The organism is Sutterella massiliensis, from assembly GCF_016899755.1.
Taxonomy (GTDB): Bacteria; Pseudomonadota; Gammaproteobacteria; order Burkholderiales; family Burkholderiaceae_F; genus Sutterella; species Sutterella massiliensis.
On the sequence record NZ_JACJJC010000006.1, the window covers coordinates 1 to 57,671 of the forward strand.

General features: G+C 62.3%; 45 protein-coding genes (1 of these 45 running past the window's edge). 14 read left to right on the top strand and 31 right to left on the bottom strand.

Annotated features, from left to right (window positions below):
• Positions 1-287: 287 nt before the first annotated feature.
• The 6 genes from H6A60_RS04925 to tadA all read right to left on the bottom strand — a co-directional run bounded on the left by H6A60_RS04925 (position 288) and on the right by tadA (position 12,950).
• Positions 288-899: a hypothetical protein gene (locus H6A60_RS04925; RefSeq protein WP_205102300.1), complete on the bottom strand. Its 612-nt coding sequence runs from the start codon at positions 897-899 to the stop codon at positions 288-290.
• Positions 900-1,173: 274 nt separating this feature from the next.
• Entirely contained in the window at positions 1,174-7,785 is a 6,612-nt protein-coding gene (locus H6A60_RS04930; RefSeq protein WP_205102301.1) for a hypothetical protein, read from the bottom strand.
• A 282-nt stretch (positions 7,786-8,067) separates the two neighbouring features.
• On the bottom strand, positions 8,068-8,724 hold the full coding sequence (locus H6A60_RS04935) for a LysE family transporter (RefSeq protein WP_205102302.1): 657 nt from the start codon (positions 8,722-8,724) through the stop codon (positions 8,068-8,070).
• A 31-nt stretch (positions 8,725-8,755) separates the two neighbouring features.
• Positions 8,756-10,720: an ATP-binding protein gene (locus H6A60_RS04940; protein ID WP_205102303.1), complete on the bottom strand. Its 1,965-nt coding sequence runs from the start codon at positions 10,718-10,720 to the stop codon at positions 8,756-8,758.
• A gap of 127 nt (positions 10,721-10,847) precedes the next feature.
• The gene (locus tag H6A60_RS04945; RefSeq protein WP_239477599.1) at positions 10,848-11,963 is read right to left on the bottom strand and encodes a S66 peptidase family protein; all 1,116 of its coding nucleotides are present in this window, start codon (positions 11,961-11,963) and stop codon (positions 10,848-10,850) included.
• 15 nt (positions 11,964-11,978) lie between these two features.
• Entirely contained in the window at positions 11,979-12,950 is a 972-nt protein-coding gene (gene tadA, locus H6A60_RS04950) for a tRNA adenosine(34) deaminase TadA (protein ID WP_205102304.1), read from the bottom strand.
• Between the two features lie 131 nt (positions 12,951-13,081).
• On the opposite strand from tadA, the gene H6A60_RS04955 reads away from it, so the two are divergent.
• Both H6A60_RS04955 and H6A60_RS04960 read left to right on the top strand, forming a co-directional pair.
• Positions 13,082-13,540, top strand: coding sequence for a hypothetical protein (locus H6A60_RS04955; RefSeq protein ID WP_239477600.1), 459 nt, complete (start codon positions 13,082-13,084; stop codon positions 13,538-13,540).
• Between the two features lie 173 nt (positions 13,541-13,713).
• Positions 13,714-14,133 carry a cupin domain-containing protein gene (locus H6A60_RS04960; protein WP_205102305.1) on the top strand — a complete coding sequence of 140 codons (420 nt, stop codon included), beginning with the start codon at positions 13,714-13,716 and terminating at the stop codon, positions 14,131-14,133.
• A 139-nt stretch (positions 14,134-14,272) separates the two neighbouring features.
• Here H6A60_RS04960 and H6A60_RS04965 read toward each other — a convergent pair whose 3' ends face one another.
• The 8 genes from H6A60_RS04965 to H6A60_RS05000 all read right to left on the bottom strand — a co-directional run bounded on the left by H6A60_RS04965 (position 14,273) and on the right by H6A60_RS05000 (position 23,359).
• The gene (locus tag H6A60_RS04965) at positions 14,273-14,635 is read right to left on the bottom strand and encodes a helix-turn-helix transcriptional regulator (protein ID WP_205102306.1); all 363 of its coding nucleotides are present in this window, start codon (positions 14,633-14,635) and stop codon (positions 14,273-14,275) included.
• A 150-nt stretch (positions 14,636-14,785) separates the two neighbouring features.
• Positions 14,786-15,847, bottom strand: a complete 1,062-nt coding sequence (locus H6A60_RS04970) for an MBL fold metallo-hydrolase (protein WP_205102307.1) — start codon at positions 15,845-15,847, stop codon at positions 14,786-14,788.
• A 200-nt stretch (positions 15,848-16,047) separates the two neighbouring features.
• On the bottom strand, positions 16,048-17,238 hold the full coding sequence (locus H6A60_RS04975; RefSeq protein ID WP_205102308.1) for an iron-containing alcohol dehydrogenase: 1,191 nt from the start codon (positions 17,236-17,238) through the stop codon (positions 16,048-16,050).
• Positions 17,239-17,403: 165 nt separating this feature from the next.
• Positions 17,404-18,222 carry a TrmH family RNA methyltransferase gene (locus H6A60_RS04980; RefSeq protein WP_205102309.1) on the bottom strand — a complete coding sequence of 273 codons (819 nt, stop codon included), beginning with the start codon at positions 18,220-18,222 and terminating at the stop codon, positions 17,404-17,406.
• 25 nt (positions 18,223-18,247) lie between these two features.
• Positions 18,248-19,042 (bottom strand): ribonuclease HII, encoded by a 795-nt coding sequence (gene rnhB, locus H6A60_RS04985; protein ID WP_205102310.1) that lies wholly within the window; start codon positions 19,040-19,042, stop codon positions 18,248-18,250.
• A gap of 99 nt (positions 19,043-19,141) precedes the next feature.
• Complete coding sequence (gene lpxB / locus H6A60_RS04990) at positions 19,142-20,332, bottom strand: lipid-A-disaccharide synthase (RefSeq protein WP_205102311.1); 1,191 nt, start codon at positions 20,330-20,332, stop codon at positions 19,142-19,144.
• Positions 20,333-20,470: 138 nt separating this feature from the next.
• Complete coding sequence (gene lpxA, locus H6A60_RS04995) at positions 20,471-21,259, bottom strand: acyl-ACP--UDP-N-acetylglucosamine O-acyltransferase (RefSeq protein ID WP_205102312.1); 789 nt, start codon at positions 21,257-21,259, stop codon at positions 20,471-20,473.
• A 315-nt stretch (positions 21,260-21,574) separates the two neighbouring features.
• Positions 21,575-23,359 (bottom strand): flavocytochrome c, encoded by a 1,785-nt coding sequence (locus H6A60_RS05000; RefSeq protein ID WP_239477601.1) that lies wholly within the window; start codon positions 23,357-23,359, stop codon positions 21,575-21,577.
• A gap of 369 nt (positions 23,360-23,728) precedes the next feature.
• Between H6A60_RS05000 and H6A60_RS05005 the strand changes: the two genes are divergently transcribed.
• Both H6A60_RS05005 and H6A60_RS05010 read left to right on the top strand, forming a co-directional pair.
• The gene (locus tag H6A60_RS05005) at positions 23,729-24,676 is read left to right on the top strand and encodes a LysR family transcriptional regulator (RefSeq protein ID WP_205102313.1); all 948 of its coding nucleotides are present in this window, start codon (positions 23,729-23,731) and stop codon (positions 24,674-24,676) included.
• 157 nt (positions 24,677-24,833) lie between these two features.
• Complete coding sequence (locus H6A60_RS05010; RefSeq protein WP_205102314.1) at positions 24,834-25,301, top strand: YbhB/YbcL family Raf kinase inhibitor-like protein; 468 nt, start codon at positions 24,834-24,836, stop codon at positions 25,299-25,301.
• Between the two features lie 114 nt (positions 25,302-25,415).
• On the opposite strand, the gene fabZ is transcribed toward H6A60_RS05010, so the two are convergent.
• The 16 genes from fabZ to H6A60_RS05090 form a co-directional block, all read right to left on the bottom strand.
• Positions 25,416-25,886, bottom strand: coding sequence for a 3-hydroxyacyl-ACP dehydratase FabZ (fabZ, locus tag H6A60_RS05015; RefSeq protein WP_205102315.1), 471 nt, complete (start codon positions 25,884-25,886; stop codon positions 25,416-25,418).
• A 168-nt stretch (positions 25,887-26,054) separates the two neighbouring features.
• On the bottom strand, positions 26,055-27,149 hold the full coding sequence (gene lpxD, locus H6A60_RS05020; protein ID WP_205102316.1) for a UDP-3-O-(3-hydroxymyristoyl)glucosamine N-acyltransferase: 1,095 nt from the start codon (positions 27,147-27,149) through the stop codon (positions 26,055-26,057).
• Between the two features lie 104 nt (positions 27,150-27,253).
• Positions 27,254-27,865, bottom strand: coding sequence for an OmpH/Skp family outer membrane protein (locus tag H6A60_RS05025; protein ID WP_205102317.1), 612 nt, complete (start codon positions 27,863-27,865; stop codon positions 27,254-27,256).
• A gap of 240 nt (positions 27,866-28,105) precedes the next feature.
• Positions 28,106-30,427, bottom strand: a complete 2,322-nt coding sequence (gene bamA, locus H6A60_RS05030) for an outer membrane protein assembly factor BamA (protein ID WP_205102318.1) — start codon at positions 30,425-30,427, stop codon at positions 28,106-28,108.
• A gap of 410 nt (positions 30,428-30,837) precedes the next feature.
• Positions 30,838-32,256: an RIP metalloprotease RseP gene (rseP, locus tag H6A60_RS05035; RefSeq protein WP_205102319.1), complete on the bottom strand. Its 1,419-nt coding sequence runs from the start codon at positions 32,254-32,256 to the stop codon at positions 30,838-30,840.
• Complete coding sequence (locus tag H6A60_RS05040; RefSeq protein WP_205102320.1) at positions 32,253-33,437, bottom strand: 1-deoxy-D-xylulose-5-phosphate reductoisomerase; 1,185 nt, start codon at positions 33,435-33,437, stop codon at positions 32,253-32,255. The genes rseP and H6A60_RS05040 overlap by 4 nt, the downstream gene beginning before the upstream one ends.
• Positions 33,438-33,538: 101 nt before the next feature.
• A complete protein-coding gene (locus H6A60_RS05045) occupies positions 33,539-34,726 on the bottom strand; it encodes a metallophosphoesterase (RefSeq protein ID WP_205102321.1) in 1,188 nt (395 codons plus the stop codon).
• A gap of 209 nt (positions 34,727-34,935) precedes the next feature.
• Positions 34,936-35,577, bottom strand: coding sequence for a YigZ family protein (locus H6A60_RS05050; RefSeq protein WP_205102322.1), 642 nt, complete (start codon positions 35,575-35,577; stop codon positions 34,936-34,938).
• Positions 35,578-35,601: 24 nt separating this feature from the next.
• Entirely contained in the window at positions 35,602-36,447 is an 846-nt protein-coding gene (locus H6A60_RS05055) for a phosphatidate cytidylyltransferase (RefSeq protein WP_205102323.1), read from the bottom strand.
• A gap of 192 nt (positions 36,448-36,639) precedes the next feature.
• Positions 36,640-37,362 (bottom strand): polyprenyl diphosphate synthase, encoded by a 723-nt coding sequence (gene uppS / locus H6A60_RS05060; RefSeq protein ID WP_205102324.1) that lies wholly within the window; start codon positions 37,360-37,362, stop codon positions 36,640-36,642.
• A gap of 231 nt (positions 37,363-37,593) precedes the next feature.
• Positions 37,594-38,154 carry a ribosome recycling factor gene (frr, locus tag H6A60_RS05065; RefSeq protein WP_205102325.1) on the bottom strand — a complete coding sequence of 187 codons (561 nt, stop codon included), beginning with the start codon at positions 38,152-38,154 and terminating at the stop codon, positions 37,594-37,596.
• 212 nt (positions 38,155-38,366) lie between these two features.
• Complete coding sequence (gene pyrH / locus H6A60_RS05070) at positions 38,367-39,104, bottom strand: UMP kinase (protein WP_205102326.1); 738 nt, start codon at positions 39,102-39,104, stop codon at positions 38,367-38,369.
• Between the two features lie 292 nt (positions 39,105-39,396).
• On the bottom strand, positions 39,397-40,284 hold the full coding sequence (tsf, locus tag H6A60_RS05075; RefSeq protein WP_205102327.1) for a translation elongation factor Ts: 888 nt from the start codon (positions 40,282-40,284) through the stop codon (positions 39,397-39,399).
• Between the two features lie 156 nt (positions 40,285-40,440).
• Positions 40,441-41,199, bottom strand: coding sequence for a 30S ribosomal protein S2 (rpsB, locus tag H6A60_RS05080; RefSeq protein ID WP_205102328.1), 759 nt, complete (start codon positions 41,197-41,199; stop codon positions 40,441-40,443).
• A gap of 355 nt (positions 41,200-41,554) precedes the next feature.
• Positions 41,555-41,950: a YgiW/YdeI family stress tolerance OB fold protein gene (locus H6A60_RS05085; protein ID WP_205102329.1), complete on the bottom strand. Its 396-nt coding sequence runs from the start codon at positions 41,948-41,950 to the stop codon at positions 41,555-41,557.
• A gap of 112 nt (positions 41,951-42,062) precedes the next feature.
• A complete protein-coding gene (locus tag H6A60_RS05090; protein WP_205102330.1) occupies positions 42,063-42,467 on the bottom strand; it encodes a NirD/YgiW/YdeI family stress tolerance protein in 405 nt (134 codons plus the stop codon).
• A 420-nt stretch (positions 42,468-42,887) separates the two neighbouring features.
• On the opposite strand from H6A60_RS05090, the gene map reads away from it, so the two are divergent.
• The gene (gene map / locus H6A60_RS05095) at positions 42,888-43,712 is read left to right on the top strand and encodes a type I methionyl aminopeptidase (protein WP_205102402.1); all 825 of its coding nucleotides are present in this window, start codon (positions 42,888-42,890) and stop codon (positions 43,710-43,712) included.
• 85 nt (positions 43,713-43,797) lie between these two features.
• Complete coding sequence (locus H6A60_RS05100; RefSeq protein ID WP_205102331.1) at positions 43,798-46,395, top strand: [protein-PII] uridylyltransferase; 2,598 nt, start codon at positions 43,798-43,800, stop codon at positions 46,393-46,395.
• A gap of 39 nt (positions 46,396-46,434) precedes the next feature.
• Here H6A60_RS05100 and H6A60_RS05105 read toward each other — a convergent pair whose 3' ends face one another.
• Complete coding sequence (locus H6A60_RS05105) at positions 46,435-47,247, bottom strand: DUF3592 domain-containing protein (RefSeq protein WP_205102332.1); 813 nt, start codon at positions 47,245-47,247, stop codon at positions 46,435-46,437.
• Between the two features lie 302 nt (positions 47,248-47,549).
• Here H6A60_RS05105 and H6A60_RS05110 point away from each other — a divergent pair, with 302 nt between their 5' ends.
• From H6A60_RS05110 to H6A60_RS05145, 8 genes are all read left to right on the top strand, one after another.
• On the top strand, positions 47,550-48,572 hold the full coding sequence (locus H6A60_RS05110) for a cytochrome-c peroxidase (protein ID WP_205102333.1): 1,023 nt from the start codon (positions 47,550-47,552) through the stop codon (positions 48,570-48,572).
• A gap of 443 nt (positions 48,573-49,015) precedes the next feature.
• Positions 49,016-49,783: a basic amino acid ABC transporter substrate-binding protein gene (locus H6A60_RS05115; protein ID WP_205102334.1), complete on the top strand. Its 768-nt coding sequence runs from the start codon at positions 49,016-49,018 to the stop codon at positions 49,781-49,783.
• Between the two features lie 89 nt (positions 49,784-49,872).
• Entirely contained in the window at positions 49,873-50,631 is a 759-nt protein-coding gene (locus H6A60_RS05120; protein ID WP_205102335.1) for an amino acid ABC transporter permease, read from the top strand.
• Complete coding sequence (locus H6A60_RS05125) at positions 50,628-51,383, top strand: amino acid ABC transporter ATP-binding protein (protein WP_239477602.1); 756 nt, start codon at positions 50,628-50,630, stop codon at positions 51,381-51,383. The genes H6A60_RS05120 and H6A60_RS05125 overlap by 4 nt, the downstream gene beginning before the upstream one ends.
• 245 nt (positions 51,384-51,628) lie before the next feature.
• Complete coding sequence (locus H6A60_RS05130; protein WP_205102336.1) at positions 51,629-53,368, top strand: TerB N-terminal domain-containing protein; 1,740 nt, start codon at positions 51,629-51,631, stop codon at positions 53,366-53,368.
• Positions 53,365-54,762, top strand: coding sequence for an ATP-binding protein (locus tag H6A60_RS05135; RefSeq protein ID WP_205102337.1), 1,398 nt, complete (start codon positions 53,365-53,367; stop codon positions 54,760-54,762). Before H6A60_RS05130 ends, H6A60_RS05135 begins: the two co-directional genes overlap by 4 nt.
• A gap of 30 nt (positions 54,763-54,792) precedes the next feature.
• On the top strand, positions 54,793-57,117 hold the full coding sequence (locus H6A60_RS05140; protein WP_205102338.1) for a DEAD/DEAH box helicase: 2,325 nt from the start codon (positions 54,793-54,795) through the stop codon (positions 57,115-57,117).
• Positions 57,118-57,226: 109 nt separating this feature from the next.
• On the top strand, positions 57,227-57,671 hold the 5' portion of the coding sequence (locus H6A60_RS05145; RefSeq protein WP_205102339.1) for a sensor histidine kinase. The gene runs 1,478 nt beyond the window's last position; only the first 445 of its 1,923 coding nucleotides appear in the window; it begins with the start codon at positions 57,227-57,229; its stop codon lies beyond the right edge, outside the window.

Genomic DNA, 57,671 nt, shown 5'->3' on the forward strand with positions numbered 1-57,671 from the left:
ACTAATACGATATATCTTGCTCATAATGAGCAATTTTATTTACAAATAAACGAAATATCAAAAGCAGCAGGAATCTCCGCATGCTGCGAACGCCCCGGCGTTCGCAGGGAATGGTTTTCGCTTTGCCCGTCGATGCGCGCTTCGCTTCCCGAGTGCGCTTGGACTGCTCTTCGCTGCCATTGAGCGTTTTTTGCCGACGAAGAGGTCGAGAAGCGCTTGATCTTCTGACCCCGGACGAGCCGCACTGGCGGCACTGAGGTGCAGAATGCGCCGGCCTCGTCAGCCGCTCACCCCCAGAGAATGCCGCTCGGGAAACCCAAATCTTCGAGCGGCGCCGTCGAGTCGTCCGCTGCCGACGACTGAGCCGCAGCCGCCCTCTCAGGCGCTTCGTCTGCCGAAGCCGCGACTGCCGCACCGGCTGCGCCGGCGACGCCAAAAGCACCGGCCGCAAAAGCCGCACTGCCCGAGAAGGCGCCCGCCGCCAGCGTCTCGCGCTCGGCTGCGCGATTGATGGCGGCAATCACATCGGCCGAAAGGCGCGCCGCATCACGCTTAAAGGCTTCGCAGCGTGCGAGGAGCGCCGTCTCGTCGAGCGCCTCGTAGGGCACCGTCGTGCTTACCCAGAGGAAGCGTCCGCGCATGTCGACGCCGAGCCGCAGATCCGCGTAGTCGCACGCGGGGCCCGTGAGCGCAAGGAGTTCAAGGAGGAGCTCGGGATTCGTCTTCACAAAATCCGAAAGCGGCGCCGCATTGACGTAGAAGCGGCAGGCGCGGTTCTTTTCATCGGCCAAAAGAAAGAGAACACCCGACATCGTCGGATTGACCGAGAGGCCGTTCTGATCCAAAGGCGCCAAAGGCAGGCGTCCCTCGGCAATCAGCGTGTTGATCTCTTTGAGCATCTCTACCTCCTCGAAAAACTGCCTGCTCTCAAAGCGCACCCGATCGTGCAGACTTCGCCGCACGCCGCGCCCCGAAACTTTTAGTGAAGCACACATTGAGCGCGCAATCACGCACTCGCTGCGCCGTTGCGTTCAATTTGGCGGCCAAGGAAACCCTAAGGCCAATCGGCTGTTCACCGCCTAGTGTGCAGCAATAAGGCCCGAGCCGTGCTTCCCGCGCGCCCGGGCCCTCTAATGCGCCTCCCTTTGCGTCTGAGCGGCCGGCAAAAAGAACTCAGACGGCAATCTCGCCCGCGCGAAGCCCGATGCTCGGTTTTTCTTCGAGCACCGAACGAATCACCTCGGGCGTCAGGCGCGAGACTGCGTCGAGCTCAAAGCGCAGTTCCTGCTTCGTCGTTGTAGTGCGCGTGAACTCGAACGCACCGTTCAAAGCGCCGCCCACTTGGTTGAGCGCGCGCGCGAGGAAGCTCGCCGTGCTGTTCGAGCTTTCATACGAAAGCGTCACCGCGTACGGTTCGTAGGCGCGCGGCCGGCAGAGCGATCGTGCCGAGAGTCTGCGGCCGCCGAGCGGACCGATATGGCGGCTCTCGATCGTGAGGCTCGACGCCTTAATGCCCGCGCCGTCAAGGAGCCGTGCAATTGCGGCGGCCTGCCGCGCCGGGACCCGCTGCGCACGCAGAACCGATCGCACTGTCAGGGGCTCTTCGGCAAAGTCGAAGGTGCAGGTCGTGCGTTTCGACGCGTCGACGGTTTCGCCGCTCACAAGCGAGTTGACGCGCGTATAGGCCGTATCGACCGCAAATTTCATCTTTTTTTCGAGCGTAAACACGACATTGCCCTCGAGGCTGCCGCCCGCAAGCTCATCGACAACGGAAGCGCCGGTGTTGTGAACGCTTGCCGAAGCGTGCAGCTCGGATTCGCCGCTGAAGGCATACTCGGTCTCACGCGTGAGTTCGGTTTCGCGAACGGTCTTCACTGCCGACACGGCGCCCTTCGCACCCGCCCCGGCACTCGCCTCGAGGCTCAAAAGTTCGGCCGGATCGTACGAAAACTTGTCGTACGAGGTTGCGAGTCCGTTCGCCGACGATTCCGAGAAGAGCGTTGTGCCGTCTTCGAGTTCGATCGTCGACTTTTCCGAGACCACTGTTCCTTTCGCATTCGTCACTGTGGTATTCGTGCGGGTAAGTGCGTTAGGACTCTCCCTGAGCGTCTTCGTTTCGGTTCTCCCGTCTTTGAACGTCGAAATTTGCGTCGTGGTTTTGACGCCGTTTTTATCGGTGACCGTTTCCGTCGAAATCAGCTTCTTTTCGGTCTCCGACGCTGTCGAGAAACCGAGTGCGGCACCGACGCTCACGTCGATACTCGCGGAAGCCGAGCCTCGAACGGCCCTGCCGACCTTCGCGTCGTTCAGATTCTCGGCAGAAATTTCACGCGAAAAGAGCTTCTCCATAAAGACGCCGCCCGTTTCAGGCGTCATCGTTTTTTCTACGCCGAATTCGAAAGCCAGACCGACCGAGGCGCCGACCGAGCCGCTTAAAGCGGCGCCGGCCCCTGCATCAAGCCGCCCGAGCCCGGCACCGATGCCCGCGCTCATCTTGACCGAAGCCGTCGCCCCCGCACTCGCCTTGACTGCCTTGGTCGAGCGCATCGTGACGGTACCGTCGCGATTTTTCGTAAAGACAACGGCATCGGAAAGATTAACGTCGACTCCGAGGGAGAGTTCCGCCTTGGCGACTATGCCCATCGAGCTGTCCGACGACTCTGCGCCGATGCTATGAGAGAATTTCATTCCGAGGACATGGAACTTTCCATCCTTCGTGATCGCGACGCTTGCCCCGGGCGTCATGGCATCGAGGCACGACGTGAGACGCATGCGTTGCTCGAGCCGGAACTGCTGCGCACGGGCCGAACGCAGATTGCCCAGGCGTTCGTAGCCCGTCGCGGCCGATTGAATGTCCGTCGCGAGTCCCTCAAAGTAGTGCTGCTTGCGAAGGAGTTCGCCTCTGAGAAAGAGCGAACGCGAGCGCGAAGCCGCCAGCTTTCCGTTGTCTGCAAGAAGCGCCGTCATGAAGCCCGCGGCCGCATTTTCGGGGAGAAATTCGCGCAGGTTCGCATCCACGATTTCGGCGAGACTCACTTGGGCGCCCACGGGTTTCGAAGCAAGGAGCGCCTTTAAATGCGTCTGGTCGCTTCTCACGCGCACTTTGTCTGCCGCTACGCGCTGTCGCCAGTGCGGGTCGCTCACTGCGATCGACTCGACGGACTTTCCGATCGAGGCAGCCGAGAGTTCAAGCGCGCAGTGCGTTGCGGTCAAAAACGCGAGAGCCGTGCGCTTATCGTCGAGTTCGCCGAGGTAGCTCGAGATCAGCCGCCCTTCGATCGTGCCACCTGAAGAGAGCGCAACGCGGGCGTTGTCGCCGAGCTGCACCACGGTTTCGAGCTGCAGCGTCTTTTCGAGCTTTTCCGCACCCGGCATTCCCTTCTTTACGCCGAGCCTGCGCCAAGCCGCCCGAAATTCGTCCGTGCCCGAAGGCTTTTTCTCATCGTGAAGCTTCGTCATGAGAACGTAGCGGCCGCGGTTAAACCGCGCGGGCGTGAGCGCGGCCATAAGCTTGCGAAGCGCGTCCGCGCGCAAGTCGCTCTGTGAGGCGTCGGGCGCGCTCTCGTACGTGCTGAGGAGCGCTGCGTAGCTCGTCTCGATCTCCTTTTGCCACTCGCGGCTGATGCCGACATCGAGCTTCTTTTCGAGAATCTTTGGCTCGATGGCGCGCAAGATGGCATAAGACTCTTCGGGCGTGAAGACGCCGATCACCGGATACCCGTCGGGACCGGGCTTGTCTGACTCGCTGTTGTGCAGCCAGGCCAAGCGCAGGCGTGCCGATGTCGTTTCGAATTGCGTGCGCTCCAGTTCATATGTGTCGTAGCGCGCCGAGGCTTCGTCGATCGAGCAGTCGAGAAGGTCTTCCGCGACGGGCGCCGCTGGCGCGAGATGCATGAGCGCATCGTCAAGTCCGATCGGTCGGCCTTGCGCTACATGCATGCGGCGCATGAATTCGCCGAGAAGCACCGCCGCCTCGCGCTCGTGGAAGGGCAGTTTCACCGCACGAACGATTGCGTTGACGAGATCCGCGTCCGAGAGCCGGAAGCTGCCGCCCTTCAGCTTCACGAAGCCGCCCGCAAGCATCGAAAGCGTCTCGGAGTCGATGTCTTCGGGTCGATTGATCGCCACGCGGTTCAAGGCCATGAGCGCGAGCGCCGACGACTGACCTTCGATTTTCTTGAGTTCGGCTACAGTCGAGGCAGGCGAGGCAACAAAGCCGTGCTTGATTCTTTTCGCCTGAAGTTCATCGATGCCGAGGCTCTGAAGGCGCACGCCGAGCGCTTCTGCCTGAAAGCGCCGCGCTTCGTCCGTACTCGCGTGCGAATCGGCGATCGAGCGCACGTGCTCGTCCTTGGCGACGCTCTCGCGGAAATGCGCGATTTCGTCGCCGAGCGTTCGCGCCTCGTCCCGTGCCCCGCGCACGCCCCCGTCGGCGTGCGTCCGATAGTGGCGAAGCACCCGCTGAACGTTGACGTCCGCCGTTCGTCCGAGCGCTTCGTAGAAGGAGCGTTCCGACAGATGCACCCCCGTCGCCTTGAGCGACGCAAGTGCGAGTACCGTTGAGGCACCGCCCATGGCGCCGCGTACGCCCGCTCGCATGAGCGAGAGGCAGTGCTTCTGCCATTTGCCCGGAAGCGTATTCCGAACCAGCGCTTCAAAGCGCTGGTTCCCGCGCGCATTGGCGCGCATGTCGGTCGGGTCGGCGAAATTCTCTTCGGCCGCATAAAGCGCGTGCGCAGCATAGAAAAACACTTCGCGGTGCGCAGTGAGAACACGCAACTGCGCCATGGCGCGGTCGCACCGCTCATTGAGGCGCTGTTGCGCTTCAATGTCGTTCGGGTCGAGTTTATCCGCCGCGTTCGCGCGAAGCTCAAGGTCGAGCGCGTCAAGCGAGGTGCCGGCATCGGCAACGGCCGCGGCGAGCTTGAGCATGTTCTCCGCCGTAGGCGCCCCGCGGAACGCCTCGGCCGCGTCGACAAGAGGACGAGCGACCGACACCGCCCCCATCCCGGCATGCGCTTGGTCGTTGCTCCCGCTAAAGAGCGAAGCGTCCGGGTCGCTCTCGAAAAGCTCCCTGAAGAAATCGTTGTAGCCGAGCCCGTCCAAGTACTTGGCGGCAAGAAGGACGGCCTCAATCTTGCCCGCATTCGCCGCAGGCTGTACGTCGACCGCGAGGCTGCCGCGCATCGCTGCGGCAAAGCCCGATGCGAGCCCCACCGTTTCCCGATCCCCGGGCGCCGAACTCATGAGCTCGACCGCACGATCGGCCGCACGCGAGAGGTCGCCCCTGCCAATGAGGTGCGCGAGCGTTCTACGGGCTTCGTTGAGCTCGACATCCGGATCGTCCGCAACGAACAGACGTGCAAGTTTGTCAAGCGAATCGGGCGCGTTTGCCGGTGCTTGGGCCTGAGCTTGGACCTGAGGCTGTGCCTGAGCGGCGGGCGCGCCGCCTTCGGCAGCGGCCCGACCCGCAGGCGGATCCGAAGCGAATTCCCCCAAGAAGGCAAACAGGCGCGCAATGGCGGAGAACGCGGCGCGGCTCGCCTCTTCATTTCGTTCGTTGAGGAATGCCGTCCCACGCGCGCGCAGCTCAGCGGCCACTTCGGGGTAGCGCACCGCGGCGGCCGAAGCCACCGTGTCGACCATTTCTGCGAGAACATGCCGGGAATAGCGCGCGGGAATCACGGTGCCCGCCGCACTCGTCACAGGTGCAAAGTGCCCGTACTTGAGGGACACAGCGAGCGCCTTGAGGCCGCCCTGGATGCCGCCTCGGATATGGTGCTCGTCAACGCCGAATTTCGCGAGTTCGCTCTGCGCAGCGGCTGCCGCCCCCGTGGTGCGCGCCTTTTCGGCGCAAAGGTCGCCGTGCAGGAGCTCAAGCGCCTCAGCCGCGAGCCTTGCCTGAGCGGCACCCGACAGTGTGCTCGCCTGCGTAAGCTTCGCCTCGGCCGCTTTGCGCGTTGCGCCCTTCGTCCACGGCGCCTGCATCAGGGCTTGTGCGAGCGCCAGATCCCGAAGCGCGTTGAAGGGACTGTGCGATATGAGAAGTGCGTCGTCGAGTTCGCCGCGCGCACCGCGATCGCTCTTGACTGTTTGCGCAACCTCCCACTCAAGGTTGAGCAGAGAACCGGTACGGTCTGCCGCCACGGCAAGCCAGTCGAAATTCTTGGCAGCTGTACGGCCGAGCTCGGCAGCGCGCTCGGCGGTGCCCGCCGAACGGTCGGCGGACGCCTCGCTCACCAAGTCGACGTCGAAGAACGTTCTCGCAAGCGTGTCTTCAACGGCCGAAAGCGCCTGTTCTTCGAGTGCGGGCAGAAGAATCTCGGCCGCCTGCCGGTTGAGCGAAAGCACTGTCGCATACTTTTCGCACGCGTTTGCTGCGCCCGCCTCGCCTTGCGCTTCTTCAAGCGCGGCCTGCGCGACGTCGAGCGAAAGGCGCAAGTCTTTGAGAGCCGTGGCAACAGCGTCGCGCTTTTCGCTCATAAGGCCGCCGAAGCGAGCAAGCGTCTCAACGGGATCCGTTTCGGGATCCTGCACGAGCCCGGGATGGTCGGGGACCGGCCGATAGCCGAAATTCTGCGCCCGAATGTCGGCCGAACCGTCGGCAAAGTAACTCACGTCCTTCGTGAGCGCCATCGCGGCGCGTTTCGCTTCCACGAGTGAGCCGAGTTCGAGCACGATTGCGCCGTAAATCTCGCGTGCCTCTGCGGTTTCGGACGAGAGCTTCGAGGCAATTTTCTTAAGCGTCGCTCCGAGATCGCGCGCTGCGCTCTGCGCGTGTTCGGGCGTTTCCGCCGCGAAAAGCGACAGCGTGTTGGCAAAAAGGTCGTTGCCGACCAAATGCGCTGCCTCGTCTGTAAAGTAGGACGCGCTCGTCTGAATCAGTACGGCCGAATGCATGGCGGCGGTCGACTGGGCCGCTGCACCGAGACCGTCGGCATTTTGACGGATGAACTGAAGTTTTGCCCGAAGACACTCACCGGGCGTGCCGCTTTGCATGATCGCAAGGAGTCTCGACCGAAGCATGGCGTCGCTCTTTGGCGACTCGGACGCTCTCGGCGCGAAGCTCCTCGCCGCCTGTGCTTCGGCCACCGTCGTCTCGCTCCAGACTCGGGACGCCGCAGCCGCATGCCCTGCCGCCGAAGTCGTGGTGGTGGTCGTTGTCGTTGTCGTTGTCGTGGTCGTTGTGGTTGTCGTGGTTGTGGTCGGTTCCTCGAACTTTGCACGCGCGACCTTCGAAGGCGAAACGCCGGTTGTCGTAGTAGTAGTGGTGGTCGTCGGCTCGGCGCTGTGTGCGATACCTTCGTCTTCTTCGTCTTCTTCGGCCGGCGTGATCTTGACGTTTTGCGGGTCGATCACCGCCTTCAGCGCTGCGTTCACCTTTTCAAAATCACGCGCTTCGGCGTCATCGGGCTGCGCGAGCCCGTGAAGTGCACGAGGGTGCGCGCTCGAGCCCGCTATAAAGCGATCAACGAGCACCTGCGCATTCTTGTGAATGGCTTTCTGCGCCTTCTCCCAGGAAGCGTCTGACGCGTTGAAGGCGTCCGGACCACGCGTCCCGTCGAGCACATCACCCGCACCCTCGGGCGCATCAGTTGCCGAGCGCGGTGTCGCTGCGAGCACCTCTTTGACAAGGTCCGAAGCCACTTCAAGCCCGACACCGAGCGCCTCTTCGGCCAACTCGGAAACGACCGAACCCGTTTGCGGCGCACCGCCGGGCTGCGTCTCATGGTCGACCTGCGTCGTCGTTGTCGTTGTAGGAGCGCCGTTCAAGGTAATCGTCATGTCTTTCTCCCGCGTGCTGCGAACGGTACGTCCGCAGGAAATCGAATCGCTTTCTTTTGAAGCCCGCCGCTTCAGGTCGCATCTCCTTCAGGGAACAGCGCACCGAGCGCTTCAAGCTCGAAGCCTCTCACGCCGTGCGCTGCGGCATTTCAGTCCCCGATACTTCAAGTGAAGCACAGATCGAGTACGCATTTACGCACTTTTTTCCGTTTTTCGTTCGATTCGAGAACCGTAGAAACCTCAAGCAGGACTAAAAGGACGAAAACGACCGACCGCCTCCTTCTACTGCGTCGCAAGGAGCCCCGAGACCGTCGAATAAAGTACGGCGAGCCCGATTAGCACAAAGACCGCCGCACTCACGCGCTTCATGATGAGGGGACCGCGCCCCTTGGCGAGAAAAACGCGCGCGCGGGAGGCGGCCATGGCGTAGAGCTCCATGGCAACAAAAACGATCGCCGAGTAAACGACAATCATGAGTGCGGCCTGCTCGACGTAGGGCTTCGCGGGATCGATGAACTGCGGCAGCACCGAGACGCCGAAGACGATCGGCTGCGGATTCGTGAGCGAAATGACGACGCATTTCCAAAAGAGCCCGCGTCCGAGATCGGGTTTGGCGCCCTCTGCCGCGTGCGCGTCCTCAAGGTGCCCGAAGTTCACGACGGGTTTTCGCCACGTCTGCCAGGCCATGAAAAATATGTAGAGCGCGCCGGCGAGCTTAATGAGCGCAAAGAGCGCAGGCGACGCGGCAATGACGACGCCCACGCCCGAAAGCGCAATCGTGAAGAGAACGGCGATCCCGACGGCAATCCCGAGCGAGCCCCAGAACATCTTTCGCCAGCCGTACTCGGCCGCCATCAGCACGATGATCGCTACGCCCAGCCCCGGCGTCACGATGTTGGCAATTGACGTGACGAGAAACAATGCAAAAAGGTGACTCACGGCCTCACTCCTTCTTCTTTCAGCTTTGTTTTCAGTTGACCGTTCCGTTTGATTGATCGGGTTCTTCGACGCCTGCCGCACCGGAAGATTCGATCGTATCAACTGCCGTCTCTGTCTTTTCGGTCTCGGCGAAACGTTCGAGCGAAGCGTGAAGCGCCTCATTCAAAGCTTCCGCCGAACAAGGCTTCTGAAGAATGACGGGGAGGCTCTTCGGGGCATCGCGCCCGCTCGTGCGGTCGCGCTCGAAGTCGCCTTCGATCAGATCTCGCGACACCGCCGTAATGAGAACAGCGGGCACCGCACGCCCGAGACGCTTCTCTAAAATGCCTGCGGCTGCGAGCCCGGTCGGAGCCCCTTCGCCCAAGTTGTAGTCGGAAATCAAAACGAGCGGGGACTTTTCTTTCGCAGCCGCCTCCACCGCCGACCAGAAGGCTTCGGTGGGCTGCTCTTCACTTACAACGGACGAGCCCCAGCTTTCAAGCGCGTCGCGCATGGCCGTCTGCACGAACGCGTTGTCTTCAAGAAGCGCGACGGTGCCCGCAAAGGGTCGAATCGCGCTGCGCCCTGCGGGCGCCTCTTCGAAAAGGCGCACCTGCTCGGCTTCGCTCACATCGAGCACAAGCCGAAAAACACTGCCGCGCCCGAGGCGCGAACCAACCGAGAGCCCGATATCGAGCTGCCGGCAGATGCCCTTCACGATCGACAGACCGAGTCCAAAGCCCGAAGCGGTCGACGCCTTGCCGGCTGCTCCCCGGTAAAAAGTCTCGAAAATTTTCGTGCAGTCCGCTTTCGAGAGGCCCGGTCCCGAATCGTAGACGCCGATCGAGACGCGCGCGTGCCCAAGACGGCGCGCGGCAACGACGATTTCACCCTGAGGCTTATCGGTGTAGCGAATGGCGTTCGTGATGAGGTTTTTGAGCGCGCGGCGCAGCATCAGGGGATCGGTGCGCACCGATGCGTCGATCGGACGCACGCGAAAGCGCAGTCCCTTCTTTTCGGCAATCGGCCTGAATTCGCGGTCGACTTCCTGCAAAAGCGCCGGGATGCCGATCACTTCCGGGTGAATTTCAAGCCGCCCGAACTCCATGCGCGTTACTTCGAGGACCTGTTCGACAAGCGTCGAAATGACGCCCATCGTGGTCGCGACCTGCTCGATCACGGGAGCGGTCTGCGGGGTCGCGCGGCGCTTCAAAATATCGAGGTATATCCCCATCGCCTGGAGGGGCTGACGCAGGTCGTGGTTCGCAGCAGCAAAGAAGCGTGCGCGGCTTTCGCTCTCCTCCTGCGTTGCGCGGCGCGCCGCTTCCGTGCGGTTCACTTCACGCTTCAGGCGTTCGACGAGGCGTCGGTTCTCATCGTCCATGAGGATCGAAGAGAGCATCATTTCGTTCAAGCGCCGCCCCGAATAAAGAATGAAGACCGTAACGACAAGAAGCACGAGCGCCATGATCGTTTGACTGACGCCGTACTGCGCCGCAACCGAAATCGTCATGGGCGCGAGCGAAAGAAGCGTGAAGAACGTGAGCGCGGGCATCCAGCTCGAATAGACGGGCCAGCTCGCAAAAGTCACGGCAACGATCACGGCAATCGTCACGACCTGCAGGATCCCGGAGACAGGAACGAGAAAGACCGCGCCCGCCACGCCCCAGATGAAGCCCGCGCACGTCGCGAGAACCGTCCAGCGCCGAATCCAGATGCGGACGCGCGCAACACGCTCGCGGTCGCGCCAGAAGCCGCGAACGAAGTGAAGTGCGAAATAGACTTGCACGAGCCCGAAAGCGGCCCAGACGCAAAGGAAAATGCGCGAAACATCCGAATGCCAGAACGTGGCTAAGAGCGAGGCAATCCCGGTGAACTGGGCGGCAAGCGCCACCGGAAGGAGCTTCATCGACGCGAGCACGAGCTTGGCGAGCGTGCGCGCCGTGACGCTGCGTGAAGCGGGCAGCATCATGAAGTTTTTCAGAAACGAAATGAGAGAGCGACGTGAAGCGGGCATGGGTTCGGATATCGATTGGTACGGACGAGAACCGAACGCTCAAGGCGAAGCGCTCGATCCGTTCGTTTTTGTTTTTCGTCTTTTTGCGGCGCTTTTTCGGGCTGCAGCGCCTCCGGATTTCTTCGACTCAGCGAACTGCGGACGCAGACGACCACGTTAGCTTCGCGCTGCCGGCTTCGAGCGTCAAGTGTGCAGCGACCCCGACAGGGAGCGTCGCCTGATGCGGCACGTGTCCGAAGGGCAGTCCCGAAACCATCAAGACACGCTCCGGGAGTCGCGAGCGAATGTAGTCGAAAACGCGCGCGAGGGTCGCGTCGCCCGGGAACCGCCAGGCGTTGTTCGCGCCCGCAAAGTCCCCGAGAAGAATGGCGCGCTGCCGCTCGAGAATGCCTGCGTCAAGGAGCGTCAGCAGCATGCGCTCGACGCGGTAGGCCGCTTCGTCGACATCTTCTAGGAAAAGAATGCCGTCGGAAACCTCGGGCAGCCAAGGCGAGCCGACCAAACTCGAGACGAGCGCGAGGTTGCCGCCCCAGAGCGTCCCTTCGAGCGCATGCACGCCCGTCCGGGCCCAATCGGGGAGCTTTGGCGCGCGTCCGTGCCGCCACGCGAGCGGCCCCGGTTCGTCGCCGAAAACGACGCCGAAGCGCTCGAGCGCGAAACGGTCGGGATTCGCAAAACTGCCCAGCATCGGGCCGTGCCAGGAGGCGCGCCCCGTTTGGGCGAAAAGCGCGAGATTCAAAGCCGTAAAGTCCGAGAAGCCCACGATCGGCGTCTTGGCCTCGGCCAACACCGACCAGTCGAGAAGAGGCAGGAGCCGCGTCATTCCGTAGCCGCCGCGAATCGGCATCGCGAGGTCGATTTCGGGCATCGTGAGCGCGCGCATGAGATCGGCCGCACGGACTTGGTCGCTGCCCGCGAAACGCCCGGTTTGCTCGAGTAGGTGTTCGAGGAGCACGGGTTCGAGCCCGCATCGGCGGCAGTTTTCAAGCGCCGCCTCGCGCCGCGCGTGATGAATGTCGCCCGTGCGCGTCAAAAACTGGTAGGAAGGCGCAAAGATCGCGACGCGCTTGCCCGCCCACCGCTCGAACGCGCCCGCGCGGCGCATCGCGTCGATGTCGGCCGCTTCGTGCACGCACAAATTCGCCACGGGCGCAAGCGCCGGATCGGCCGCAAGCGACTCGGGGCGCTCGTAAATCGGCAGCTCGGACTGCGCAGCCTGCGCATTTCGCACGGAGGTCATCATCGCTTCCCCCTCTGTTCACTCGCCGCATGCGCCGCATTCGGCAGCCGCGCCGCGCGCGTTGCGCTTTTCTTCAAAGAAGCGCTTCAAAAGCGCCGCCGCCTCGTTTTCGAGCACGCCCGCGGTCACGAAGGGCCGGTGGTTGACGCCCGGAATGTCGTAGAGTCTGAGCGCCCCCTGAACGGCACCGCGCCTCGGGTCCAGCGCTCCGAAGACGATCCGCCGGCACCGCGCTTCGGCAATTGCGCCGGAGCACATGGGACAAGGCTCAAGCGTGACATAGAGCGTCGTGCCGCAGAGGCGATGGTTGCCGCGCTTTTTGGCGCCCGCTCGAAGGGCAAGCATCTCGGCATGCGCACTCGGGTCGCAGTCGCGAAGCGTCCGATTGCCCGTCACGGCAAGTATCTCGTCGCCTTCGACCAAGACCGCGCCGACAGGCACTTCGCCCGCTTCGGCCGCAGCCGCAGCTGCACCGAGCGCCAAGCGCATGAAGCGCTCGTCGAGCGCCGGATCGACTTCGGGCGCGCCGCTATTGACCGTGCGATTCTTTTCCTGAAGCGCCTGAATGCGCGCCGCACGGCGCGAAGCGAGCACCTCGCGCGCGGCTTCGAGTTCGTCGATCAAGCGCGCCGTCGTGACGTCGGGGCGCGGCGAGAGCAGCGAGCGCACGGCACCGTGCGCGTCGCCCGCCGCATCTGCGCTCGATTCGAGGAGCCCGAGCGCAAAGAGCTTCGCTTCGAGCGACGCCGCACTTTCGGCGAGCCAATTGCCCGGTCCCGCGAGAAACGCCGTGAGTCGCTTCTCGAGCACGTCGCGCGGCATCGGCAAGTCGCCCGCGTCTAGGAGCGCCGCCGCAGCGGCCGTTCGCACGTCGCGCTCGCCCTCGGGGCCCTTCGCGAGCGACGCAAAGCCGATCCCGCGGCGAATCGAGAGCTCCACAAAGCGTTCGACGTCGCGAAGCGAATAGTCGGCGTCTAAAAGTCGGTACATAACTTCGAAACAATATTCGGTACGGAAGAAATCGGGCGCAGCGATAGAATGCGGCGAAGAACCGGCAACGATGCAGCATCGCCTTTGCGTGCCTGCACTTATCCCGGACCACGTCTTCGGAGAATCGCTCTATGCACTGCGCACATCGCCTCAATGCCGCGTCCCTTGCCCGCACGTTCTGCGCCGGGCTCGCGGCCGCCACCATTCTACTAGCCGCTCCGCATGCCTCGGCCGCCACCAAGGAGAGCGATGCGCTCGCCGACTGCCTTTACGAGAACACCACAAACGCCGACCGCGACGCGATGGTGCAGTGGGCGTACGTGACGATCGGCAAAACGCGCGCCGCGCGCGAAGTGCAGACGATTCCGAGCGCGAAGACGAAGGCGGTCGAAGCGAACGCGCAGAAGGTGCTCACAAACCTCGTGATGAAGCGCTGCGGCAAGCCCGCGATGAAGGTGCTCCTCAAGGACCCGAAGAACGGACTGCAGGATACGCTCGGTTCGCTCGCGATGAAGCTCATCAACGAAGAAGCGCAGAAGCGCTCGAGCCCGCTCCTCTCGCTCACGATCACGGACCTCCTGCGCCCGTAGCGCGCAGCGCATTTTTTGCCCGATCGAACAGAAACGATCGGATCGGGCAAGGAAGGCGTCGGTTTCTGAAATTGAGGCAAAAAGCGCAAAGCTAAGCTTTGGTTGTGACGACGGGAAGGCCTTTGCGCCGCCCTAAACATTTCTGCTTTACCCTCAAGATAGGACATCAAGACATGACCAGCGAAACCGATTTCCTCCACACGCTCACGTTCGACGCGGGCGAACTGCAAACGAGCGAATTTTTCAAGAAGAACTTCTCGGGCCGCGTCTGGCTCAAGATGCTTTCGCTCACGCCCGCCTGCCCCATCGGCAACGTCACGTTTGAGCCGGGCTGCATCAACAGCTGGCACGCTCACGAAGGCGGTCAGACGCTGCTCGTTACCGCCGGCCGCGGCTGGTACCAGGAATGGGGCAAGCCCGCACGTGAATTGAAGCCGGGCGACGTCGTCGACATCCCCGCGCATGTCAAGCACTGGCACGGCGCGGCAAAGGACAGCTGGTTTTCCCACTTCTCCGTTGAAGTAGACGCCGAGAAAGGGCCCGCCGTCTGGATGGAGCCTGTCGATCGCGCTCAATACGATAAGCTGCCGTAAGCGCTCGTAACGCTTCGGGCACCGGAGACCGCTCAGCATGAGCGGCTCCTCTCAAAAGGCGACCGCTCGAAAGCCGTCGAGCCGGCCGCCTTTTGTCCTTGTCCGTTTTTGTCGCCGGGTGCTGCGCCGCGAAGTGCGCTTAAGGCGCCTCACGGGCCTCGGCTGCGGCCACCGCTTCGTCCCAAGCGGCCTGCATCTCGAGCCAGGGGGCCGAGCCCGTGCCGAAAATCGACCCTGCCTGCGCGGCCATTTCGGCCGTCACGGGCGCCTCACCCGCATAGACGCGGGCAAGCGCCTCGGGCGTCAAGCCGAACCACTTCGCCGCGAGCGAGAGCGGCGTGTCGGCGAGAACAGACGCAAGCACGACGCCCGGGTGCTGCGGCGCACCGCCCTTTCTGCCGCCGCGCGCCCCGCCGCCGGCACGCCCGCCCGTACGGGCACCCTTTGCCGTCTGGGTTCTTACTTGCTTGCCCTGCGCGTAGCGCGTGCGCTTTTTCTCCATGATGTCGTCCGACCGATTGTTCCGTTGATGTTGTGCTCGTCCGCCGACCGCCCACCCTCGCAGGCCCCAAGCGAACGCACCGGTGAAGCGCATGAGTCTAGCGCAAGCGCACGCGCGGAAAGAATTCTCGAAAGTCGGTATTGCCGCGCCTTATGCGCGATCGGGCCACCAGCGGTGAGGCATCGGTTCGCCCGACGCCCAGAGAAAGGCCTCTCCGATGGTCGGGAAAGCCGGCGCAACGCCGAGCGCGCGGCATGAAGCGAGCGCGCAATTCAAGGGTTCCGTCCAGACGTGCCGCGAGAGCGCGTACTTGGCGTTGTGGCAGGGCATGACGCGCTTTGGCGCGAGGTCGGCAACCGCTCTTCGCCAGTCTTCGGGCATCAGATGAATGGTCGACCAGTCGGTGTTGTACTGCCCGTCCTCGAGAATCGCGAGGTCGATCGACGGAAAGCGGCTTCGGATCGCCTTGAAGTGCGGCCCGTAGCCGCCGTCGCCCGAGAGGTAAAGCGTCTTGCCGGGAAACTGCAAAACGAAGCCGGCCCAAAGCGTGGTGTTGCGCTTCAAGGTTCTGCCCGAGAAGTGCTGCGAAGGCACGGCCGTTGCGAGAAGCGAATCGCCCACGCGCGTCTCTTCAAACCAGTCGAGCTCCGTGATGCGCTCCGCGGGCCACCCCCAGTACTCGAAATGCGCACCGACGCCAAGCGGGCAAACAACGCGCTTGACGCGATTCGCTATGGCGCGAACCGTCGCGTAGTCGAGGTGATCGTAGTGATCGTGCGTAATGAAAAGGCAATCGACGGACGGCATGTCCTCGGGCCGATAGACGTCCGCACCCCGGAAGGGCTTGAAGGCAAAAGGCACGGGCGAGGCCGCGCCAAGCGCAGGATCGACAAGTACGCGCAGGCCGCTCTCGTGCAAGAAAAAACCTGAGTGACCCAACCAAACAATTTGTCCCGAAGCCACACTCTCAAGCGGTGTTTTCACGCTCGGCACCCGTACCGATGGCTCGATTCCGGCGGTCTTGTCGGTGAGAAAGTCGTACATCGCGCGCCAGCTCGAGCGACGCTTTCCCGTGAAATCGGGCACTTCGACGAGGTTGCGAAAAGCGCCGTCGCGCCAGTTGGGCGATGCTTCGATCCGGCGAAGCCGCTCACCCGAGGGCGCTGCACCCATTTCTTCGCTGATGATGAAGCCCCCGGTGCCGCCGGACACGGCTGCGCCGAGCGCACACAAACCCGCAACGCGCAACGCGCGCCGACGGGGCGGAGTCTTCTCGTAGAAATGCCAATCGCGCCGCAAAACTTCGTCCCCTTTTCGAGCGAGAGAAATTGCGGGGCAAAGAACTCGCCCCGCAAGTCGTCACGTTTGACTATATCGGAAGTTTTGCGCACCCGATTTTTGGATTTTCGCGATTACTTGCCGCTTTTTGCCGCAGTGAGAATCGCAAGCACATCATCTTCGGAAAGGGGCTTCAGACGACCGATCGGTCCCTTTCTCACAGCGTGACGCGCGAGCGACTCGATCGGGCAGTCGCCGATCCCGAGCGACTCGAGCGTCGTCGCGAGCTTCATCTGCTGCAGCCACGAGATGAACTTCGCAATCCCGAGCGCAATCACGGCCGCTTCCGAACGCTTTTCGCCGTCGGTCGTGTCGGCGACGCCCATCACGCGGCGCGAGAACGCGGCAAAGCGCGCGGGGGCAAACTGCGAAACGTAGCGCATCCAGGCGGGGATCACGACGGCCAAGCCCGCGCCGTGCACGACGGCTTCGTTCCAGCCGGAGATTTCGTGTTCGATCGCGTGGCACGCCCAGTCCTCCTCGCGCCCGAGGCCGAAGTAGCCGTTGTGCGCAAAACTCCCGGCAAGACCGATCTGGCACCAAGCGTCGTAGTCCTTGGGGTTCGAGAGCACCTTCGGCCCGAATTCGAGAATCGTGCGCAGCGCCGCTTCGGCCTGGCCGTCGACGAATTCCGTGTGTTCGGTATTCGAGAAGTAACGCTCGAGGATGTGCGAGAACATGTCGACGACCCCGGCCGAGATCTGCAGCGCCGGCAGCGTCGCAAAGCGCGCGGGATTGATGAGGGCCGCGCGCGGTCGAATGAGCGGGGAACCGATCCCGATCTTGTCGCCGTGGTGCGTGATGACGGCGCGCGTCGACTGCTCGGAGCCCGCTGCCGGAATCGAGAGCACCGCGAAGACGGGGAGCGCCTTTTCGGGCACCGCTTCACCCGTGAAAAAGTCCCAGCTGTCGCCCTCATACTCAACGCCGATCGCAACCGCCTTGGCCGTATCGATCACGGAGCCGCCCCCCACGGCGACAACGGCCTTGATCGCCTGATCGCGAATCCAGTCGACCGTGTCGCGCACGAAGTTCATGCGGGGGTTGGGCTGCACGCCGCCCTTTTCGATGACGGTAAAGCCCGCCTCTTCGAGGCTCGAGCGCACCGCGTCTAGGAGCCCCGTGCGGCGGACACTGCCGCCGCCATAAAGAACAAGCACCTTACCGCTCTTGCCGAGCGTCTCGCGAATGACCGCACCCGTCTGGGTTTCTGCATCGCGCCCGAAAACCAAACGCGTGGGATTGTGGTAGCTGAAGTTGAGCATGATCGTGGTTGAAGGCGCGGGACGCTGCGTTTTTTGCCGCGCGATGCGCTTCCGGCCGAAAGAATGCTGATGAAGCGGCCCGGTAGCGGACCCCAAAGAAGAAAATGCTCGGCCAAGCGGAAGTCGCCCGCCTCGACCGAGGGCGCTCATTCTATTGAGCGAAATTTATCCGTGCTTGAGTAAACGCCGTCTTCTTGCGTCAAAGAGGCAAACGGCCGCTGCCGCCCCGACGTTGAGAGACTCAACGCTCGACTCGATCGGAATGTAATAGCGTGCATCGCAGACGGCGATCGCCGCTTCGGATACGCCGGGCCCTTCTGCGCCCATCACCCAAGCGCAGGGACCGTCGGCGTAGTCGGGCGCGGCAAAAAGGTCGCGCCCGCCTCGCGCATCGGCCGCATAAATGCGGCCGCGGTAATGCTCGCGAAACGTTTCGGGCGAAAGATTTTCAACAAAGTGCGCCGCGAGGTGCGCGCCCATCCCGGCGCGCAGCACCTTGGGCGACCAGATGCTCGCCGTGCCGACGTTAGCGGCGATCGTCGCAAAGCCCGCCGCCACGGCCGTGCGAATAAGCGTGCCGACGTTGCCCGCGTCCTGCACGCCGTCAAGATAAAGCACGTCCGCTTCGCGCCAGTCTTCGGGAGCGGCCGCCGCCGGGATTGCCATCTCGCACATGCAGCCCGCACCGTTTTCAACGGGCGAAATCTGATCGTAGAGGCGCTTTGTGAGGCCGTAGACGCGTGCACCCGTGCGCTCGGCAAGCTTTTCGACGAGCTCGTGCGCTTCTGAGACAGCCTCTTCGGAAAGAATCAGCGCGGCAATCTCGGCCTTCGGGTGCTCGAGGACAACCGAAAGAAGATGAAGCCCCTCCAAGAGCGTGGCGCGCTCGCGCTTCACGGCGCGCGGTTCAAGCGCCAAACGCTTCCAGCGCTTCACTTTCGGATTGGCGTCGCTTTCGATGTAGGCAATGTCTATGCTGCTCATGTTGGATCCTTCTGGCTCGGGCATTTCAGTCGGTCTGCGCTTTGTCCGCTTCGTCTGCTGTGTTTTTTGCGGGCGCACTCTCTGCCGTCGGCGCTTCGGCAAGCATGCTTTTGACGGGCTCGAAGGAGCGCCGGTGCAAGGGCGTTACGCCGAGCGTCTTGAGCGCTTCGAGGTGGCGCTTTGTGCCGTAGCCCGCGTGCACCTCAAAGCCGTAGCCCGGATACGTTTGCGCCGCCTCCGTCATGAGACGGTCTCGCGCAGTTTTGGCAAGAATCGATGCGGCGGAAATGGCAGGCACCTTGGCGTCGCCCTTCACAATCGTTTCGACAGGAACAGCCAAGTGCGGCGGCCGGTTGCCGTCGACGAGCACAAGGTCGGGCGTAATGCCCAATCCCTCTACCGCACGCCGCATTGCGAGAAGCGTCGCCTCAAGAATATTGAGCGAATCAATCTCTTCGACGCTTCCCCAAGCAACAGCCCAGGCGCGGGCGCGCTCCTTGATGAGGGGTTCGAGCGCCTCGCGCTTTTTGGCCGAAAGCTTCTTCGAGTCGTTGAGTCCCTCGATCGGCCGCTCGGGATCGAGCACGACCGCCGCCGCGCAAACGGGGCCGGCAAGCGGGCCGCGCCCGGCTTCATCTACACCCGCGATGATTTTCGCGTCGGGCCAGAAACCCGCTTCGGCAAAAAGGCCGCCCGCCGCGTCCGCGGCAACTGCCTTGGCGGTTGCCTTTGCCGTTTTCGGTTCTTTCTTCGAACGCTTTTGCGTCGTCTTTGCAGTCGTTTCAGCCGCAGCCGTCGCCGCCCTTTTCGCTTTCGTCACAAGCGCATTCCTCGGTAGAGAAAATCAGAAGCGCCCCGCAGCCCGTGCATTCGGACGGCGAGGCGCTCAATTGAAGTCGCTTCAAGCGAACCGCAGCACTCAGAAGCCCGCGGGCTTACGCGCAGCGATCGCCGTGATGGCCTCGGCAGCGAGGTTCGCCGTGTCGGCCTTGAGGCTTTCGTGCAGCATCGTGAAGCGTTCGACGAGATTCGCTCGATTCGTTTCGTCGGCGAGCGCCTGCTCGAGCGCCCAGGAGATCTGATCGGCTTCGCAGAAGTACTGCAGGAACTCGGGAACGACATTTTCGCCAAGCAGAATATTGGGCAGCGACACATGGCGAACGAGCCCCTTCTTCTGCATGATCATGCCGGTCACGGCAGGCATCTTGTAGCCGACAACCATCGGCTTCTTGTAGAGCGCCGCCTCCAAGGCCGCCGTCCCCGAAGCCACGAGCACGGCATCGGCCGCTTCCATCATGCGGTGGCTCGTGCCGACGCGAACGATCATGCGCTGCGCAAGGCGCGCGTACTGCCCCGCGAGGAAGATGATGTTTTCGCGAGCGCGCTCGTCTGCGGCCGGAATGAGCACGTGCATGTCGCCGTAGCGGTGCAGGAGCTTTTCAACAGCACCGAAGAAAGCAGGAGCGCAGCCCTTTACTTCGTCAATGCGCGAACCCGGAAGCACCGTCACAACGGGAAGCGAATCTTCGTTGAGACCGAAGTCGGCTCGCGCGCCCACGGTGTCGGGTTCCATCGGAATGACGGAAGCGAGCGGATGGCCGACATAGGTCGCCGGAATGCCGGCGCGCTTGTAAATCTCCTGCTCGAACGGGAAGACGAGCAGCATGTGGTCGACCGCGGTGCGGATCTTGTGGATGCGCTCGGGACGCCAGGCCCAGATGGCCGGGCTCACGAAGTGCACGATCGGCACGCCGCGGCGGCGCAGCTTCGCCTCAATGTCGAGATTGAAGTCCGGGGCGTCGACGCCGACGAAGACGCGCGGATTGGAATTCGCAAAGCTCTGCACGAGCTCGCTTCTCAGGCGCAGCAGACGCGGCAGGTGCGAGAGCACTTCCACATAGCCGCGCACAGAGAGTTCGCTGATGTCATGCCAGGCATGAAAGCCCGCAGCGCGCATGCGCGCGCCGCCGACGCCGTACTGCGGGGCGCCGTCCATGCGGCGTTCGACTTCGGGCAGAACGAGCGAGGCGATGAAGTCGCCGCTCGCTTCGCCGGCAAGCCACACTGCGCCGTTCTTTTCCGGGGTTGCAATCGGTTGATGGGTGCCCATGTTGTCTCCAGATTAAGCGTCGTTGATTCTGTGGGGTCTTCAGTATGTTCGTCGGCTGCCTCAGGCCGCTCGCATCGCATACTGTTTGCGGTGCGATCCGCTGAGGCAACCAGGGGGCCGCTTCGGTACTCGGGCGCTTTAGCGGATCACGCCGCGCTTTGAAGCGCGGACGAATTCGACAAAACGCGCGAGCTCTTTGGCAGCGCCCGGAAATTCCTGAGCCATCGCCTCGATCTTTTCGCAGGCGTCCTTGGCCGTGAGATTCTCGCGGTAGAAGGCGCCGTAGGCGCGGCGAAGTGCTCTCACCTGCTCGTCCGTGAAGCCCGCGCGGCGCAGACCCACAATATTGAGGCCCGCCGGCGTACAGGGATTCAGATGGCAAATGAGGTACGGCGGCACGTCCTGCAGCACGCCCGAAGCGCCGCCAACCATAGCGTACGCCCCGATCCTGACGAACTGATGAACACCGGTCTGCCCGCCCACAATTGCATGATCGTCAACATGCACGTGACCGCCCAAAGCGACGTTGTTGGCAAGAATCGTGTCGTTGCCGACAATGCAGTCGTGCGCTACATGCGCATTGGCCATCAGAAGGTTACGGCTTCCCACGACCGTGAGGCCCTGATCCTGAATCGTGCCGATCGAGAGCGTGCAGTTCTCGCGAATGACATTGTCGTCGCCTACGACAAGGCGCGTGTCTTCGCCCGCATATTTCTTGTCCTGCGGCGCGCAGCCGATGCTCGTGCCGGCATACACCACGTTGCGGCAGCCGATTTCGGTGCGACCTTCAACAACCACGTGGCTTCTGAGAACGGTGCCTGCGCCGATTCGTACCCGGGGCCCGATGAGGCAAAAAGGACCGACGACGACGTCGTCGGCAAGTTCAGCATGCGGGTCGACGACCGCGCTCGGGTGAATTTGTGCCATGCCGATAGCTGTTCCTTGGTTGAGGCCGCTTCAACCGCGCCCGAGAGCGCAGGACCGAGCCTCCTGTTGTGCTGGAGGGGCGCGCTGAACGCTTGGCACTTCAGTCGAAGGTATTAGCCTCAGCCGCCGATCAACCTTTGATTATACGGAGCGAAGCGCCTTTTTGAATAATTTTGACGTGTGCGCGCCGCGCAGACGGAAACCGCTTCTTCCTTTCGGAAGAAGCGGCTCTAAAAAATCACCGGTTTTCACGCCGGCGCCGTCGGGCGCCGCATCAGGGCGATGCCCCGTGCGGAACCGGACGAACGCAGCCGGTTATTCGCCAAGCACGCGCTTGGCGGCTTCCTCGCCTGCAATGCGGCCGAACGTGATCGTTTCGGAGACGGAGTTGCCGCCGAGACGGTTCTTGCCGTGCAGGCCGCCCGTCGTTTCGCCGGCTGCGAAGAGGCCTTCAATGGGCTTGCCTTCCGTGTTGATCACCTGGGTCTTTGCGTTGAACTTCAGGCCGCCCATGGCGTAGTGAATGGCAGGCGTGATTTCAATCGCATAGAACTTCGGGCCTTCGATCTTGAAGGGGGGCTTCGGACGATTGAAGTCGGGATCCTTCCCGGCATCCACGTAGCCGTTGTAGACGCGGATCGTTTCGACGAGCGCCTTCGGATCGATGCCGGCGTTCTTCGCGAGCTCTTCGAGCGTATTGCCTTCCTTCACAAGTCCGAGCTTGAAGCAGGCCTTGAGCTGCGCGACGCGGCTCACCGTGCCGTCGTCAAAAATTTCAAAGGCGGTGCCGCCCGTCTGCGCAGAGACGGCCGCGCTCGTGACGTCGCGCGTGGTCATCTCGGAAATGAAGCGCTTGCCTTCGCGGTTGACGAAAACCGCGCCTTGCCCGCGCACCGTCTCCGAAATAATGACGGGCGACCCGACAAGGAGCGTCGGATTGAGCTGAATTTCCTTCATGTCGACGAGCGCCGCGCCGATCTGTTCGCCGAGGTACATGCCGTCGCCCGTCGTGCCCGGCTGGTTCGAAGTCTTCGTGGCCGGATCCAGATTCGGCAGATACTTCTTGACGAGCGACTTGTTGGCGCCGAGGCCGCCCGTGGCGAGCACGACCGCCTTGGCCTTGATCTCGTAGATGCCGTTGTGCTTGCCTTCCACGAGCACGCCGGTCACTGCGCCCGTCTTGTCCGTCATGAGGCGCACCAGGCGGCTGTTGAGGCGCAGGTCAACGCCTTCCATCTTTTCGGCCTGATCGCGGAAGAACGCCGACAGATAGGGCCCGACCGCCTTGCCGCCCTTCGGACCGTGCATGCGGGGCGCTGAGGCGCCGCCGCCCGCAGCCACGTTTTCAAGTTCTGCGCCGCGCGCCTTGAGCCAGGCAATCGATTCGGCAGAGTTTCTCGCAAAGATTTCCACGAGCTCGGGGTTGCTCGTGTTCTTGCCGCCCTTCATCGTGTCGGCGGCCATCAGCTCGGCCGAATCCTCGATGCCCTTGGCCTTCTGATAGACGGAGCCCGCTGCGTTCATGCCGCCCGCGGCAAACTGCGAGTTGCCGCCCGGAATCGGCATCTTTTCAAGAATGACGATGTTGCGAACGCCCTTTTCGTGCGCCTCCATCGCTGCGACGAAGCCCGCTGCGCCCGAACCCACAACAACGAGGTCAGCTTCTTCGGTTCGCACAGGCGCCGCATCCTTGTAGGACGCGAGATCCTTCCACTTCCACTCGAGCGGCTTGGCGCTGCCGAAGGGAATCTTCATCGCCGGGAAGTCGTGGCAGCTGAGGCAGTAAGACTGCGACTCGACATGCCCAGCATGGCAAGCCGTGCACTGGATCGTGCCGATGTGGCTCGCATGCGGATCGGGTGTCTTTTTCGGGTCAGCAAGCTTTTCAAGCCCGCCGTGGCAGCTCACGCACTGCTTGTTGATTTCTTTTTCCGAGTCGCTCACTTTCATGCCGTCGACATGGCAGGTCGCGCAGTCAAAGCCCTTCTTCATGTGTGCGCCCGCAAGCTGGGCATTGAAGTCCTTCTCTGCCGCCTGAGCTGAAAAGGAAGCGAATAGCGCCGCAAGGATCGCGGCCGTTGCGGATTGACGAAGCATCATATTTTTCTCTCCTTCCGAGGTCTGCCGCTCGGCCTTTCTCCCTAAAACGCGCCCGGCCCCATGCGTCCAGCCGCTTTGGGGGCCGGGGTTCCGGCAAAAATTCCGGCGACGAAGCGCTCCTTTTCTTTTGCCCGCGTGCCGCCTGAATTGGGGGCGCCTGAGGCTTTTTCTCTCGATGCGCCACCCGTTCGATTGATCCGAACAAAGCGCTCGAGCGAGCTTTACTTCAGTCCACAAGTTTATGGAGCCCCGCCTCCATTTAAAATTTCTATTTCGCTAACCAATCGTTCGCATTCCGCGAACGGTCGGGTTGCTTTTCTTTGCTTATCAAGCCTCTTCCAGCATTCCGCGGCGAATATCCGATTCCCGATGAAACATATCAACTTTACGGACCTCCGCGTCTTTCTTGCCATTGCCGACACGGGCAACCTTACGCGTGCGGCTGCGCAGTGCTGCATTACGCCATCGGCAGCGAGTGTTCGGCTCAAGCACCTGGAAGCAGAAGCGGGCTGCGAGCTTGTGACGCGCCTGCCGCGCGGGCTTGCGCTCACGCTCGCTGGCGAGCGGCTTGCTGCGGAAACTCGGAAAGTCTTTCGGCAGGTCGCCAGCATGACCGAAGCCATGTCGGTCTTTCGCGGCGACGAGCGCCTCGTTGTGCGGTTCGCAGCAAACTACAACGCAGCCGTGGCTTTTCTGCCCGACGATCTGAGCCGCTTCCTTCTGGCGCACCCGGAAATCCGCATCGAGCAGAAGCTCCTCACGAGCCGAGGCGTGGCCGAAGCCATTGCGCTCGGCGAAGCCGACATCGGCATCACGGCACACACGGAGTTTTACGGCGGCCTTGCCTTTCATCCCTATCGAGAAGACACGCTCGCGCTCTTTGCCGCGAAGGATCATCCGCTTGCCCTCAAAGGGCGCTGCAGTTTTCTGGATGCGCTCGAAGAGGATTTCGTTACGCTTTCGAACGATTCCGTCATGCAGGCCTACATGCTTGAGAAGGCCGTTGAGCTCGGCCGCCCGATCGTGCCGCGCATCCGCGTGCCAAGCATCGGCATCATGGCCCGGTATGTTCGTGCGGGCGTGGGCATCGGCTTCGCAACGGCCTCAACCTACGAGACCTTCTTCGGCCGCGACCTGTCGCTCTCGCTCGTGCGGCTCGAAGACGACTGGGCGCGCCGCATGCTGCGCATCGCAGTGCCTGCCGACGAGAGCCGGCTCACAGACGCTGCGAGGAAGCTCCTCTCGCACCTTCAGGAAGCTGCCCGCTCGCCTTTCACGCCCGTCATTCCGGGCGCTCTAGGCCTCGGCGGCAGCTAAGCCGCGTGCCTTCGCCGAAAGCGAAAAGAGCCTTCGCAACATTTCAAGCCCCCAGCAGACTCAATCGAAAGCGAGCTTCCGATAGAATTTCTTCAACTTCACGGCCCAGGCCGTCCTATCTGTTTCTTGTTCATTCAATCGGAAAGGAAAACCTCACATGAAGCTTCTGAGCACCACGATTGAGGAAGGCTCGCGCATGCCGGCCGCACAAAGCTATGCGGGCGGCAACCTCTCGCCTGCGCTCCTTTGGCGCGATGCGCCGGCGGGCACGAAAAGCTTTGCCGTCACCTGCTTTGATCCAGATGCGCCGACCGGATCGGGCTGGTGGCACTGGTGCGTTCTTGACATTCCGCGCAGCGTTTCGTCGCTTCCCGAAGGCGTTTCGCCCGAGTCGCTCTCCGAGCTCGGCGCCGTGATGCTTCGCAACGACTACGGCGAAGCCGCTTTCGGCGGCGCGGCGCCGCCCGCGGGCGACGGCATGCACCGCTATGTTTTCACCGTTTGGGCGCTGCCGGAGGAAAAGCTCGGCCTTGCTGCAGACGCCAATTGCCCGACCGCAGGCTTCATGCTGAACGCAAAGGCCATTGGGAAGGCCAAGCTCACCGCAACCTACGTCGTCGAATAACGCAGGCGCTCACGGCTCGGCGGACATAAAGAAAATCCCCGTTCCGGCATGCCGGTTCGGGGACTTTTCTGCTGCGCCGCAAGGACGCTTCACCTCAGGGAAGGCGTCGCGGCGTTACTTCCCTGCGGCGCCAGGGGCCGGCCGATAAGCGCACATCATCTGCGCCTGCGCGGCAACCTTGCCGTCGACCTTGGCAACGGCTTCAAAGATCCCGAGGCCCATCTTCGAGCGCAGGAACTTGCCTTCGATCACGAGCTGGTCGCCGGGCTGCACGACGCGCTTGAAGCGCGCGTTGTCGATGCCGGCAAAGTAGTAAAGGCACTTCTTGCGGTCGACGTCTTCAGGCAGACGCGCGAGCGCAATAATGGCGCAGGCCTGGGCCATCGCTTCGATGATCAGAACGCCCGGCATCACCGGCACCTGCGGGAAATGGCCCGTGAACTGCGGTTCGTTCATCGTGACGTTCTTGATGGCGACGACGCGCGTGAGGTCGTCGGAAAGTTCGATGACGCGATCGATCAAAAGGAACGGATACCGATGCGGCAGCTGATCCATGATCTCGTTGATGTTAAGGGTTTTGGGCATTTGTTTACTGGGTGTTCCGACAAAAATGGGAATTCGTTTCGTGTGAGCGGCGCCTTTCGCGGCCGGATCGTCCGAGAGAACGATCGTCTGGGGTCCTGCCGAAAGGCTTTCGGGCGCAAACGCGCCCGAAACCACTTCAAGTACTTGATTTTCGCGCGTTTGGCGCTTTTACGCTTCTCCCTTTCGGATTAGCGCTTTCAATTCTTCGACTTCGCGCTGCAGCGACTTGAGTTCTTTTCGCATCTCGGGAAGGCGCGTGATCGTGGCAGCCGTGAGCTTAAATTCGCGCATGCCGAGCGCCGGGAAAAAGCCCGTGAGCTGCTTGGGTTCCTTCCCCCAGCCCGTCACGGCCGTGGCGGGCCCGATCGCCGAACCCGACGGAATCGTAATGTGGCCGTTGATCATCGCGGCACCCCCGATCATGACATGGTCGCCCACGGTGGTCGAGCCAGCAATGCCCACGCACGAAGCCATCACGCAGTGCTTGCCGATGCGATCGTTATGACCGAGCTGAATCTGGTTGTCGATCTTCGTGCCTTCACCCACGGTCGTATCTTCGAGCGCGCCGCGGTCGATCGTGGTGTTGGCGCCCACTTCGACGTCGTTGCCGATAACGGTACGGCCGCGCTGCGGGATCTTCACCCATTCGCCCTGGAAGGGCGCAAAGCCGAAGCCGTCGCCGCCCAGGACGGCGCCCGACTGAATGCAGCAGCCTTCACCCACAACCGTATCGTGGTAGAGGACCGCGTTCGGGTAGATGACCGTATCGGCACCCACAACCGCATTTTCGCCCACATAGACGCCTGCGGAAATCAGCGCATTGGCGCCGATCTTCGCACCCTTGCGAACAACGGCGAAAACGTCGACCGTGGCCGTCGGATCGACCTCGGCCCCCTCTTCCACGTAGGCCTGCGGATGAATGCCGGGCACGCGCTCGACGGGATAGAGGAACTGCGAGGCAAAGGCAAAGAAGGCATACGGGTTGTCACAAAGAAGAATCGTGCGCGCGGGGAGCGCCTCGCCAAAGACGGCGCGCGCGTCCTTTTCGCGCATCACGAGCACCGAAGCCGCACTCGCCTTCATCGCTTCGGCGTAAGCCGGATCCGAGAGGAAGCTCATGTCCCCTTCACCCGCGTGCTGCGGCGGCATGAAGCGGCTCACGCGAACGCTCCCCTCGCCCTCAATCCGCATGGCAAGGCGATTCTTCGAGCGCTCGGCGATCAGCGCAACCAATTCGGAAAGTACGAAGCTCTTCTCTGACATCCTGAAATTCTTCCTTCAACAAGTGGCGCATCGCCGCCCTTGGTATACGACGTCCGGGCGATGCACGCATCGATGTGTTCTTCTCGACGTTAAAAAGCAAGCGCTTACTTTTTCTCGGTGTCCGCAACGCCGCGGTCAAGCTCTTCGATGACACGGCGCGTGAGGTCGACGCGGTCGCTCGCGTAGAAGTACTCGTAAAGCACCAGGTCGAACTTGTCCTTCTTGGCGATTTCCTGCACGATGCGCGCAGCGCGGCTCTGCAGGAAGAGCACCTCTTCGTTGCGGCGCTGATTGAATTCTTCGCGCGCTTCGCGCGTGCGGCGCGTAACGTCGCGCTCCATTTCAGCGAGTGCTCGGCGCTCCTGCACGCGCGAGGATTCGTCCATATCGGGCGCGTTCTTTTCAAAGCGCTCGAGGCGCGACTTGAAGCGGCGCGAAAGCGCTTCGATTTCTTCCTGCCGGCGCTGACCTTCGGCATTCAAGCGGTCGCTCGCCTGAATGGCGAGCTTCGCCTCGCGAAGGATGCGCTCCATGTTGACGACGCCGATCTTGAGCGACGTGCCCGCCGCAGGCTGAACCTTTTCGACAACGCCTCTCGTTGCGGGCGCCTTGCCGGCCGCAGCCGGTCCGGCATCGGGCGCAGCCGCGGCGCTGCCCGACACCGCAAGTGCGAGTCCGAATGCGGCGCAAAGTGTTGCGGACTTGAAATCGAACATGGGAGGACCTTTTCAATAAAAATCGCGGCGCGGCAAAGCGCGCCCGCCGCAAAGACGGCCCGCAAAGAGCCGCACCCCGCGCGCAGAGCGCTCGCGCCGCAGTTGTTTTTGCGATTCTAGCAATGAACAGGACGCGACAAAAAAACCGCGGCTTCGGCGAACCGAAAATCCGCGGTTTTGCCGCTTCCCCGAGGGGCCGACTTGGGGCGGCACCTCGAAGGAAGCGCGGTACAAAGCGGCTTAGAAGCCCGTACCGATCTGGAACTGGAAGCGCTGCACGTCGTCGCCCGACTCGTCGTTGAGCGGCGCAGCGATCGAGAACTTGAGCGGGCCCAGGGGCGAGATCCAAGCCACGCCGATACCGGTCGAGTAGCGCAGATCGCCGAAGTCGATCGGCTGACGGCGATAGCGACCGTTGCCGATGCCTTCGTAGCCCCAGACCATACCGCCGTCCAGGAACCCGAAGATTCGCAGCGTACGGTCGCCGCCAGGCAGCGGCGCGAGCAGTTCGAGGGAGAACGTCGCCATACGGTCGCCGCCCAGGTTGTCGCTGTCGTTGTCGTACGGGTCGTATTCCTTCGGACCGAGACTGCCGTTTTCGAAGCCGCGCACCGAACCGATACCGCCCGCGTAGAAGTTCTTGAAGAACGGGAACATGTCGGTGCTGCCGTACACGTCGCCGTAGCCGATTTCGCCGTTGAAAGCGAGCGTCCACGTTCTCGAAAGCGGAATGTACTGCTGGTACTGGTACGTTGCCTTGTAGTACTGGATGTCGCCGCCCGGCAGACCGAATTCACCGGAAAGGCGCTGGTACACGCCGCGCGTCGGCGCGAGCGAATTGTCGCGGCTGTCTCGCGACCAGCCGAGCGTGAGCGCGACGCTCCAGGGATTTTCGCCGAACTTGTCCGCATAGGTGATGTAGCGCTGCGGCGAGTTGCTGTTCGTCATCACCTTGGTCGATTCGAGCTTGCCGCCCAGGTACACGCGATCGAGTTCCGTGAAGGGAATACCCCAGGAAACGCCCACGCCGCGGGTTTCGTATTCAACGTCCGCAACGTCGAGTTCATCGAGGTCGACGCGGCGGTCGTAGAGGTCGTAGGAGCGGCTCACGCCTTCGGGCGTGACATACGGTTCCACCACGGAGAGCGCGTAGGTACGCTGCGACTTCGAAGTGTTGACTTCGACCGAGACCGAATTACCGGTACCGAAGACGTTGTTCTGGGCAAAACCGGCCGACAGGATGATGCCTTCAGAAGTCGAGTAGCCGGCACCGAGCGAGATCGAACCGGTCGGACGTTCCTTCACGTTCACTTCAAGGTCGACCTGGTCGCGCGTGCCGGGCACGGGCTTCGGTTCGGCCGTGACGGACTCGAAGTAGCCGAGTCGGTCGATACGGTCGCGCGAGAGCTTCACCTTGTCGCTGTCGAACCAAGCGGCTTCGTACTGACGGACTTCGCGGCGAATCACTTCGTCGCGGGTGCGGTTGTTGCCGATGATGTTGACGCGGCGCACGTAAGCGCGGCGGCCCGGGTCGACCGTGTAGACGATTTCAACCGTGCGATTGTTCGCGTCCGAGATCGGATTGGCGTTCGCGCTCGCAAAGGCATAGCCGAGCGTCGAAAGCTTGTCGGTAATGGCGGTCGAAACGTTCTTCACCGTTTCGGCGTTGTAGATTTCGCCGGGCTTGATCGTCACGAGCGCTTCAAGGTCCTTGTCGAGACCGAGCATGTCGCCCTGCAGCTTCACGCCCGAAATCGTGTACTTCTCGCCTTCGGTCAGGTTGATGGCGATGAAGACGTCGGACTTGTTCGACGCGATCGAGACCTGCACGGAGTCGATCTTGAAGTCGAGGTAGCCCTGGTTCATGTAAAACGAGCGGATCGTTTCCAAGTCCGCGGCGAGCTTTTCGCGCGAGTAGAGGTCGCGCTTCGTGTACCAGGACATCCAGTTCGGCGTGCCGAGCTGCATCATGTCGAGGAGTTCGTCGCTTTCGAACGTCTGGTTGCCCGTGAAGCGAATCGACGCGATCGAGGAGGCGCTGCCTTCGTCAACACTGATCGTGATGCGCACGCGGTTGCGCTCAAGCGGCGTTACCGTGGTCTTCACCGAGACGCCATAGTAGCCGCGGGCGAGATACTGGCGGCGCAGTTCCTGGTCGGCACGCTCGAGCGTCGCCTGGTCGAAGATGCGGCCCTCGGCCATACCGACATCTCGAAGACTCTTTTCCACGGCATCCTTGTCAAACGCCTTGATGCCGTGCGTTTCGATGGTGGCAACTGCCGGTCGTTCCATCACGCGCACGACGAGCACATCGCCGTCCTGCGAGAGCGAGACGTCCCGGAAGAGTCCCGACTGATAGAGCGAATGGATGGCGCGAGCGCCCTTTTCGGGCGTGTATTCGTCGCCAGCCTGGAAAGGCAGGTGTGAGAAAACCGTACCGGGCTCGGTACGCGAGATACCCTCGACGCGGATGTCGGAGATCGTAAAGGCACTGACGCTGCCGGCAAAAAGGCTCAGGGCGGCAAGCGACGCTGCAATTCGGGTCAGATGTGGGCGCTGCAAGACGGAACTCTCTTTCTGTTCTCGTTTCGGCGCTCGAAGCACGAGCGGACAGTCTGCCCGCGCGAGCGACGCGAAACTCACGGAAAAAACGCACGCAAACCATGCGGCCGACCCGAACAAAAACGGGCAGCCGGCACGAAGCGCTTTCCAAAAGAAAAACGACGCACACGGACCCCCGAAAACGGGTCGGCAAAAAATCGGGTTAAGGTTACCAAATTTGAAGGCGCTTAGGCGGCCGCTCAAAAGGCCGCCTAACGTGAAAATTCAACTTTCAAGCTGGAGTTAACACTCCCCAGACCGCTGAAATGCGAGCAAACCGCACCGCGAAAGCGTTTGTCGAACCCGAAAGCGACGACGGACGCGTTTGCGCGGCAGAGCGCCCAGCCTTCGCGGGCAGCCGATCAAGAAGTTTAGCCGCCCGAAAGACGCGCCACGTCGTTCATCGTGACGTAGACCGTCAAGAGCAGCAGAATCGCGACCGAAGCCGCGCCCAGCATTTCCTTCACGCGCTTCGTAAAGTTGCGGCGAAGAGCCCCTTCGAGCGCAAGAATCACGAGCTGACCGCCGTCGAGCGCGGGAATCGGAATGAGGTTCATGAAGCCGATCGCGACCGAAATAAGCGCGATGTACTCGAGAAACGCGGAGATGCCCGCCGCAACGGCGTTGCCCGCCATATCGGCGATGCCGACCGGGCCCGAGAGGTTTTCCGCGCTCACTTCGCCCTTGGCCATGCTGCTCACGGTCGTGAACTGGAAGATCGTCATGCGGGCGACCTTGTCGACTGCCAAGCGAATCGAATCGATCGGTCCGTGACGAACGGTCGAGAGTTCGATCGAAGGCCCATAGCGCAGCTGCGCGCGCCCGACGGTCTCGCCCGTTTTTTCGTCAAGCACGGCGTCGGGCGTGACGACGATGCGCCGCTCGCCCGATTCGCCGCGAACGACGAGCTCGAGGGGCTTGCCGGCACTCTCGCGGATCTTCGCCGAGAAGTTCGCTGTCGTCGCGCGTTCACCCGCAACTTCGAGAACAAAGTCGTGCTGCTTGAGACCTGCCTTGTCGGCGGGGCCGCCAGCGACCACGTCGGCAATGACGATGCCGCGCCCCGTCAAGAGGAAGCCCACCGACGGGAAGGCGAAGCCCTTCTGATCGGCAATGCCGTCGAGCGTGAGGTCCGAGAGGTCGAACGTTCTCGTGTAGACACCGGTCGCTTCGTTTTCGCCGGCGTCCGTTCCTTCGGCCAAGGCCGCTTCGCGGGCGTCGCGGTCTTCGGCCGCACGGGACCCGGCACGCGCGAGCGTGATCTCGACCTTGGGCGAACCCGCGCGTTCGACGAGCGCGAGGTTGAAGTCCGAAATCCCTTCGATGCGTTCGCCGTCAACCGCGAGCACGCGGTCCATCGGTTGCACGCCCTGCGCTTCGACCTGCGTGCCGGGCTTGGCGACGACGTAGGGTGCGATGTCTTCAACGCCGATCGCGCCCGCCGAGGCGTAGAGCACGATCGCGAGAACGAAGTTCATCACGGGACCCGCAGCCACGACGATCGCACGCTTCCAGCGCGCACCGTACTCAAAAAGCCGCGCGCGTTTCTCGGCAGGCAGGTCGTCGCTGTCTTCTTCAAACATCACGTAGCCGCCGATCGGCAGCATCGAGACGGCAAATTCGGTGTCCCAGCGGCGGAAGCGCCAGACAACCTTGCCCATGCCGATCGAGAAGCGCTTGACGGCAAAACCGAGCCACTTGGCGGCGAGATAGTGGCCGCCCTCATGAATCGTCACGATCACGCAGATCGTGACGAGAAAGCCGATGACGGAAAGCAGCACCCCCATCATCGGCCTCCGCAGCGCGTGCGCTCAATGTAGCGGCGCGTCGCAGCGCGTGCGGCGGCGTCGACGGCAAAGATCTCTTCGAGCGAGGCGGGCGTCGTCTGCGCACACGCGTCGAGCGCGGCGCGCACCGTGTCGGCAATGGCCGTAAAACCGATTTCATGATCGAGAAACGCCGCAACGGCCTCTTCGTTGGCGCCGTTCAGAACGATCGTGCGGTCGCCGCCGGCGGCAAGCGCCTCGTAAGCGATGCGAAGAAGCGGGAACGTTTCGAGGTCGGGCGCTTCAAAGGTCAGACGACCGATGCGTGCGAGGTCCAAGGGCGCCACGCCGCTCACAATGCGTTCGGGCCAGGAGAGCGCGTAAGCGATCGGCGTCTTCATGTCGGGGTTGCCGAGCTCGGCAAGGACTGCGCCGTCGTCAAAGGTCACCATCGAGTGAATGATCGACTCGGGGTGCACGACAACGTCGATCCGGTCGGCCGGCACGCCGAAAAGCCACGAAGCTTCGATTACTTCGAGCCCCTTATTCATGAGCGTTGCGCTGTCGACGCTGATCTTGCGGCCCATCGACCACTTCGGATGCTTCACCGCCATTTCGGGCGTGATGCCCGAAAGATCCTTGCGGCCGCGGAAGGGACCGCCCGAAGCGGTGAGAACGATGCGCGCGGTTTCGCGCGTCTTTGCCGTCGCCGACTCAAGGCACTGAAAGACGGCACTGTGTTCGCTGTCTACCGGCAGAATCTTCGCGTCCTTTTCTTCGGCCGTCCGCATCAGAAGCGCGCCGCCGCAGACGACGCTCTCTTTGTTCGCGAGGAGAAGGCGCTTGCCGGCACGCGCCGCTGCGAACGTGGGCGCAAGCCCCGCCGCACCCACAATCGCCTGCACGACCTGGTCGGCTTCGGCGTCTTCGGCAAACTTTACGGACGCTTCTGCACCCGCACTCAGCTCGATCCCCGTGAGGCCGCGCGCTTTGGCGCCCGCTATGAGTGCAGGAAGCGCACGCTCGTCCGCAACGGCCACGCGCGCCGGACGAAACGCTTCGGCAATGTCGAGGAGCGGCTCGACGCGGCTGCCGCCCGAAATCGCGTGCAGCGCAAATTTGTCGGGATGCGCCTTGAGCACATCGAGCGTCGAGCGGCCGATGCTGCCCGTAGCGCCGAGAATCGTGATCTTCTGTACGCTCATCTTGATTAACTGTCCTTTTGTCTTTTGAAATTGTCTGACGGTTTTGCGTTCGTTCTTTCCGTTCGTTCTTTTCCTAGCGTCTCGCCCGCAGTTGCTTTGTTTTAAGCGGCCGTCTTTTCTGCGGGCGCACGCTCAAGGCGAATCAGTGCGATCTCTGAAGGCGCCCCCATGCGAACGGCGAAGCCGTTCCAGAGGCCCGACCCCGGGTGCACGTACATCTGCGCGTCCTTGCCGGGCAGCTTCGCGGGATCGGTTCTGTAGAGCCCGCGCACGAAGTTGCCGTTCATGATCGCGACGACGCGGTCCATGCCGAGAATCTGCCCGCCGTGCGTGTGCCCGGAGAGCTGCAGCGCAAAGTTCGCCGCTTCACGGTAGCGCGGGAAGAATTTCGGCTGGTGCGCCATGAGGATGCGCACGGCATCGGCCCCGTCGGGCGCCCCCGCAAAGGCTTTGGCTGCGTCGGGCATTTCGCGCCCGAAGCGCGCGGCCATCGGGTCGCACACACCTGCGAGCACAAGCTTAGCGCCCGCGACCTCGAGCGCCACGTGTTCGTTACGCAGCATCCGAATGCCGAGGTCGGCAAAGATCTGCTTCCAGCGCTCGTATTCGCCGTACTGCTCGTGATTGCCGTCGCAGCCGAAGACACCGAATTCGGCTTTGATTCGCCCAAAAGGCGCGATGTCTTCGAGTCGACGCTCGACGCGGCCGTCAACAAGATCGCCCGTGATGAGAACGAGCTTCGGGTTGAGGGAATTCACACGCTCTACAAGCCCCTCGGCCCAGGTTTTGGTGAGAAGCGCCGAGACGTGCGTGTCGGAGAGCTGCACGAATTCAAACCCCGAGAGCGCCTCAGGGAGACCGGGTACATAGATCGTGCGGCGTGCAACGTCGGGGACCTTGATGCCGCCATAAAGTGCCGCGCCGCCCAAGACGGCGCCCGCAGCCGCCAAACCGATCGCCGTTCTGCGGTCCTTCTGCACGGCGCGATGGGCCTTTTCGCCGCTTCGGCCCGCAAGCACGGTGAAGAAAATCACGACTTCGCGCGCAAGCACAAGCCCGGTCGTAAAAAGAAGAAAGGCTTCGAAAGCTTCCTTGACGACAATCACGCCGCGCGGGAGCTCGGGCGACAGGAGCCCGCCGAAAAACATCGTCGCTGCACTCGAAAAAAGCGCAATCGAAACAAAAAAGAGGGCGAGGAGCCATTTGAGCGGTCGGCGGATCGAGAGCGGCAGCACGAAGCGCCAGAGCACGATCAGAACCATGACCCAATGGAAAACGGCAAATCGCATGTCGGCTTCCGGTTAGTTGGCGTTTGAAAGGGGCCCGAGACTTCCGTGACTTGCGTTCGGTGAGCACGCTTGAGGTGTGGCGAAAAAGCCGTCCGTTTCTCGGCCCGAAGAGCCCGTATTTTAGCGAAGCGTTTTGACGCGGCTCTCGCGTGAAGCGCCGCGTACTCGTTCGATTTCGTTTCCGCTTTGCGCGCTCAAAACGGGCCGCACTACTCGATCTCGTCTTCGAGTCGGTCGACAAGCCCTTCGCCGCTCGTTGCCTGCGCAATGCGCGCTTCAAAGGCGTCAGCCGCCTCGACCGGAATCTGCGCTTCGTAGGAGGCATCGAAGCGAAAGTCCGTCGTCAGAATGCGGCCGCCCGCCTGCGCGATGATGTGCTCGATCTGCGGCGCCTGCGCGGGTTCGACGGAAACGACGTAGCGAGCCATCTTCTCGCGCGTTTTGACGGGCAGCGACTCAAGTCCGAGCTTGACGCTGCCCTGATAGGCGCGAACGAGTCCGCCCGTTCCCAGAAGAATGCCGCCGAAGTAGCGCGTCACGACGGCTGCGATCTCCCCGACGCCGCTATGAAGCAGCGCCGTGAGCATCGGGCGCCCCGCCGTTCCTTTGGGTTCGCCGTCGTCACTCGCACCGATGCGGGCCGTGTCGCCCGGGGCGCCCGCCACGTACGCCCAGCAGTTGTGGGTCGCATGCGCGTGCTCGGCACGCACCTCGTCAATGAAGGCCTTGGCCTCCTCGTTCGAGGCAACGCGCGCCATGGTGACGATAAAGCGCGAGCGCCGAATCGTTTCTTCGGCGCGGTGACGCTCCCCGGGCTTCAAGTCCGGGACTTGGTAGTGTTCGGCGCTCATGCGTCGATCTGTCTCGCAAAGACCTTACTTCGAGAGCATGACCGCGAGCATGATCCACGTTGCGGCCGGCAGCACCGGCAGCGACGCGTCAAGACGGTCGAAGAAGCCCCCGTGCCCAGGCAGCAGATTTGAAGAGTCCTTGATGCCCGCCAAGCGCTTGAGCATCGACTCCCAGAGGTCGCCCGCAATCGAGAGCGCCACGAGAAGCGCGAGCGTAACGACGCCCCAGAAGAAGCCCGCCTGGTCAAAGAGGAAGTTCGTGAAGACGTTGTTCTGATCGCAGAACCAGTACGTGAGAAGGAAGAAGACGATCACGATCACGTAAGCGCCGATCGCGCCTTCCCAAGTCTTCTTCGGAGAAATCGCCGTGCACATCTTGTGCTTGCCCCAGGCGCGACCGCAGAAGTAGGCGGAAATATCTGCGCCCCAGACAATGAGAAGTACCGAGAGAACAAGCACCCAGTCGCCGATTTCAAAGAGGTAGAGCAGCGACAGGTACGCTGCCGGCACAAACACCACGGCCGAGAGCAGGCACTGGCGCACCGACACCTTGAAGCCCGTCGAGCGGTGCAGGAGTTCGGCAATGAAGATGGCGAACCAAGCGATCATCACGACGCCGTTCACAATGAAGAGGAACCATTCCATGCGCGGCAGCGCGCCCGCCCAGTAAAGCGAAAACTGCGTAACCATTTCCACGGCGGAAACGAGCGCAGCCGGCACGGGCCCCAAGTTCCCGATGCGAAGCCACTCGTAGAGCGCGAGGCCGAAGCCCACGGCCATTACGCCGGCAAAGCAGAGCGGTCCCGCCCAGACGGAAAAGCACAAAATGACGAGCAGGACGAACGCCGTAATCACGCGAAGCATCAGCATCGGAGAGAAATCCTTTTCGAAAACGGGAAGCGCCGCCGAGGGTTGACGGGGCGGATTCCGCAGCAAGTGATCTCGGGAATTTTAGCGAAAAGGACGTCGCTCTTGCGTAAAAAGGCATGGACACGCCTCGCGCGTACGCCTGTCGGGCCGAACGGCGTACGTACGAGGCTTTTGAGATTTGTGTGATCGAAATCAGCCCGCCGTTCCTCGCACCTGCTCGCTCGTCATGCCGAAGCGCCGCTCGCGCCCTTCGTACCAAGCCAGCGCCTCATCGAGGTGCGCGGCGCTGAAGTCGGGCCAGAGGCAGTCGGAGAAATAGATTTCCGCATAGGCCGCCTGCCAGAGCAGGAAATTCGAAATGCGCTGCTCGCCGCCGGTGCGGATGAGGAGATCGACGTCGCCGTCGGGCGCAGTCGCGAGTTTCTGCGCGATCGCCTCGGGCGTGATGGGAAGCCCCTCGGCCGCAAGCGCCGATGCCGCGCGGCACATGTCCCAGCGACCGCCGTAATTGGCCGCCACGTTGAGACGCATGCGCGTTCCAGCCGCAGTCGCGCGCTCGGTCTGCGCAATCGCCGTCTTCACGTCCTCGGGAAAAGGCTCGAGTTCGCCCACGATCCGAAGCGACACCCCGGCATCGATCAGACGCGTGCGCCAGTCTCGCAGGGCCACGGCAAATAGACGCATGAGCATGTTCACTTCTGCTGCCGGCCGGCGCCAGTTTTCGCTCGAAAAGGCAAAGACCGTCAGCACCTTTACGCCGCGCTCGGCCGCGCGTTCAACGAGTCGGTGAAGCGCCTGCACGCCCTGTCGGTGTCCCTCCGCGCGAGGCAAGTGGCGCGCTTTGGCCCAGCGGCCGTTGCCGTCCATGATGACAGCGAGGTGGTGCGGAATGTCGGAGCCGGTGTGCAAAGACATGGGTGCAGCAAAGTCGAAAGATTTTTTGACGGGCAAGCAGTGTAGCAAAGCTCAACCGCGCCCCCTTTCGGAAGCGCTCGAGCAGTTCGCAACGAAAAGTTGCGCCAGACCACACTGCCAAACCGAGAAAAATCGCAAATGGAAAAGCCCGCACGAGCGCGGCTTCACGCTCGAAACGGGCTTCTTTCGGCCAATCGTGGATGCAAGGCCGCACAGTCGCGGCCTTTCGTCTTAGACCGTCATGATTTCCTTTTCCTTGGCTTCAAGGACCTTGTCGATTTCGGCAACAAAGCGGTCCGTGAGCTTCTGGATTTCGGTTTCGAAACGGCGCTGATCGTCTTCGGAAATTTCCTTGTCCTTGCAGGCGCGTTCGACGTAGCTGTTGGCGTCGCGGCGCAGATTGCGAACGGCAACCTTGGCGTCTTCGCTGAAGCCCTTGACGATCTTCGTGAGTTCGCGGCGGCGCTCTTCGTTGAGCGGGGGCAGCGGCACGCGGATGAGGTCGCCCGAGGTCGCGGGATTGAGACCGAGATCGGATTCGCGGATCGCCTTTTCGCAAACCTTGATCATGCTCTTTTCCCACGGCTGAACCGTGAGGGTGTGCGCATCGCCCACACCGATCTGCGAGACCTGGTTGAGCGGGGTCGGGCAGCCGTAGTAGTCGACCTTGATGTGGTCGAGCAGCGCCGGGCTCGCGCGCCCGGTACGGATCTTCGTGAATTCTTCGCGCAGGGCTTCAACCGTGCGGCCCATCTTGAATTCGGTCTGCTGGAGATGTTCGGCAGCTGTCATTTTTTGGATTTCTCCGGGAATTGAGCCGACGGCGGCAAGGCCCCGAGGCCTCGAGCGGCCCGCTCATTGAAAACGCTTGCGGCCGACGAAGTCCCGTTGGAACCGCGCTTCTTCGGCCGAATCGCTCGAATAAAGGATTCTTTTGCTTGCATTCGATACGAAACGAGCCGGCATGCAGCCGGCTCGCTCGTCGGATGTGCATGAAAGAGATTTTAGCAGTGAACCAGCGTGCCTTCCTTCTCGCCGAGGAGCACGCGCTTCAGAGCACCCTTCTTGTTGATGTTGAAGACCTTGATCGGAAGGCCCTGTTCGCGGCAGAGCGCAAAGGCGGTCGCGTCCATCACCTTGAGATTCGAACGAAGGGCATGGTCGAACGTGATTTCGTCATACATCGTCGCCGTCGGATCCTTCTTCGGATCGTTCGTGTAGATGCCGTCGACCTTCGTCGCCTTCAGAACGACGTCCGCACCGATTTCCGCACCGCGCAGCGCCGCGGTCGTATCGGTCGTCATGAAGGGGTTGCCCGTACCGGCGGCGAAGATCACGACGCGGCCGAGGCGCAGATGACGAAGGGCCTTGCCGCGGATGTAGGGTTCGGCCACCTGCTCGATATGAAGCGCCGACTGCACGCGCGCTTCGACGCCGTTGTTGCGGCAGCAGTCCTGAAGCGCCATCGCGTTCATGACGGTCGCGAGCATCCCCATGTAGTCGCCCGTAGCGCGGTCCATACCGGTCGCACCGAGCGCAACGCCGCGGAAGATGTTGCCGCCGCCCACCACGATGCCGATTTCGACGCCGAGATCGACGACACTCTTGATTTCCTCAACCATGCGCTGCAGAACGGCGCGATTGATACCGAAGGCGTCGTCGCCCATCAGGGCTTCGCCGGAGAGTTTCAGAAGAATGCGCTTATAAACGGGCTTCAGGGTTTCTTCTTTCTGCTGATCCATTTTCTGCTTCCGCAATTTAGGAATGTCACATCGGAGCGAAGCGCGTGCTTGCGCGTGCGATTCGCAAATTGCGGAGATTATACGCGCTCAGACTGTATGCGTTAAGAGCAACTACCTAGACGATTTTTTTGTTTTCAGCGTGCGTCGTTCGGGTGCCGAAGTCCCGTGTGCCGCATAAAGAAAAAACGCAGATCCCCGCGAGAGAATCTGCGTTTTTTTCTTCGGTCGCGGTGCCGCTTCGGGAAGCTTCCCTAAGAAGCGGCACGCCCCGGCGATCGAAAGCGCTGTCGAATTAGGCCTTCTTCGCGGCAGCAGCCTGAGCAGCCACTTCAGCGGCGAAGTCGTCCTGACGCTTTTCGAGGCCTTCGCCCACGACGTAGAGGGCGTAGGCGGCGCATTCGGCACCCTTCGACTTGAGGAGGTCGCCCACGGACTGCTTGTCGTTCTTGACGAACGGCTGGTTGACGAGCGTGACTTCCTTCAGGAACTTCTTGACGGAACCTTCGGCGATGCGTTCGAGCATGGCTTCGGGCTTGCCGGCTTCGCGAGCCTTTTCGATGGCGATGCGATGTTCGGAAGCGATCAGTTCGGGATCGATGCCGGTTTCGTCGATGGCCTTCGGCTTCGAAGCGGCGATGTGCATGGCGACATCGTGCGCGACTTCGTCGTCGCCGCCCTTGATGTCAACGAGCACGCCGATGCGCGAGCCGTGGACGTAGTTGGCGAGCAGGCCCTGGGCTTCGATGCGTTCGAAGCGGCGGAAGGTCATGTTTTCGCCGATCTTGCCGATAAGCGCCTTGCGGACGTCTTCGACCGTGCCTTCGCCGAGCGGCAGCGCGGCGAGAGCGGCGAGGTCGGCCGGGGCCTTTTCGGCCACGAGCTTGACGGCGTCCTTGGCCATCTGGATGAATTCGGGGTTCTTGGCAACGAAGTCCGTTTCGGAGTTGACTTCGAGGATGGCGCCCGTCTTGCGGTCTTCGGAGACGTAGACAACGACGACGCCTTCGGCGGTGATGCGGCTAGCAGCCTTGCTCGCCTTGTTGCCGAGCTTGACGCGAAGGATCTCTTCGGCCTTGGCCATGTCGCCGTCGGCTTCCGTGAGGGCCTTCTTGCATTCCATCATCGGCGCGTCGGTCTTCAGACGCAGTTCCTTGACCATCGCGGCGGTAATAGCAGCCATGTTCAATCTCCCTGAGATAACAGTAGGTAGGTGATGTAAATCTTTTCTGCGAGAAGGGGGCCCGTTTTTGCCAGACCCCCTCCTTCGAACGAGCCGCTCTAGCCGTCATCGGACGGCGCTCGAGCGGCGCCCAGCTTTCGCTTCGAAGCTTACTGCTTATTCGGCAGCCGGAGCTTCTTCAGCGGCCGGCACTTCGACGAATTCTTCTTCAGCGGCAGCTTCCACGACTTCCGTGGCGCTGTCGGCACGGCCGGCGATGATCGCGTCGGCGATGCCGCTCGCGTAGATCGCGACAGCCTTCGAGGAGTCGTCGTTGCCCGGGATGACGTAGTCGATGCCTTCGGGGCTGCAGTTCGTGTCGACAACACCGATAACGGGGATGCCGAGCTTCTGCGCTTCCTGGATGGCGATCTTGTGGTAGCCGACGTCAACGATGAAGAGGGCGTCGGGCAGACCCGTCATTTCCTTGATGCCGCCGATCGACTTGTTGAGCTTGGCGACGTGGCGCTGGAAGTCAAGCGCTTCCTTCTTCGTGAGCGTGGCAGCCGTGTTGTCTTCGAGCTGCTGCTCCATGTCCTTCAGACGCTTGATCGTGCCGCGCACCGTCTTGAAGTTGGTGAGCGTGCCGCCGAGCCAGCGCTGGTCAACCCAGCAGCAACCGGCGCGCTGCGCTTCTTCGGCGATGATTTCGCGGCCGCCGCGCTTCGTGTCGACGAAGAGGATCTTGCCGCCCTGAGCAGCGAGCTGACGGGCAAACTTGCAGGCTTCGTCGAACTTAACAACGGTCTGTTCGAGGTTGATGATGTGAATCTTGTTGCGGGAGCCGAAGATGTACTGAGCCATCTTCGGGTTCCAGAAACGGGTCTGATGGCCGAAGTGGCAACCCGCTTCGAGCATTTCACGCATGCTGACCATTTTGAATATCTCCAAGGTTTGGACTGACACGAACGGCAGGAACGGCTCTTTCTTCTTGAAATGAGCGGCACCTCGGGTGCCGTCGTGCGCTGATTTTCCCTTGGGCCGCAAGCCCTCGGGGGTTGATTTGCAAACACCGACTTCGAGCGCCGCATCGCTCTCGGGAGTAAAAGCACCCGAATGGCAAACGCTTAGCACCGAAATCAGGCGCCGAATTGTACCGAGAAGCGCCGAACGTTTTCAAGCTCGCGCACAAGTTTTTTTGCGAGTGCCGAACACCGCGTCCGGCAAAAAGCCCGCCCGCAGGCGGGTGCACTGCGGACGGGCTGACTCTTTGAAGCCGCTAAACCTGAAATCAGAGAGGCTTCGCACGAATCACGTCGAGCTTGATCCACTCTTTGTAGCGGTCAACCTCTGCCTCAATTTCGACGGGCTTGTCTTTGACGATCATCGTCCAGTCGTTGTCGTCGTCGAGTTCGGCGCGAATCGTGCCGCCCGCTTCGTCGACAAATTCGTATTTGTCGTCCTCAATGTGCTTCGTGAAGCGCCCGCGCAGACGAACGACGTCTTCGTCGCGGCCGGCTTCGAGTACTTTGGCGACCGTCGTCATCCCGCTCAACCCGGGCTGCGCGGCTGTCTGGGCGCCAAAGCCCTGGGGGCCGGCAGCATACGCGCCCGAGGCGCCGAAAGCAAGAAGAAGCGAAGCGCCGAAGGCAGCGAGCGCAGTCTTGGTGCGGTTGTTCTGAATCATCGTGCGTTGTCCTTTTTCAAAAGTGTCTCGGTCGACGCCCTGACCGGAAGGCCGCACCGGACTCACGGCGCGCTTTCCCGTCGGGCTGTAAAGCAGTACTCAAAAGCGCTCCTTACTTAAGGGGACGCGCCGACTTCACATCAAGCTCGGTGCTCGTCCAGTCGCGGTCGATTTCGGCGCGAATTTCAACGGGCGCATCCTTCACGATCATCGACCAGTCGCGGTCGTCATCGAGCTCGGCCGTGATCGCGTCGCCCTTTTCGTCGACGAACTCGTACTTGTCGCTCTTGATGAGATTCGTGAACTTGCCGCGCAGAACGACGACCTGATCGTCTTTGCCGTTGGCAAGGATGTCGGCAACGGTCGTTGCGGCCGGTTCAAACCCCTGGGGCGCCCCTGCCGGCGCGGTACCCGAAGCGGCGCCGAAGCCCGAGGGGCCCGCAGCCTGAGCGGCGGCAGCGCAGAACAGCGTGGCGGCGAACGTGGCGGCAAGCGCGGCGGCAAACTTCTTCGTCATTTTTCTTTCCTCTTTTTTGCGTTCGGGCGCGAGCGCCCGGTTTGTCGATTCGGCGTGGCGCGGAGTGCGATCGCTTCCAGGCATCTCACAGCGTTTCTCGTCGCATCCGCGTCGTTTTCTTCATGCTTTGCAGTCTAGGGATCGAAAATTAGAAAGGAATTAGGCTTGACTGAGCGAAGACTTAGAGAAAGCCTTGAAAAGTAACCTCGCCGCGGGACGCTTACAATGTCGGGCACCACGCATGTGCCGTTAGAAGCGCCCGCCGCTATTCGACCTCGCTCGAACCGGCGCTTCCTCACGGTGCTCCCGCTTTTCCAAGGGGCGGCCTGCGCCGAGTGCCCGAACGCCGTTTTCGCGCGGCATGTTCGCGCCTTGCCGCACTTGAAGCTGCGCCCCGTTTATTTGTTTCGATTGAAAACCATGGCTATCAATATCAAAACCGCCGAAGACATTGCCGGTCTGCGCGTCGCGGGCCGCCTCGCTTCGGAACTTCTCGACTACCTCACCCCGTTCGTGAAGCCGGGCGTCACCACGGCAGAGCTCGACAAACTCGCCTACGACTACACCGTGAACGTGCAGAAGTGCATTCCGGCCTGCCTCGGCTACCAGCCCGAAGGCATGACGCCCTATCCGGCGACGACCTGCATTTCGATCAACCACGTCGTCTGCCACGGCATCCCGAGCGAAAAGAAGCTCAAGGCGGGCGACATCGTCAACATCGACGTCACGAGCATCAAGGACGGCTACCACGGCGACACCTCGCGCATGTTCGTGGTCGGCAAGCCCACGATCGCCGGCAAGCGCTTGGCGCAGCTCGCCTTTGAGATCATGTGGGCGGGCATCGACGTCGTGAAGCCCGGCGCGCATTTCAACGACATCGGCGTCGCCTGCCAGGCCTATGCCGACCGCAACGGCGTTTCGGTCGTTCGCGACTACGGCGGCCACGGCATCGGCAAGGGCTTCCACGAAGAGCCCCACGTCAACCACTTCCCCGTCAACCGTCCGACCGCCGTGATGGAGCCGGGCATGGTCTTCACGGTCGAGCCCATGGTGAATGCGGGGCGCTACGGCGTCACGATGCTCGGCGACGGCTGGACCGTCGTCACGCGCGACCGTTCGCTTTCCGCGCAGTGGGAGCACATGGTGCTCGTCACGGAAACGGGCTACGACATCCTGACGGTGAGTAAGGGCACGCAGGCGCCGCCTGCCTTCGTGAAGGGCTGGAAGCTGCCGACCTTCGACTGAGCGCAGTCCGAACAACGCACCCAATTGGCGCCGCCCGGCCGTCCGGGCAGGCCGCTGCCGCCCAAGCCGACGTCCGAGGTTCCTCATGCCGTTTCTGCTCCCCCAAGAAGAAGTCGCCGCCGTCAAAGCGACATTCGCCGCCGCCCGCGAGGCACTTGCCGCCGGCTGGCGAAGCGGCAAAGACGTCAACCGCTACCTCGAGAAGCACGCCGACGCGCTCGACGAAGCCGTCCGCGCGCTCGCAGCTGCCGCGGGGCTCCCTGCCCGCGGCCTCTCGATTGCGGCCGTGGGCGGCTACGGTCGGCGCGAGCTCTTTCCCTTTTCCGACATCGACCTGCTCGTGCTGCTTGAAAAGCCGATCGAGCCCTCGGGCGAAACCGCCGAGCGACTCTCGGGTTTTCTAAGCGCACTCTGGGAGCTCGGCCTTTCGGTCGGCGCCTCCGTACGAACGCGGGACGAATTTTTAGCGCAGGCGGCCAAAGACGTCTCAATTGCAACGACCTATCTGGAGAGCCGCCTCCTCTGGGGAAGCGAAACGCTCTTTGAAGCCGCACGCGAAGACTTCTATGCGGAACTCGACGCGCGCGCCTTCTTTCGCGACAAGATGTTCGAGCTCGCACGGCGCCACCAGCGCTATGAAGACACGCCCTATTCGCTCGAACCCAATCTCAAGGAGTCGCCCGGAGGACTGCGCGACATTCAGGTCTTTTTCTGGTGCGCGCGTGCGGCGGGGCTCGGGGGCAACGCCGAAGAGATGCGCCGCGCCGAACTCATCACGGCGCGCGAAGCCGAGACGATCGAGTCGTGCCTCAACTTTCTGAAAACCCTACGTATTTCACTGCATCTCATCGCGGGTCGCCACGAGGACCGGCTTCTCTTTGACGTGCAGGAGCGCCTTGCCGACGACCTCGGCTACCGCGCCACCGCAGTGATGCGCAGCTCCGAAGCGCTCATGAAGCGCTACTACCTGCACGCGAAGTCCGTCTCGCAGATGTCGATCATTCAGCTGCAGGCGATCGCCGACAAGCTCCTCGGCAGCAACGAAAAAGCGACACCCGTACGGCTCGAGTCGGCCTTTGTCGCGCGCGGCGACGAAATGGACCTCGTGGACGACGACGCGTTCCTGCGCGACCCGAATGCGCTTTTGCGCAGCTTCATCGTCTTTGCCACGCACCCCGAACTCACCCGCATGTCGACGCGGCTGCTGCGCGCGCTCTGGAGCGCTTCGCTCTCGATGAGTCCCGCCTACCGCAGCGATCCGGCGAACAAAGCCACTTTCCTCGAGATTCTGAAGTTGCCGCACGGCACCTACCACGCGCTAAAGATGATGAACACGTGGTCGATTCTCGGGCGCTTTCTGATCGCCTTCCGGCACATCGTTGGACAGATGCAGCACGACCTCTATCACATCTTCACGGTCGACCAGCACACGCTGCGCGTCGTTCGCAACATCCGACGCTTCGCGCGCAGCGAATTCGCGCACGAATACCCCTTCTGCTCGCAGGTGATGGCCGAAATTCCCGAGAACTGGCGCGTGGTCGTCGCGGGCCTCTTTCACGATATCGGCAAGGGCCTTGGCGGCCGCCACGAAGTGATCGGCGCGCAGAAAGCCGAAGACTTCTGCCGACGCTTCGGCTTTTCAAAGGCGGATACCGACTTCATCGTCTTTCTCGTGCGCGAGCACCTCACGATGAGCCGCATCGCGCAAAAGGAAGACATTTCGGACCCGAACGTCGTAGCGCGCTTTGCCAAGATCGTTGGCAGCAAGGAGCGGCTCGACGCGCTCTACCTTCTCACCGTTGCCGACATCCGCGCGACTTCGCCCAAGGTCTGGACGCAGTGGAAGGCGCAGCTTCTCGAGACGCTCTACCGGCTCGCGCTCGACGTGCTCGAGAGCGGCGGCGAGACGCAGCCGAGCGCCAAGCACGCGCTTCAAAAGCGCGTTGAAGAAGCGGTGGCACTCATGGCGGACAAGGTCGACGAAACCGACCGCAAGCGCTTCTGGGCCAATCTCGACGTCGTCTACTTCATGCGGCACAGCGCCCGGGAGATCGCTTGGCACGCCGAGGAACTCGCCGCCAACGACGCCTCGCCCGAACCCATCGTGCGCGCGAAGCCTTCGAGCGACATGGGCGGGCTGCTGCTGCTCATCTATCTGCCGGACCGCAAGGACCTCTTCCTTCGCGCGGTAGCCTTTTTCGGGCGCAGCGGACTCTCGGTCGTCGACGCGCGCATTCACACGACGAAGTCGGGCTGGGCACTCGACACGTTCCTCGTCACCGACACATACGGCCGATTCGGCGAACGCGAGAAGCTCGACAAACTCGAGCGCGACCTCGCTCTAGCACTTGTCTCCGAGAAGCCCTTGCCGCCTGCGCCGAAGGCCAAGCTCTCGCGCCGCTCGCGCCACTTCCCGACGCGCCCCGTCGTTTTGATTACGCCCGACGAATCGGGTCGAGCGCATCTCCTCAATATTGTCGGCACCGACAGACTCGGGCTGCTCTTTGCGATTTCGGCGGTGCTCGGGCGCTACGGCGTCAACCTGCAGACGGCGAAGATCGCGACGCTCGGCGAACGCGCTGAAGACGTGTTCCTCATTGACGGACCGGCGCTCCAAAACGACGAAACGCTCTTAAAGCTTGAGGCCGAGCTCCTCGAAGCGTTGGCGGCGCCCATTCGCTAAACGCCCGGGCCGCAGCGCGCCGAAAAACGCCTCAAGCGCCTACCGCCCGGAAACGCGCCTGCCCTTTTCGTACACGACGGGCTCGCCCGTCTGTACGCCGCGCTCAAAGTGCGTGATCGTGATGCGCGAGCCCTCCTCAACACGGAGCCGCCCGGTAAAGGGCGCCATATCGGGAAGCGTCACGGCTTGCCCGCCCGAAAAGATCACTTCGCCGGGCGAAGCTGCCGGCAGCCGCAGTTCGATGGCTCCACGCATGCTCCAGAGACCGGCGACGATCGCCAAGACAACGAGCGCGCCCGCGCCCCAGACGACGGCGCCCGTGTGAATCGCCGTGAGCGCACCCCCGGCCTTCATGGCGAGAAAGAGCGCCGCGACAGCAAAGACGAAGCCGAAAACGGCGCCCGCCACGGCATCGCGAAACGCGCGGCTGCCGTGCGCCTCAACGGCGCGCGAGGGATCGGCGGCGCTGTAGCGAATCTCAAGCCGATCGCCGGGCTTCAATCGCGGTTCGGTTTCGGACTTCACCGTGAGCGCCGTCTCATACGATTGTCCGGCAGCGTCTTTGTAGCCCACCACTTCGCGGTAGCGTTTCTTGAAAACGTCCATGTCGTTTTCGCGCGTGCGGTACTCCTCGACATCCACGCGCAGGACGGTCGCTTCGGCGAGCACGCCCGTCTTCGCAATGCGATTGGCTTCAATCGCCTTGGCGCCCGAATAGAGCGAGCCGCCGAGGCCGACCAAAACGAAGGCAACGGCGGCGAGAAAGAGCACCCAACTCATCAAGATGCGTCCCCCGGAAAGCTTCTTGCCCGAGCGCGGCTGCTCGGACAGAAAAGAAAATCGTGTCTTCATGCCGGCAAGCTTATCGCACCGAAACACATTTTTCGCGCGGGAAAACAATCGGACGCCAGGCCGGTTGTAGACGACGTCAACTGACGCTTGACCAAGGCGCTGCTTCTGCGTCTTCGGCTCGCCCGGAGCCGCATCACTCTTTTCCCCAAATGCCTCCCAAAAACTATCTCTTCGATAGCCCCTCGAACTATCCGACCGAGACGAAAGTTTAATTGGAGAAAACTATCAAATACCTAATAGAATTAACGAAACCTTTATGGGGGCTACGCCCTCCGACCGCAACCGCAAGGAGAAAATCCGTCATGACCCACCTGCGACCGCTTGCCGCGGCTATGACTGCCGTCGTCGGCCTATTGAGCCTCGCCTCGTTCTCGGCGAGCGCCGCCGAACCCGTCGACCCGATCGAACCGGTTGAAGTGAAGAATCCCGCGCTTGTCGAACTCGGCAAGATGCTCTTCTTTGAGCCGCGTCTCTCTCGCTCGGGCTTCATTTCCTGCAACAGCTGCCACAACCTCGCTACGGGCGGCGTCGACAACCTGAAGACCTCGATTGGCGACTACTGGGCGCAGGGGCCGATCAATTCGCCGACGGTGCTCAACTCCTACGGTCAGATCGCGCAATTCTGGAACGGCCGCGCCAAGACGCTCGCCGAACAGGCTGCCGGTCCCATCGCCAATCCGCTTGAGATGGGCTCGACCCACGAACACGCCGTCAAGGTGATCAGTTCGATTCCGGGCTACGCCGAGTACTTTAAGAAGGCCTTCGGCGACGAAAAAGTCGACATCGCCCGCATTACGGAAGCGATCGGCGAGTTCGAACGCACCCTTGTGACGCCCAATGCGCGCTTTGACAAGTGGCTCAAGGGCGACAAGAACGCCATCACCGCAGAAGAACTCAAGGGCTATGAGCTCTTCAAGTCTTCGGGCTGCATGATCTGCCACAACGGCGCGCAGCTCGGCGGCCAGTCCTTCCAGAAGATGGGCTCGATTCGCCCCTATCAGACGACCAATACGGATGAGGGCGTCAAGGCCATTTCGGGCCGCGACCAGGACCGCATGACCTTCAAGGTGCCGCTGCTACGCAATGTCGAACTTACCTATCCGTACTTCCACGACGGCGAAGCCGAAACGCTTGAAGAAGCGGTCGAAGTAATGGGCGACATCCAGCTCGGGAAGCGCTATACGAAGGAAGAAACCGCCCGCATCGTGGCGTTCTTGAAGACGCTCACGGGCGACCAGCCCAAGATCGTCTACCCCGTGCTGCCGCCCAACGGGCCGGACACCCCGAAGTTCGAACCGTGGGCACCAAAGCCCGAAGGCAAGTAATTGCCTGACGCGACCGATCGGCCGACGGCATCCGGAAGTCCTCGGCCGACTCGAGCGCGAAGAAATTGAGGCCGCGAGCGCATGTTCTTTCCGAGCATGCGCTCGTTCTTTTTACACATCGAAAACGCGCTCGAAATTCGCGGCTTTTAGCGCACTTTCGTCAGCGATTTTCGATCAAAAGCACGGATAAACCGACGAAAATCAGCTATTAGTCGACAAATTTTCAGCAACTAAGGAGTCTCTATTACGTTCGGGCGAGTCCCTTCAAAAAAGGCGAAATTTCAAGTTTTCGTGCGGAAATTCGACTCGTAGAATGTTCGAAACTTAGAGGGAACTCGACCTGCGAAGGCGTGTATTCACTTCGCGCCAGACGCCCGGCGATCCCGCGCCGGTTCACTCCCTTGCGGCACGAGTCCCCGACAACACACTGAGGAGTACTTCACATGTCCTTTAAGCGCAAGCTTCTTGCTGCCGGCTTTGTTTCGGCGCTTTTTGCCTCGACCCTCGCGAGCGCCGCTCAGACCTACGTTGTCGGCACGGGCGCTACTTATCGTCCCTTCGAATACGAATCCCCCACGAAGGAGCTGATCGGCTTTGACGTTGACCTCATGAAGGAAATCGCCAAGCACGCGGGCTTCGAAGTCGAGTTCGTCAACACCCCCTTTGACGGCATCTTCGCCGCGCTCAACAACGGCGACCGCGACATCGTGATGTCGGGCCTCACGATCACCCCGAAGCGCGCCGAAGCCGTGGACTTCTCGAAGCCCTACTTCCTCGCCCACCAGCTGATCCTCACGAACAAGAACCTCAAGATCAATAGCCTCAAGGACCTTGAAGGTAAGCTCATCTCCGTCGTGAACTCGTCGGCGGGCGACATCGCCGCGTCCGAACAGTTCGGCAAGACCTCGACGAACATCCGCCGCTTCGACAACACGCCGCTCGCGCTCGAAGAGCTGAGCAACGGCGGCGTCGACGCCATGATCGGCGACGTCGGCGTGCTGCAGTGGTACGTCAAGCAGAACCCGGACAAGGCCTTCAACCAGTGCCGCGACCCGGGCTTTGCCGAACAGTACTTCGGCATTGCCGTTGCCAAGGGCAACAAGGCGCTGCTCGAACAGATCAACAAGGGTCTCGACGAAGCGGTCAAGTCCGGCGCCTATCAGAAGGTTTACGAAAAGTGGTTCGGCGGCCAGGCCCCGAAGCTGCCCTAATCCGACGCGTTTGAACCGATAGAGAACGGCCGCCGGAGCGCAGACCCGATCTGCGGCACCCGGCGGCTTTTCGTTGCCAAGGAAAAGAGATGTTTGGCTTTCGCCCCGACGTAATCGTCGAATACTGGCCGCTCTTCGTGAACGGCGCCTTCATGACGGTCAAGATCACCGTCATCTGCGTGCTGCTCGGCATGATTCTGGGCACGATGCTCGGCATGGGCCGCTTGGCGAGCGCGCGCCACGAACCCCTCAAGAGTCTGCTCCACTACGGCGTGCGCTGGCCTGTCGCGGTGTACGTGAGCTTCTTTCGCGGCACGCCGCTCTTCGTGCAGATCTTTCTGATGCACTTTGCGGTGCTTCCGCTTTTCATTCACCCAGTCGACGGCCTCCTCGTCGACGGTGCCGTCGCGCGTGAACTGCGCGCCAACTACGGCGCCGTGCTCGCAGGCATCTGCGCGATCACGCTCAATTCGGGCGCCTACATGTGCGAAATCTTCCGCGCGGGCATCCAGTCGCTCGACAAAGGCCAGATGGAATCGGCCCGCTCGCTCGGCATGAGCTACTGGCAGGCGATGCGCCACATCATCCTGCCGCAGGCTTTCCGCCGCATGCTCCCGGCGCTCGGCAACAACGCCATCGCCATTCTGAAGGACTCCTCGCTCGTTTCCGCCATCGGTCTCGCGGAACTCGCCTACGCCGCTCGCACCGTCGCAGGCGCCTCTGCCCGCTACTGGGAGCCCTACATCACGATTTCGATCATCTACTGGGTGATGACGCTGCTCCTTGCCTGGGGCATCCGCAAGCTCGAACAGCGCCTCGGCCGTGGTGACGAAGGAGTCTCCGCATGATTACCGAAAAAGATCTCCACAACGGCGCCATCGTCGACATCGTTCACCTTCGCAAGGCTTTCGGCGAGCATGTCGTTCTGAACGACATCAACCTCGCCGTGAAGCCCGGCGAAAAAGTGGTCGTCCTCGGGCCCTCGGGTTCGGGCAAGAGCACGATGCTGCGCTGCATCAACGCGCTCGAAGTCGCCACCTCCGGTCAGATTTACGTCAACGGCACGGAAATCACCGACCCCAAGTGCAATCTCAACAAGGTGCGCGAGCACCTCGGCATGGTCTTTCAGCGCTTCAATCTCTGGCCGCACAAGACGGTCATCGAGAACCTGATGCTCGCGCAGCAGATCGTTCTCAATCGAAATGCCGGCGAAGCGAAGAAGCGCGGCCTAGAGCTCCTCAAGCGCGTGGGGCTTGCCGAAAAGGCCGACGCCTACCCGGCAAGCCTTTCGGGCGGGCAGCAGCAGCGCGTTGCGATCGCCCGCGCGCTCGCGATGGAGCCCAAGGTCATGCTCTTTGACGAACCGACTTCGGCGCTTGACCCTGAGCTCGTCGGCGAAGTGCTCGCCGTGATGACGCAGCTCGCCGAAAGCGGCATGACGATGATCGTGGTCACCCATGAAATCGGGTTCGCGAAGGAAGTGGCCGACCGCGTGGTCTTTATGGACGGCGGCGTCATTGTTGAAGAGGGGCATCCCAAGGACATCCTCGTCAATCCGAAGGAAGAGCGTACGAAGACGTTCCTGAAGCGCGTCCTCTAACTTCTCGCCGATTCGCGATGAGCGGCGTTCGAGCAGCGGCTCGGGCGCCGCTTTGTTTTTTGCGCGCACCGCTTCACGGCAAGCTTGGCGCTGCACGGAAAAAAAGCACGAACGACCGTGCATTTTCCCGCTTCTGTTATCGTTGATTGAGGCGGCAAGCCCGCCATCGCGCTGCCAGTCCGCCGGCTGCTTCTGCGCGCCTTTATTCCGTTTTCTTCTTCGTTTTCTTTTCGCTTTTTCGCGCCATGCCGCACGAACGCATCTACGTCGACGAACCGCTCCCGCTCTTTGACGCCCGCCCGTCGCTGCGTCGCGACGACCTGCGGCCGTCAAAGACAGCAGCGGACGTACGCGAATCGAGCGAATCGAGCGAATCGAGCGAATCAAGCGTACCGGGCGAACGGACCGTACGCCGCGCTCGCTTTGGCGACCGAGCGACGCCGCTCCCCGAGCGCTACGTCGAAATGCGGCGGCTTGCCTTCTCGCGCGAACTCTCGGGGCGCTCGCGCGCCGAGGTGTTTTGCCGACAGGCCGAATTCATGGCGGACTTCGAAGAGCATGACGACATCCGCGCGGATTTCTTCTGCTACTACCCGACCTTTGCCGAGATGAGCGCGCGGGAGCTGCGTGCCTACTACGCGTGGCGGACGGCTTGGCGTGAAGGGAGGCGGCGCGAAACGTCGCTCTCCTTTGCCTACGTCTACATCTACGAACTCATCAATGCGATCGGATTCGATTCGCCGGAAGCAGCCTTTTATGCGCTTGTCGATTTCACGCAAAGCTATGAGCGCTTCGCCCGCTCGATCGACACCTATGCGCACACTTGGCTCAACGACTTTGTGATCTACCACGGGCTCGATCCGAAACTCCTTCGTTCGCACACGCAAAACGAGACGACCGAGGCCGCAAAAACACTGCTCGAATTCGAGCGCCATGAACCCGCGACCGTTTTTGCCGCGTTTCGACGTCTTTCGGCCTGGCCTTTCGAAGGCCCCTTTTTTGAAGCGAATGCCAAAAAGATCGAAGCGCTCGTGCTCGCCGCGCTGAAGAAACTCGCCGCCCTCACTGCCAAAGACGGACGCAATGCGCTCGAAGCGGCCATCGGACCACGTCTTCGGCTAAGCTATCGCCCCTTTGCAGCCGCCGTTTTCTGGGACCGCCGCATCCGAGAAGACCGTGTCTACGAGGCCGATCCCATCGTGCGCTACCGGTGCGCGAACGGCGTCTGGATGCGCGAAGAGCTCGCGCCGGGGCGCGGGCGCAACGACATGCTGGGCGTCTTGGGCAAACTCGTCGAAGCGCGGCTTCGCCGAACGCTGCGCTACCGGCACCGACTGAGCGAACCGAACGCAGGCGAAATGCTGCTCGGCATCGTCAACGACGTCTTTCTCGAAGAGGCCGCCCGCGAGCGTGCACTCGCCAATCCGGTTCGCACGCTCGACTTCTCAAGGCTCGGCACCATCCGCACGGCCGCGCTCGCCACGCAGGAAAAGCTCATTGTTGAAGCGCCGCCCGCCGAAGAACCGCTGCCGTTGTCCGCTCCCGCCGAAGCCCTCGTGCCACTCGAATCGACGCCGGCGAGCGCCGCTCGTGAAAGCGAAGCAGCGAGCGCAGCGATTCCCCGGACGTCACGGGCGCCGAGCGTTGAGCCGCCCGGGTCGTTGACGAGCACTCAAGGACGGGGCTTCGAAGAGAAGCAGGCGCTCACTACCGCACCGACTCCCGAATTGCACGGAGCTCAAGAAAACAAGACGGCGCTCACGGCCCAAGAAGCGGCACTTCTGCGCACGCTCTTGGCCGGGAGCGACCCGACGGCCGCCATTGCCGATATCGGTCGATCGGTGCCGCGCATCATTGACGACATCAACGAAAAACTCTTCGACTTTGTGGGCGACGCTGTCCTCGAGAACGCGAACGGCGCCCTCTCGCTCATCTCGGATTATGCTCAAGAGATCGAAGACTATTTGAACGGTTCCAACGCATGACGGACATGAATACGGGCGCGGCTGCCGCGCCTGAAGCGCAGCCGGAAAAAGCGCCCGCGAAACCCACGCGCGTACCGAAGCGCATTGCCAAAACGATTCTGAACGCCTTGAAGGGCGGCGTCGTGCCGCGCATCGGGCTCCCGTACATCGCCGTCGGGCGCAACGCGGAAATCGACGCGCTCCTTGACGACGTTGCCGTCATTGAAGAGGGCGGCGCCTCGTTCCGCTTCATTGTCGGCAAGTACGGCAGCGGCAAAAGTTTTCTCCTTCAGACGATCCGCAGCCACGTCATGGACCGCGGCTTCGTCGTCGCCGACGCCGACCTCTCGCCCGAGCGCCGGCTGCACGGCACGAAGGGTCAGGGGCTTGCCACCTACCGCGAGCTCATGCAGAACCTCGCCACCAAAACAATGCCCGAGGGCGGTGCGCTCGCGCTTATTCTCGAGCGCTGGAGCGACGCGCTTCGCCTCGAAGTGGCCGAGAGCGGCCTTTCCCCGGCGGCGCCCGGTTTTGCCGAAGCGCTCGAGCGCCGCGTCCTCGCGCACGTGACGACGCTCGACGACGTCGTGCACGGGTTCGAGTTCGGGCGCGTCCTCTCGCGCTACGCGCTTGCGACTGCAGGCGCACTCGACGAACCCGAAGCGCAAAAGAGCCTTGTTCTCAAGTGGTTCCGCGGCGAATTCGCTACGAAGGCCGAAGCCAAGACTGCGCTCGGCGTCAATCTCGTTGCCACCGACGACAACTGGTACGACTTTCTCAAGGTCTTTGCGCTCTTTTTGAAGCGCGCGGGCTACAAAGGCCTCCTCGTTCTCATTGACGAGCTCGTCAATCTCTACAAAATCCCGAACACCGTTTCTCGCCAATACAACTACGAGAAGATTCTCACGATGTACAACGACACGCTTCAAGGAAAGGCGCGCCACATCGGCATCGTGATGAGCGGCACCCCCCAGTGCGTCGAAGATCGCCGCCGCGGGATTTTCAGCTACGAAGCGCTTCGCTCGCGTCTCGAGTCCGGCCGCTTTGTGCGCGAGGGCCGGCGCGACCTGATGTCGCCCGTCATTCACTTGGCGCCGCTCTCCGTCGAGGAGCTCCTTGTTCTCATCGAAAAGCTTGCGGCCATGCACCGCGATCTTTACGCGACAAACCGAACGATCGACGAGACGACGCTTGCCGCATTCCTCTCGGCCGAGTACGGCCGCGTCGGCGCCGAGACGCACATAACGCCGCGCGAAATCATCCGCGACTTCATCGAGTTTCTCAACATCCTTGCGCAAAATCCCGACGTCGAGCCGCAGGCGCTTATCGAAAGCGACGCTTTTCGTGCCGCGATCGGTCCGAGCAACGCCGGCAAGCCCGACGATTCGGACGACTTTGTCGAATTCACCCTCTAAAGCGCAGATTTAGAACGCCGCGGTTCACCCATGAACGTATTCGATCGCTATGCGCCCTTCATTCAGGACGTCATCTACCAAAACCGCTGGCACGCGCTGCGCGCCGTTCAGGTTGCGGCGGGCGACGTCCTCTTCAACACGGACGCGCATCTTCTGCTTTGTGCTTCAACCGCCTCCGGGAAAACCGAAGCGGCGTTCTTTCCGATTCTGACGCTTCTCGCCGAAGAGCCGCCCGATTCGGTGGGCGCGCTTTACATCGCGCCCTTGAAGGCGCTCATCAACGACCAGTTCGAGCGTCTCACAACCGTGGCCGAAGCGGGCGGCATTCCCGTCTGGGCCTGGCACGGCGACGTGTCGCACTCGCGCAAGCAAAAGCTTCTGAAGCGCCCGCGCGGCGTGCTCCAGATCACGCCCGAATCGCTCGAAGCGCTGCTCATCCGAAAGCACGGCGACCTCGTGCGGCTTTTCGGCGATCTGCGCTTCGTCGTGATCGACGAGATCCACTCGCTCATGCGCGGCGACCGCGGCGCGCAGACGCTCTGCCTGATCGAGCGGCTTTCCCGGCTCGCGGGCGTCAATCCGCGCCGCGTGGGGCTTTCGGCCACGATCGGCGACGTGCAGAAAGCGGCCGAATTTTTGGCGGGCGGCACGAACCGACCCGCACTTGCGCCCAAAGTCGCCGAGCAGCCGATCCGCTGGCGGCTTTCGATGGAGCACTTTTTCAAAGCGGGCGCTCAAGCGTCGGAAGCGCCGAATGCCAAGACCCGCTTTGCCGGACTGCCCGTGCCGGACTGTCCTCTCGAGCGGGGCGCACCCGCTCCCGACACGACGGGCGCACTCGCGCCGCTTGACGAAAAGAGCGACCGCGCGCCCGAAGACGCCGATCCGGGGCTTGCCTACATATTCGAACATACGCGCGGGCGCAAGTGCCTCGTTTTTTCGAATTCGCGCGAAGAAGCCGAAGCGGTCACGTCGTCGCTGCGCGCTTATTGCCGCAAGCGCGACGAGCCGGAGCGCTTTCTCATTCACCACGGCAACCTCTCGACCTCGATCCGCGTGTCGGCCGAAGCCGACATGCGCGACGAGTCGCTCAATCTGACGACCGTCACCACCGCCACGCTCGAGCTCGGCATCGACATCGGTCGACTCGAGCGCGCCTTCCAGATCGACGCCCCCTATACAGTCTCGGCCTTTTTGCAGCGAATGGGCCGAACGGGGCGGCGCGGCTCGCCTCCGGAGATGTGGTTCGTGATGCGGGAAGACGTGCCGGAAGCGCGCGACATGCTGCCCGCAACCATCCCGTGGCGGCTGCTGCAGGGCATCGCCGTCGTCGACCTCTATGCGGCGGACCGCTGGGTGGAGCCCGCCGACACCGAACGCCTCCCCTACAGCCTCCTCTACCACCAGACGATGTCGACGCTCCTTTCGAGCGGCGACATGTCGCCCTCAGAACTCGCGCGGCGCGTGCTGACGCTTTCGCCCTTCCGGCACGTGTCGCAGGCAGACTACAAGGTGCTTCTCAAGCACCTTCTCGCAATCGAGCACATCGAGCGCACCGAATCGGGCAGTCTCATCGTGGGACTCAAAGGCGAGCGCATCACGGGCACCTACAAGTTCTACGCCGTCTTCAAGGAGAACGAAGAGTACGCCGTCAGAAGCAGCGCCGAAGAGCTCGGCACGATCGTGCGCCCGCCCCCCGTGGGCGAAAAGGTCGCGATCGCGGGCCGCGTCTGGCACGTCGACGAGGTCGACCTCAAGCGGCGCATCGTCTACGTAACGCTCGTCGAGGGGCGCGTCCCCGCATTCTTCGGCCTTTGCCCGGGCGACATTCATACGAAGGTGCTCGAACGCATGCACGACGTCCTCACGGGCGAGAAGCGCTATCCCTACCTCATGAAGAACGCGCTCGCGCGGCTCAATGCCGCACGCGGCGCCGCCATGCGTGCGGGGCTCGCCCACCGGCCGCTCGTCAACTTGGGCGGGCGCACCTGGTGCCTGATGCCGTGGCTCGGCACGTATGCGTTCCTCGCGCTCGAACGGTTCTTGAAGATCAAATGTGCCGACCGCCTCGGCCTCGAAGGATTCGAAGCCTCCCGCCCCTATTTCCTGCAGTTCCGCATGGATGCGGGCTTTGACACGTTTTTCGAGGTGCTTGCTGAGGAGGCCGCGCGTCCCTTTGATCCGCTCGAACTTGTCTACCCGGACGAAATTCCCGTCTTTGAGAAGTACGACGAGTTCCTGCCGGCCGAACTCGTTCGCAAGGGCTTTGCCCACGGCGTGCTCGGCATCGACGAGATGAAGGCGAGAATTGCGGGCTGGTCGCAGGCTTTTTCGCGGACGCTTCCGAGTTCGTAAGTCGCACGCCGTTTACCGGCAGTCCTCCCAAGGACTCCTCCCGCGGCATGAGGCGCAGACGCACCGCTCTTAAGACGCAGACAACGGCAGGCCGCCACAATTTAAGGGTATGGCCTCCAGCAACAACATGCCTCTCGCCCGAACCGAACTGCGCGCCCCGTCACGCAGCTGCCGCAGCCAGCGCATCGCACGCTTAGCGAGCGTTGCGCTCGGGCTCGGCATGGCTGCGCTCTGCGCGCAAGCGGCTTCAGCGGCCGATGCCGCGCCTTTGCACACAAGCGGCACCCCCGTTCGCGTCGGAATCGTCTCGACCAGCGCCAACTCGGCCGAGTCGAGCTTCATTCGGGAGACGCTCGAGCGGCTGCGCTCGGGCTTCGCGCCGAGAACGCTCACGGTCGACGTTCTTGACGGCGCCGCGGCCGCGAGCGACATGAAGGCCCGCGACTCGCTCGCTCAAAGCCACGACCTTCTCATCGCGCCCTCGGAATTTCTCCTTCAGGACGAAGCGCTCGGCGGCTTCACGCGTCTTGTGACGAAAGCGCGCCGCGCGGGCG

What these genes read in the sequence shown, in the direction of transcription:
- H6A60_RS04925 (WP_205102300.1), bottom strand. Translation starts at nt 899, where the DNA reads ATGCTCAAAGAGATCAACACGCTGATTGCCGAGGGACGCCTGCCTTTG.
- H6A60_RS04930 (WP_205102301.1), bottom strand. Translation starts at nt 7,785, where the DNA reads ATGACGATTACCTTGAACGGCGCTCCTACAACGACAACGACGACGCAG.
- H6A60_RS04940 (WP_205102303.1), bottom strand. Translation starts at nt 10,720, where the DNA reads ATGCCCGCTTCACGTCGCTCTCTCATTTCGTTTCTGAAAAACTTCATG.
- H6A60_RS04945 (WP_239477599.1), bottom strand. Translation starts at nt 11,963, where the DNA reads ATGATGACCTCCGTGCGAAATGCGCAGGCTGCGCAGTCCGAGCTGCCG.
- tadA (WP_205102304.1), bottom strand. Translation starts at nt 12,950, where the DNA reads ATGTACCGACTTTTAGACGCCGACTATTCGCTTCGCGACGTCGAACGC.
- H6A60_RS04955 (WP_239477600.1), top strand. Translation starts at nt 13,082, where the DNA reads ATGCACTGCGCACATCGCCTCAATGCCGCGTCCCTTGCCCGCACGTTC.
- H6A60_RS04960 (WP_205102305.1), top strand. Translation starts at nt 13,714, where the DNA reads ATGACCAGCGAAACCGATTTCCTCCACACGCTCACGTTCGACGCGGGC.
- H6A60_RS04965 (WP_205102306.1), bottom strand. Translation starts at nt 14,635, where the DNA reads ATGGAGAAAAAGCGCACGCGCTACGCGCAGGGCAAGCAAGTAAGAACC.
- H6A60_RS04975 (WP_205102308.1), bottom strand. Translation starts at nt 17,238, where the DNA reads ATGCTCAACTTCAGCTACCACAATCCCACGCGTTTGGTTTTCGGGCGC.
- H6A60_RS04980 (WP_205102309.1), bottom strand. Translation starts at nt 18,222, where the DNA reads ATGAGCAGCATAGACATTGCCTACATCGAAAGCGACGCCAATCCGAAA.
- lpxB (WP_205102311.1), bottom strand. Translation starts at nt 20,332, where the DNA reads ATGGGCACCCATCAACCGATTGCAACCCCGGAAAAGAACGGCGCAGTG.
- lpxA (WP_205102312.1), bottom strand. Translation starts at nt 21,259, where the DNA reads ATGGCACAAATTCACCCGAGCGCGGTCGTCGACCCGCATGCTGAACTT.
- H6A60_RS05000 (WP_239477601.1), bottom strand. Translation starts at nt 23,359, where the DNA reads ATGATGCTTCGTCAATCCGCAACGGCCGCGATCCTTGCGGCGCTATTC.
- H6A60_RS05005 (WP_205102313.1), top strand. Translation starts at nt 23,729, where the DNA reads ATGAAACATATCAACTTTACGGACCTCCGCGTCTTTCTTGCCATTGCC.
- H6A60_RS05010 (WP_205102314.1), top strand. Translation starts at nt 24,834, where the DNA reads ATGAAGCTTCTGAGCACCACGATTGAGGAAGGCTCGCGCATGCCGGCC.
- fabZ (WP_205102315.1), bottom strand. Translation starts at nt 25,886, where the DNA reads ATGCCCAAAACCCTTAACATCAACGAGATCATGGATCAGCTGCCGCAT.
- lpxD (WP_205102316.1), bottom strand. Translation starts at nt 27,149, where the DNA reads ATGTCAGAGAAGAGCTTCGTACTTTCCGAATTGGTTGCGCTGATCGCC.
- H6A60_RS05025 (WP_205102317.1), bottom strand. Translation starts at nt 27,865, where the DNA reads ATGTTCGATTTCAAGTCCGCAACACTTTGCGCCGCATTCGGACTCGCA.
- rseP (WP_205102319.1), bottom strand. Translation starts at nt 32,256, where the DNA reads ATGATGGGGGTGCTGCTTTCCGTCATCGGCTTTCTCGTCACGATCTGC.
- H6A60_RS05040 (WP_205102320.1), bottom strand. Translation starts at nt 33,437, where the DNA reads ATGAGCGTACAGAAGATCACGATTCTCGGCGCTACGGGCAGCATCGGC.
- H6A60_RS05045 (WP_205102321.1), bottom strand. Translation starts at nt 34,726, where the DNA reads ATGCGATTTGCCGTTTTCCATTGGGTCATGGTTCTGATCGTGCTCTGG.
- H6A60_RS05050 (WP_205102322.1), bottom strand. Translation starts at nt 35,577, where the DNA reads ATGAGCGCCGAACACTACCAAGTCCCGGACTTGAAGCCCGGGGAGCGT.
- H6A60_RS05055 (WP_205102323.1), bottom strand. Translation starts at nt 36,447, where the DNA reads ATGCTGATGCTTCGCGTGATTACGGCGTTCGTCCTGCTCGTCATTTTG.
- uppS (WP_205102324.1), bottom strand. Translation starts at nt 37,362, where the DNA reads ATGTCTTTGCACACCGGCTCCGACATTCCGCACCACCTCGCTGTCATC.
- frr (WP_205102325.1), bottom strand. Translation starts at nt 38,154, where the DNA reads ATGACAGCTGCCGAACATCTCCAGCAGACCGAATTCAAGATGGGCCGC.
- pyrH (WP_205102326.1), bottom strand. Translation starts at nt 39,104, where the DNA reads ATGGATCAGCAGAAAGAAGAAACCCTGAAGCCCGTTTATAAGCGCATT.
- tsf (WP_205102327.1), bottom strand. Translation starts at nt 40,284, where the DNA reads ATGGCTGCTATTACCGCCGCGATGGTCAAGGAACTGCGTCTGAAGACC.
- rpsB (WP_205102328.1), bottom strand. Translation starts at nt 41,199, where the DNA reads ATGGTCAGCATGCGTGAAATGCTCGAAGCGGGTTGCCACTTCGGCCAT.
- H6A60_RS05085 (WP_205102329.1), bottom strand. Translation starts at nt 41,950, where the DNA reads ATGATTCAGAACAACCGCACCAAGACTGCGCTCGCTGCCTTCGGCGCT.
- H6A60_RS05090 (WP_205102330.1), bottom strand. Translation starts at nt 42,467, where the DNA reads ATGACGAAGAAGTTTGCCGCCGCGCTTGCCGCCACGTTCGCCGCCACG.
- map (WP_205102402.1), top strand. Translation starts at nt 42,888, where the DNA reads ATGGCTATCAATATCAAAACCGCCGAAGACATTGCCGGTCTGCGCGTC.
- H6A60_RS05100 (WP_205102331.1), top strand. Translation starts at nt 43,798, where the DNA reads ATGCCGTTTCTGCTCCCCCAAGAAGAAGTCGCCGCCGTCAAAGCGACA.
- H6A60_RS05105 (WP_205102332.1), bottom strand. Translation starts at nt 47,247, where the DNA reads ATGAAGACACGATTTTCTTTTCTGTCCGAGCAGCCGCGCTCGGGCAAG.
- H6A60_RS05110 (WP_205102333.1), top strand. Translation starts at nt 47,550, where the DNA reads ATGACCCACCTGCGACCGCTTGCCGCGGCTATGACTGCCGTCGTCGGC.
- H6A60_RS05115 (WP_205102334.1), top strand. Translation starts at nt 49,016, where the DNA reads ATGTCCTTTAAGCGCAAGCTTCTTGCTGCCGGCTTTGTTTCGGCGCTT.
- H6A60_RS05120 (WP_205102335.1), top strand. Translation starts at nt 49,873, where the DNA reads ATGTTTGGCTTTCGCCCCGACGTAATCGTCGAATACTGGCCGCTCTTC.
- H6A60_RS05125 (WP_239477602.1), top strand. Translation starts at nt 50,628, where the DNA reads ATGATTACCGAAAAAGATCTCCACAACGGCGCCATCGTCGACATCGTT.
- H6A60_RS05130 (WP_205102336.1), top strand. Translation starts at nt 51,629, where the DNA reads ATGCCGCACGAACGCATCTACGTCGACGAACCGCTCCCGCTCTTTGAC.
- H6A60_RS05135 (WP_205102337.1), top strand. Translation starts at nt 53,365, where the DNA reads ATGACGGACATGAATACGGGCGCGGCTGCCGCGCCTGAAGCGCAGCCG.
- H6A60_RS05140 (WP_205102338.1), top strand. Translation starts at nt 54,793, where the DNA reads ATGAACGTATTCGATCGCTATGCGCCCTTCATTCAGGACGTCATCTAC.